This window comes from Promicromonospora iranensis (assembly GCF_028994775.1).
In the GTDB taxonomy this organism is placed as follows: Bacteria; Actinomycetota; Actinomycetes; order Actinomycetales; family Cellulomonadaceae; genus Promicromonospora; species Promicromonospora iranensis_A.
In genome coordinates, this window is sequence record NZ_JAJQMN010000001.1 from 517922 (window position 1) to 575160 (window position 57239).

Here is a 57239-nt window from a genome sequence, read left to right on the forward strand (position 1 = left end):
GTGCCCGAGGAGACGTGGGGACCCCGGTCGTGGGGCCGCAACCATCCGCTGTACGTGCGCGGGCAGATCGAGCACGGGATGCGGGAGGCCGGCTACGGCTACTGGGGCTTCTCGCCGTCGAACGACCCGGCCGGCGGGTACCGCGAGTACGGCGTCGACCAGCTGGGGCTGGACGGTCCCGGCTACACCTCGGACCAGGAGCGCACGACGGTCGACCAGCCCTACGCGGGCTGTCGGGAGGGCTCGCCCGCACCCACCGAGTACGGCGACGGCGTGGTGACGCCACACGCCTCGTTCCTCGCACTGCGGTATGCCCCCGGTGAGTCGATGGCGAACCTGCGGCGTATCGCGCGGGACTTCGACGCGTACGGTCCAGGCGGCTTCTACGACGCCGTGGCGGTGCGCAGCGGGCAGGTCTCCGAGCGGTACCTCGCGCTGGACCAGGGCATGATCATGGCGGCGCTCGGCAACGAGCTGGCCGACGACGCGATGCGGCGTTACGTCGCGCCGGGCGCGCTGGAGCAGAGGGTTCGCCCGCTGATGGCGATGGAGAAGTTCAACGTCGGCCGGAAGTAGCGCCACCCGATGTGTCAGTCGTTCACCTCACCCACGAAGGAGCCTGCCGTTGACCTCGGACCTCGCCTCGCGCCTGGGGCGCACCGTGCTGTACCAGATCTATCCGCAGTCCTTCGCGGACGCGAACGGTGACGGAATCGGCGACCTCGCCGGGATCACCGAGCGCCTGGACTACCTGGACTGGCTAGGGGTCGACGCGCTCTGGCTCAGCCCGTGCTTCGTCTCCCCGTTCGCCGACGCCGGGTACGACGTCGCGGACTTCTTCCAGGTGGCCCCGCGCTACGGCACGAACGAGGACATGGCCCGGCTGACCGAGGAGGCCGGCCGGCGCGGCATCTCGGTGCTGCTCGACCTCGTGGCCGGTCACACCTCGGACCAGCATCCGTGGTTCCGGTGGTCGGCCGACGACCCGGACGACCACCGGTTCGTCTGGAGCGACGTGCCGGTGGACGGGTTCCAGCCCGGGACCGGCGCGCGGGGCGGGTACTACCTGCCCAACTTCTTCCCGGTGCAGCCCGCCCTGAACTACGGCTACGCCCGGCTCGACCCGGCTGAGCCGTGGCGTCAGCCGGTCGACGCACCCGGTCCCCTGGCCAACCGGGCGGCGCTGCGCGAGATCATGGCGCACTGGTTCGACCTCGGCGTCGCGGGCTTCCGTGTCGACATGGCGTCGTCGCTCGTCAAGGACGACCCGGGCCACGTGGAGACGAGCCGTCTGTGGCGCGAGACCCGCTCCTGGCTGGACGACGCCTACCCGGGCCGCGTGCTGATCAGCGAGTGGGGCGACCCGCGGGTCGCCGTCCCGGCGGGCTTCCACGTCGACTTCTTCCTCCAGTTCGGGGGCGACGACGACGGGCTCCCCTTCCGGTCCCTGTGGAACAACGGCGCGGGGACGGTCAACCCGTCCTGGGGCGAGGTGCCGGCGTGGGCCGGCGCGGAAGGCACGGGCGACGCCCGCACGTTCGTCGACGCCTGGCAGGCGGCCGCCGACGCCATAGCGGCCACGGGTCGCGGCGGAGTGGTCGGCCTGCCGACGTCGAACCATGACTTCACGCGCCTGGTGGCGGGTGCGCGCGACGCCGAGCAGGCCCGTGTCGCCCACGTGCTCACCATGACCTGGCCCGCCCTGCCGTCGGTCTACTACGGGGACGAGATCGGCATGCGGTACGTGCCGGGCACGCCGACGTTGGAGGGGTCGCGTCTCAGCCCGACGTACGACCGGGCAGGATCGCGCACCCCCATGCAGTGGGGCGACCTCCCGTCCGGCACGCTCGGCCCAGGCGACCCAGCGACCGCCTGCTACCTGCCGCAGGACCCCGAACCGGACCGGCCCACGGTCGCTGCCCAGCTCGACGACGACGACTCGCTCCTGCACCTGGTCCGCACGCTCATCGCCCTGCGGCACGACGACCCCCGTCTCGACGTCGCGTCGTCGGTCGAGGTGCTCGGCACCGGGTATCCCGTGACGTACCTCCGGGGCGGCACGCTCGCCGTCGTGCTGAACCCGGGACGCGCGCCGGTACGTCAGCCGCTGCCGGGCGCCGCGGAGGCGCGGCCCGTGCTCGCCCGGGGGTGCAGGACGGAAGCCGGCGCCGACGGGGACGATGTGGTGCACCTGGACGGATTCGGCTATGCGGTGCTCGACCTGGACGCGCCCGAGGACTTCCGGCCGGCGGGTTAACCTTGGCCGCGTGGAACTGATCCGTAAGGGCAAGGTTCGCGAGGTCTACGCGGACGGCGACGATGTGATTCTGGTGGCTTCCGACCGTGTGTCGGTGTACGACGTCGTGCTGCCGACGCCCGTGCCCGACAAGGGCGCGATCCTCACCCAGATCTCGCTCTGGTGGTTCCGGCAGTTCGCCGACCTGGTGCCCAACCACGTGATCAACGAGGACGTCCCCGAGGAGTGGAAGGGCCGCGCGGTCCGCTGCAAGCGCCTGGAGATCGTCCCCGTCGAGTGCATCGTGCGTGGCTACCTCGCGGGTGGGGGCCTGGAGAGCTACCGCGAGTCGGGCAGCGTGTCCGGTGTCGCGTTCCCACCCGGCCTGGTCGAGGCCGACCGGCTGCCGAAGCCCGTCTTCACGCCGTCCACGAAGGCCGACGAGGGCCACGACGAGTACATCTCCGTCGAGGAGATCGCCACGAGCCTGGGCGAGGAGACGACCGGCCGCCTGCGCGACCTGTCGCTGGAGATCTACGACCGCGGCGCCGAGATCGCCCGCGAGCGCGGCGTGCTGATCGCGGACACGAAGTTCGAGTTCGGGACCGACGCCGACGGCGTCCTGACGCTCGCCGACGAGGTGCTGACGCCGGACTCCTCGCGTTTCTGGAAGGCGAGCGAGTACGAGCCCGGCCGCGGGCAGTGGTCCTACGACAAGCAGTTCGTGCGCGACTGGTCCGCCACCCTGACCGACTGGGACCGCACCTACCCGGGCCCGGAGATCCCGGCCGACGTGGTCGCGGAGACCCGCGCCCGCTACATCGAGATCTACGAGCAGCTGACGGGCGGCACCTGGACCTGAGGCGTCGTCACCGGCGCTCCGGCGGGGAGTGTCAGTGGTGCCAGCTAGCGTGCACGCCGTGAGCACCACCACCTCCGCATACCAGGCCACGTTCGAGGAGCTCGGCACGCCGCTGCGGGACGTGACCTTCGTGGTGGTGGACCTCGAGACCACCGGCACGAACGCGAAGGACGGCGGCATCACCGAGATCGGCGCCGTGAAGGTACGCGGCGGCGAGGTGCTGGGCGAGTTCCAGTCGCTCGTGAACCCCGGGCAGCCCGTCCCTGCGTTCATCGCGCGCCTGACAGGGATCACCAACGCCATGGTCGCGACCGCCCCGGACATCGCGCTGGTGCTGCCGAGCTTCCTCGAGTTCGCGCGCGGTTCGGTCCTGGTGGCACACAACGCCCCGTTCGACGTCGGCTTCCTCAAGACGATGTGCGCCCGGCTCGACTACGAGTGGCCCGGGTTCGACGTCGTGGACACGGTGCCCCTGGCCCGGCGCCTGGTCACCCGGGACGAGGCGCCCAACCACAAGCTGTCGACGCTCGCCAACCTGTTCCATGCCACGGTCTCCCCCGAGCACCGTGCCCTGGCCGACGCGCGGGCGACCGTCGACGTCCTGCACGCTCTCTTCGACCGCCTCGCGCCGATGGGCGTCACCCACCTCGAGGACCTGGCGACCGCCGCCGACCCCGTACCGCCCGAGGTGCGCCGCAAGCGGCACCTCGCCGACGACCTGCCCGACGCGCCAGGCGTCTACCTGTTCCGGGGCCCCGGCGACGAGGTCCTGTACGTCGGCACGTCCGTGAACATCCGCAAGCGGGTGCGCTCGTACTTCACCGCAGCCGAGAAGCGGAGGCGGATCACGGAGATGGTGCGCATCGCCGAGCGCGTCACGCCGGTGGCCTGCGCGACGCCGCTGGAGGCCCAGGTGCGCGAGCTGCGGCTCATCACCGAGCACGCCCCGCGCTACAACCGGCGCTCGAAGTTCCCGGAGCGGCACTCCTGGGTGCGGCTCACCGACGAGGCGTACCCGCGGCTCTCGGTGGTGGGCGCCGTGGTGGCCGGCGCCGCGCACATCGGACCGTTCGCGTCCCGGCGCACCGCGCAGGACGCCGTCCACGCCCTGCACGACGCACTCAACATCCGCCAGTGCACCGCACGCCTACCGCTGGTGTCCCGGAAGGCCGGCAGCCCCTGCGCCCTGGCGGGCATGGGCCGTTGCTCCGCGCCGTGCGTCGCGACGGAGGGCCCCGACACGTCGTACGAGCAGGTCGCCGACGCCGCCCGCCGCGCCCTCACGGGAGATCCCTCCCCCGTGGTGCGCGCGCTCTCCGACCGCATCGCCGCGCTCGCCCACCAGGAGCGGTACGAGGAGGCGGGCGAGGTCACTCGACGGCTGCGCGCCTTCGTCTCGGGCGCCCACCGGGCGCAGAAGCTGGCGCCGCTCGCGGCATGCGCCGAGCTCGTGGCAGCGCGGCCCTCCGGTATCGGCGACGCACCGGGCAAGCCGGGCGGCTGGGAGATCGTCGTGATCAAGCACGGCCGGCTCGCCGCCACCGACGTCTCGGCGCCCGGTGCCAACCCACTCCCCCTGGTCGCTGCGCTGCGTACCACCGCCGAACATGTCGAGCCCCCGGTCCCACCGTCGCCCGCCGCTCACCCGGAGGAGACCGACCTGCTGATCGCGTGGCTCGACTCCCCCGGCGTGCGCCTCGTGCATCTCAGTGACACCTGGGCCTGCCCCGTCCGGGCGGCCGGTGCCCATGCGGAGCTCACGTGGGCATCGGACCGGGTGCGCACCGAGATCAGTACCGGGATCAGTACCGAGATCAATACCGGGATCAGTACCGGTGACGGCGTTCCGGCACCCGAGAACCCACGGCACGTGGATACGATGACGGCATGCTGACCGCGATCGTCCTCATCGACGCCGAGACGTCCCGCATCCCCGAGGTCGCGCAGGAGGTCGCGAACATCGACGGAGTGAGCGAAGTCTTCTCCGTGACCGGCAAGACCGACCTCGTGGCCATCGTGCGCGTTCCCGAGCACGAGCAGCTCGCCGGCGTCGTGTCCGACACCGTGAACAAGGTGCCCGGCGTGCAGAACACCGAGACCCTCATCGCCTTCCGGGCCTTCTCGAAGGCGGACCTGGAGCAGGCGTTCGCCCTGGGGCTCGACGACTAGGCACGCGCTCGACGATCGCCACCAGCACGTCGGCCATCAGCACGAGCATCGTGTCGGCCGGGCGGGGCTCCGACAGGTCGGGTAGTCCTGGACGGTGGGTGCCAGGTCCGGTGAAATTCGTTCAGCCCGGCCCCGCACACTCAACGCTGGCTGAACTGTTCGGCTCAGGTGACATACGCCTGCCGGAGCCGAACGATATTCAGCCCAGCCGGCACCCACCACAACAGCACACCGCGCCTCTGCCCCTGGCCGGGAGCGGGGCGCTGTGCGCCTGTCTGCGACGCAACCGCACGCCAAGCCGCAACGCCACCGCGCGCCTACTTCGACGTCTCTACGCGCCTAGCTACGACGCCGCTGCCCGACAGCGGCGCCGGCGCCGGTCGGCTCCTTCGCCTCGATCGTGTCGTGCTGACCGTGTGAGTGCGCGGCCTCGAGCTCCGCGGGCGTGACCGGTGAGACGCGGTCCTCGTAGAAGAACCGAGACACCTTCTGCCAGCGGCGGTCGGACTTGTAACCCTTGCGTCGCACGCCGCGCGCGTCCATGAGGGGCTCGATCTCCAGCGGCGCGGGCGAGTCGTAGTTGACCCGCAGCCAGCGCTCCTGCTCGTCGAGCGGAGTGTGCACCTCGACGTACTCTCCGTTCGCGAACCGGACGATGCGGCCCGACTCGTGGCCGTGCAGCACCATCTCCCGGTCCTTGCGCTGCAACCCGAGGCAGACGCGTTTGGTCAGCCAGAACGCGAAGACCGGCCCCACGAACAGCAGCACACGCAGCACCCACGTGATCGCGAAGATGTCGAGCGAGAAGTGCGTGGCGATCAGGTCGTTCGTGGCCGCCAGCGCACAGACCACGAATGCGACGAGCAGCGCCACGCCCATCGCCGTACGCACCGGCCGGTTGCGAGGGCGGTCCAGCACGTGGTGCTCCCGGTGGTCACCGGTGACCTTGGCCTCGAGGAACGGCCATCCGAACAGCAGGGTGAAGAGGATGCCCGGCACGATCAGGGCCGGGATCAGCAGGTTCATGCTGAGCGTGTAGCCGCCGATGACCCACTCCCAGCCGGGCCCCGGCATGAGGCGCAGCGCACCGTCGACAAACAGGATGTACCAGTCCGGCTGTGTGCCCGCCGAGACGGGTGACGGGTCGTAGGGCCCGTAGTTCCACACGTTGTTGATCGACATCGTGGCGCCCATCAGGGTCAGCACACCGGCGATGATGAAGAAGTTGCCCGTCATCTTGGCCACGTACACCGGCATGGCCGGGTAGCCCACGACGTTCTTGTCGGTGCGGCCGCCACCCGGGTACTGGGTGTGCTTCTGCAGCACCATCAGGAACAGGTGCAACGCGATGAGTGCGATCAGCAGGCCGGGGATCACGAAGATATGCAGCGTGAAGAGTCGCGGAATGATGTGCTCGCCGGGGAACTCGCCGCCGAAGACCAGGAACGACATGAACGAGCCGATCAACGGGATCGACTTCACGACGCCGTCGATGATGCGCAGACCGTTGCCGCTCAGGACGTCGTCGGGCAGCGAGTAACCGGTGAAGCCGGCCGCCAGCGCCAGGATGAGCATGACGGCTCCGACCAGCCAGTTGACCTCCCGCGGCTTACGGAACGCGCCGGTGAAGAAGACCCGGAACATGTGCACCACGATCGAGGCCACGAAGATCAGGGCCGACCAGTGGTGGATCTGCCGCATGAGCAGGCCACCGCGCACCTCGAACGACATGTGCACCGTCGAGTGGAACGCCGCAGACATGAGCTGTCCGTGCATGGTCGCCGGGTGCTCGCCCTCGTAGCGCACGAGCGCCATGGACGGCTCGAAGAACATCGTCAGGAAGAAGCCCGACGCGATGAGCACGACGAACGAGAACAGTGCGATCTCGCCCAGCATGAAGGACCAGTGGTCCGGGAACACCTTGCGCGCGAACTCTTTGACCAGCATGCCGATGCTCGTGCGCTGGTCCAGGTAGTCGGCTGCCTTGCCGACTCCGGTAGGACGTTGCTGCTTTGCCACGTCGTCACCCCTGAGGTAGGAGATACGCGCCCATCAATCGGTGCCCCTCCAGTAGACACCGATCCGAGCGCAGCTTTCCACTCGTGACGACGAAATAGCCGGGCGATCTGTGACACGACAGATCCGGCGCACTTCCGAGGATTCACTCCCCGGAGCGCGCCGGATCTGGTCAGTCGATCAGACGAACAGGTCAGACCGTCAGACCGTCGGGACGACGAGGCCCGCGGTCTGCGTCTTGGCCCGGCCCAGGCGCTCGGAGACGTTGCTCCAGGACACGAGGTTCCACCAGGCCTTGATGTAGTCCGGGCGCACGTTCAGGTAGTCGATGTAGTAGGCGTGCTCCCAGCAGTCCAGCATCAGGACCGGGGTGAGCGCGAAGGGGATGTTGCCCTGCTGGTCGAACAGCTGGACCACGACGAGCTTCTGGCCGACGGAGTCCCAGGCCAGAACGGCCCAGCCGGAACCCTGGACCCCGGCTGCGACGGCGGTGAAGTGCGCCTTGAACTTCTCGAACGAGCCGAAGTGCTCGTCGATCGCGGCCGCGATGTCACCGGTGGGCTCACCGCCGGCCTCGGGCGCCATGTTCGTCCAGAAGATCGAGTGGTTGATGTGACCACCGAGGTTGAACGCGAGGTCCTTCTCGATCTTGTTGACGTTTGCCAGGTTGCCCGACTCGCGGGCCTCCTCGAGCTGCTCCAGGGCAGTGTTCGCACCCTTGACGTACGTCGCGTGATGCTTGGAGTGGTGCAGCTCCATGATCTTGCCCGAGATGTGCGGCTCGAGCGCGGCGTAGTCGTAGGTCAGGTCAGGGAGCGTGTAGACAGCCATTGCTGAGGTACCTCCAGGATCGGTCCGCACACCGGACGGTGCACGGGGGGAGACGCCGTCCTGGTCGTGCGCCGGTGTGGTGCCCGCCGGGACGGCAATGGCCCGTGTCCCCGGCCGCAGATGCGGACCGGGAGACACAGGCCATCGCTTGGGGTCGCAGGTCGCTCAGTGCTCCCGCGAGGTGGTTCCTGCGCCGGCCTCGACGGCCTGGCGCTCGGACCCGTTCAGCTGGTCGTGCTCGCCGTGCGAGTGCGCGGCCTCGACCTCCGCCGGGCTGACAGGTGCCACGCGGTCCTCGTAGAAGAACCGGGACAGCCCCTGCCACCGCTTGTCGGAGGCGTAGCCCTTGCGCTTCACACCACGCGCGTCGGTCTTTGGAGCGATCTCCAGCGGAGCCGGCGCCTCGTAGTTGACCCGCAGCCAGCGCTCCTGCTCGTCGAGCGGAGTGTGGACCTCGATGTACTCACCGTTCGCGAAGCGGACGATGCGGCCCGACTCGTGGCCGTGCAGCACCAGCTCGCGGTCCTTGCGCTGCAGCCCGAGGCAGATGCGCTTGGTGATGTAGTACGCGAACACCGGCCCCACGAAGAACAGGATGCGGAAGACCCACGTGATCGCGTTGATCGACAGCCCGAAGTGCGTGGCGATGAGGTCGTTCGACCCGGCCAGCGCCAGGATGATGAACGCGGCGAGGAACGCGACCCCGAGGGCGGTCCGGGCCGGCTTGTTGCGCGGCCGGTCCAGGACGTGGTGCTCCTTGTCGTCCTTCGTCACGCGCGCCTCGAGGAACGGGTAGACGAAGAGGAACGTGAACAGGATGCCCGGGATGACCACGGCCGGGACCAGGACGTTCAGCGGGAGGGTGTATCCGAGGATCACCCACTCCGTGCCTTGGCCGGGCATCAGTCGCAGCGAGCCCTCCAGGAACAGCATGTACCAGTCCGGTTGCGCACCGGCGGAGACCGGAGATGGATCGAACGGACCGTAGTTCCACACGTTATTGATCGACATCGTGGCGCCCATCAGGACCAGCACACCCGCCACGATGAAGAAGTTGCCCGTCATCTTGGCCACGTACACCGGCATGGCCGGGTAGCCCACGACGTTCTTGTCGGTGCGGCCGCCACCCGGGTACTGGGTGTGCTTCTGCAGCACCATCAGGAACAGGTGCAACGCGATCAGCGCCAGCAGGATGCCCGGGATCACGAAGATGTGCAGCGTGAACAGGCGGGGCACGATGTGGTGACCCGGGAACTCGCCCCCGAAGATCATGTACGACATGAACGAGCCGACCACGGGGATCGACTTGACGACGCCGTCGGTGATGCGCAGACCGTTGCCGGAGAGGACGTCGTCGGGCAGCGAGTAGCCGGTGAAACCGGCGGCCAGGCCCAGGATCATCAGGATGAGACCGACGATCCAGTTGATCTCGCGCGGCTTGCGGAACGCGCCGGTGAAGAACACGCGCATCATGTGCACCACGATCGAGGCCATGAAGATCAGGGCCGACCAGTGGTGGATTTGCCGCATGAGCAGACCGCCGCGCACCTCGAACGACATGTCGAGGGTCGAGGCGAACGCGACGGACATGAGCTGGCCGTGCATGTTGGCCGGGTGCTCACCCTCGTACGTCTCGAGCGCCATGGACGGCTCGAAGAACATCGTCAGGAAGAAGCCCGACGCGATGAGCACGACGAACGAGAACAGTGCGATCTCGCCCAGCATGAAGGACCAGTGGTCCGGGAAGACCTTGCGCGCGAACTCCTTGACGGCGAGGCCGATGGAGGTGCGCTGGTCGAGGTAGTCAGCGGCCTTGCCGACGGTCGTCGTCGGCTTGGCCGGTGCCTCGCGCTTGGTGTCGTGGGTCGCGGTGCTCACTTCAGGCGCTCCCAGAAGCTCGGGCCGATGGGCTCGGCGAAGTCGTCCTGCGCCACGAGGTAGCCCTCGTCGTCGACCGTGATCGGCAGCTGCGGCAGCCGGCGGTTGGCCGGGCCGAAGACGACCTTCGCACTGTCCGCGATGTCGAACGTCGACTGGTGGCAGGGGCACAGGAGGTGGTGGGTCTGCTGCTCGTAGAGCGCCACCGGGCAGCCCACGTGCGTGCAGATCTTCGAGTAGGCGACGATGCCCTCGTGCGACCAGGTCTCACCCTCGGGCGACTGGTCGGTCCGGAGGTCCTCCGGGTTGAGGCGCACCATCAGGACGACGGCCTTGGACTTCTCCGTGATCCACTCGTGCGTCTCGCGGTACTCCTCGGTCGTCTCCGGGACGACGTGGAACACCGAGCCCACGGTGACGTCGGACGCCTTGATGGGTCGACCCGACGGGTCGATCGCGAGGCGCATGCCGCGCTTCCACATCGTGTGCTTGAACTTGGAGATGTTCCAGTCGCCGCCCACGGAGCCGATCAGCGGCACGGCGATGGCGAGCGGGAACAGCGCCAGGGCACCGAAGAACGCGCCCTTGAGCACGCCCCGGCGGCCGACGACGCCCGAGTCCTCGAGGCCCTCGTTCAGGTCCCTGATCGCGGTCTCGCGGTCTTCACCCTGCGTCGCGAGCGTGTGCCGCTCCTGGACGAACTCGCGGTCACCCATGAGGGCCTTGGCCCAGTGGATGCCGGCGATACCGATACCGAGCAGCGACACCGCGAGGCCGAGGCCGATCAGCAGCGTCGACAGCCGGACGCCCGACGTCGTGCCGTCCGGCGGGACCATCACGTAGGCGACGATCGAGCCGATGGTGCCCAGGATGGACAGGACGAACAGGATGGTCACGGTCCGCTCGGCGCGCTTGGCCGCGCGCGGGTCCGTGTCCGTGAGGCGCTTCTTGTGCGCCGGCATACCCGGGTCCGGGAACCGGTCAGCGGGCCCGACAGCGGTGCCTGCCTCAGGCGCGACCGTCACGTCCTTGGACGTGTCGGCCGGGGGGTTCTGGTTCTCGCTCACGAGGACTTCGCTCCGATCCACACTGCTGCGCCGATGAGCAGGCCCAGGCCGATCGCGAAGGCCCAGAGGCCTTCGGACACGGGGCCGAGGGCGCCGAGCGAGTTACCGCCCGCGGAACCCTCGCGCTGCTCGACGAGGAACGAGACGATGTCGCGCTTCTCGTCCGGCGTGATGTTCGCGTCGTTGAAGACCGGCATCGACTGCGGGCCGGTCTGCATCGCCTGGTAGATGTTCCGCTCGGACGTCTCCCACAGTGCGGGGGCGAACTTGCCCTCCGACAGCGCTCCGCCCGCGCCCACGGCGTTGTGGCACATGGCGCAGTTGGTGCGGAACAGGGCCATGCCGTTGGAGGGATCCCCCAGGCTGGCATCGACCTGCTCGTCCGTGGGGATCGCCGGGCCGGCACCCAGCGAGGCGACGTATCCGGCCAGGGCCGCGGTCTGCTCCTCGTTGAACTGCGCGGGCTTGGCCACCGCCTGCGGACCGTTCATCTGCATCGGCATACGACCGGTCGACACCTGGAAGTCGACGGAGGCTGCGCCGACGCCCACCAGGGACGGCACGCCGTCGGTGCCCTCGGCGTTCGGGCCGTGGCACGTCGCACAGTTGGCCTGGAACAGCTTCTTACCGGTCTCGATGTCCGCGGTGCTGACGGTCTCGGCCTTAGCCGTGCTCGGAGCCAGGGCGGCATAGATGCCACCCGTGGTCAGCAGCGCCAGCAGCAGGAGCACGACCGGAGCCATCCGGTGGTGCCTGCGGGCGGCGAGTGCCTTCACGAAAATGTCCTCGTCTCGCTGAAAGTGTTTGAGCTTCTCTGTCATGAACCTATGCCACCGCACGTGGCCACGTTGCCCGGACGCCCGAGGCGCCGAGGCTACGAGGTCATTGCAGCAGGTAGATCACCGCGAACAGCGCGATCCACACCACGTCGACGAAGTGCCAGTAGTAGGACGTGACGATCGTGGTGGTGGCCTCGTGGTGACCGAAGCGCTTGGCGGCGAAGGAGCGGCCGAGCACGAACAGGAATGCGATCAGACCGCCGGTCACGTGCAGACCGTGGAAGCCGGTGGTCAGGTAGAAGACAGAGCCGTACGCGCTGGACGAGATCGTCAGGCCGTGTTCGACCAGCTCGGCGTACTCGAAGATCTGGCCGCCGATGAAGAACGCGCCCATCACGTAGGTCATCGTGAGCCACTCGTGCATGCCCCACGTCCAGAACTGGTACAGCTTCCCGGAGCGCGACGGCTTGAACTGCTCTGCCTTGAAGACCGCCCACTGGCAGGTGAAGGAGGACAGCACCAGGACGATCGTGTTGATCGTCGAGAAGGTGATGTTCAGCTTGTCCGCCTGCGCCGCCCACTCCTCGGCCGGCATGGTCTGCCGGACCGTGAAGTACATCGCGAAGAGCGCTGCGAAGAACATGAGCTCGCTCGCGAGCCAGACAATCGTCCCCACCGAGACCGGGTTCGGACGATTGACTGTTACGTGCTGGTGCGTGGGGTTGGCTGCAGCCGTTGCGGTCGACACGACAGCCATTATGGCCGACGTTGGAGCGTCCCGAACGCCGAAGCGGCGGCGACGCTCGCGTCGAATCTCACAAAGTCCTTCCAACGCCCTACCTGCGACGTCTCTTGCTGACGCGATTGAACAGAGTGCCATGAAAAGTGCACGGACAAATCTGCCGCCGGAGCGGGGACTGTGCCACGATCGACGCATGACCGGCATGACGACGGATGTGACCAGCGCAGGCGCGGACGGTGTGGCGACGTCGAGCCCTCGAGTCCTCCTGTACAGCGACGACCGCACGGTGCGTGAGCAGGTCCGACTCGCCGTCGGACCCCGCCTGCGCGCGGGTGCGCCCGACATCGAGTGGATCGAGGCCGCCACCCCCGCGGCGGTGGTGGACAAGGCCGACAACGAGACGTGGGACCTGCTCGTCCTCGACGGTGAGGCCGACCAGACCGGCGGCATGGGACTGTGCCGCCAGCTCAAGAACGAGATCTACGAGTGCCCGCCGGTACTCATCCTCACCGGCCGGCCCCAGGACACCTGGCTCGCTTCCTGGTCCCTGGCCGACGGCGTGGTGTCCCGCCCGCTCGACGCCATCAAGGTCCAGGAGGCAGTCGCGAAGCTCCTGGCAGGTTCGGCGTGAACCTCGAGGCACCCACCTGGTCCGGCCTGCTCGCCGGACTGATCACCGGGACCGACCTCAACCAGGACGAGGCCGCGTGGGCGATGGACCAGGTGATGACCGGCGAGGTCTCCCCCGTCCAGCTCGGCGGTTTCCTCGTGGCGCTGCGCGCCAAGGGTGAGACCGTCGACGAGCTCGCCGGCCTGACCGAGTCCATGGTCCGGCACGCGACCCGCATCGACGTGCCCGGGCCTTCGGTCGACATCGTTGGCACCGGCGGCGACCGCGCGCACACCGTGAACATCTCCACGATGGCGTCGGTGGTCATCGCGGGCGCGGGTCTGCGCGTCGTGAAGCACGGCAACCGGGCCGCGTCGTCGTCGTCGGGCAGCGCGGACGTGCTGGAGGAGCTGGGGATCCGGCTGGACCACCCGCCGGAGCGTGTCGCGCAGATCGCGCGCGAGGCAGGCATCACCTTCTGCTTCGCCGCGGCGTTCCACCCCTCGATGCGCCATGCGGGAGTGACCCGCCGGGAGCTGGGCGTGCCGACGGCCTTCAACTTCCTGGGCCCGCTCACCAACCCCGCCCAGCCCCGCGCTGCCGCCGTCGGCTGCGCCGACGCCCGGATGGCCCCGCTGATGGCCGGCGTCTTCGCGGAGCGCGGCAAGTCGGCGCTGGTGTTCCGTGGCGACGAGGGCCTGGACGAGCTCGCGGCCACCGCCGGTTCCACCGTGTGGGTGGTGGCCGACGGCGCGGTCACCGAGCACCGGCTCGATCCCGCGGCCGACCTGGGCCTCACGCGCATCAAGGTCGAGGACCTGCGCGGCCAGGACGCCGCCTACAACGCGGCGGTCGCTCGGGCGGTCCTCGCCGGCGAGAGCGGGCCGGTCCGCGAGACCGTGCTGCTGAACGCGGCGGCCGGCCTCGTCGCCGACGGCACGCTCCCCGGGACCGGTTCCGGGACGCTCGTCGAGCGTCTCGCCGCCGGGATCGACCTCGCGGCCCAGGCCGTCGACTCGGGCGCGGCGCAGGCCACGCTGGAACGCTGGGTCGCGGCAAGCCGCTGAGAGCGCTGAAGCGGGGCGGTATCGACGCAGGGCGGTATCGACAAAGAACTGGGGCCGGTGGTGCTGATCAGCACCACCGGCCCCAGTTCTATCTCTCCGCAGCTTCTAGTTCGGCGGAACGAGTCAGTGCGAGTGGATACCTCGCGAGTACTCGAACACCCAGCCCACCAGCGCGATCACTGACACGCAGAAGCCGATGTAGAACACCCACCAGCCCACGGCCAGGCCGAGGAAGCAGATCGCGGCGGATCCGGCGATCGCCAGTGGCCACCAGCTCCAGGGTGCGTAGACACCCTGGTCGCCGGCGGCGTCCTCGATGTTGCCGTTCGGGTCGTCCTCGGGACGGGCGTCGATACGTCGGGCCGTCAGGCCCAGGTACGCGCCGATCATCGCCACGAGGCCACCGACCAGCGGCATACCGAGGTAGCCGACCGGCTCGGTCCAGTCCGTCATGAAGCCGTAGACGACGCCGGCCAGGACGAAGAGGGGCGTGCCCCAGAGGAACAGCCTGGTCTCGATCTTCACTTGCTGGTCCCCTCGTCCGGCTCGTCCACGATCGTCGTACTACTCTGCTGCGACTTGTCGCTGTCGTCCGCGACGCGCTGCTGGGCCTGCTTCTCCTGACCGCGCCGGTCCGCCTCGCCGTAGATGTTCTCGAGCACCCCACGGTCGCGGTCGTAGTCCGGGTGCTCCATCGCGACGACCTCGGGGTGGTGCAGGTCGAACGCCGGGGACTCCGAACGGATACGCGGGAGCGAGGCGAAGTTGTGGCGCGGCGGCGGGCAGGACGTGGCCCACTCGAGCGAGCGGCCGTAGCCCCACGGGTCGTCGACCGTGACCATGGGTGCCTTGCGCCAGGTGATGTACACGTTCCACAGGAACGGCAGGGTCGACGCCGCGAGGATGAACGACCCGATCGTCGACACCTGGTTCTCCCAGGTGAAGCCCTCCTGGGGCATGTAGTCCGCGTAACGACGCGGCATGCCCTCGACACCCAGCCAGTGCTGGATGAGGAACGTGGTGTGGAAGCCGATGAACAGCAGCCAGAAGTGCAGCTTGCCCAGGCGCTCGCTCAGCATCCGACCGGTGAACTTGGGCCACCAGAAGTAGAAGCCCGCGAACATCGCGAACACGACGGTGCCGAACACCACGTAGTGGAAGTGCGCCACCACGAAGTACGAGTCGGACAGCTGGAAGTCGAGGGCGGGGCTCGACAGGATGATGCCCGTCAGACCACCGAAGAGGAACGTCACCAGGAAGCCGATCGACCAGAGCATCGGTGTCTCGAAGGTGAGCTTCCCTCGCCACATCGTGCCGATCCAGTTGAAGAACTTCACACCGGTCGGCACCGCGATCAACATCGTCATGAACGCGAAGAACGGCAGCATGACGGCGCCGGTCACGTACATGTGGTGCGCCCAGACCGTCACCGACAGCGCGGCGATCGCGATGGTCGCGTACACGAGGCCCGTGTAACCGAAGATCGGCTTGCGGCTGAAGACCGGGAGGATCTCGGAGACGATGCCGAAGAACGGCAGCGCGATGATGTACACCTCGGGGTGCCCGAAGAACCAGAACAGGTGCTGCCAGAGGATGGCACCGCCGTTCTCCGGGTTGAACACCTGCGCGCCGAGCCGGCGGTCCGCGCCGAGCGCGAACAGCGCCGCCGCCAGGGGCGGGAAGGCCATCAGCACGAGCAGGCTGGTGATCAGCGTGTTCCACGTGAAGATCGGCATCCGGAACATGGTCATGCCCGGTGCGCGCATCGTGATGATCGTGGTGATGAAGTTGACCGCACCGAGGATCGTTCCGAAACCTGCCAGTGCGAGGCCGAACACCCAGAGGTCACCACCGAGCCCTGGACTGTAGGTGGTGGTCGACAACGGCGCGTACGCGAACCAGCCGAAGGACGCGGCACCCTGCGGGGTCAGGAAGCCGGCCACCGTGATGAGACCGCCGAACAGGTACAGCCAGTAGGCGAACATGTTCAGGCGGGGGAACGCGACGTCGGGCGCGCCGATCTGGAGCGGCATGATCACGTTCGCGAAGCCGGCGAAGAGCGGCGTCGCGAACAGAAGCAGCATGACCGTGCCGTGCATCGTGAAGAGCTGGTTGTACTGCTCCTTGCTCTGCACGAGCTGGATGCCCGGTTCGAAGAGCTCCGCACGGATCAGCAGGGCCATCAGGCCGCCGATGCAGAAGAACAGGAACGACGAGATCAGGTACAGATACCCGATCGTCTTGTGATCAGTGGAGGTGATCCACTTGATGACGGTCCGGCCGAGCGTCTGACGTCCGGGCGCGAGGCCCGGGATCAGCTCGGTCGTGGTCGCTGCGGCCATCAGTGCCCAGCCTCCTCTTCCTCGATCGTCTCGATCGCGCCGGGCGTGCGGGCGAGGTCCATGCCGAGCTGGCCGGTCTGACCCTTCGCCGCCAGGTCCGCCAGGTGGGCTTCGTACTCCTCGGCGGACACGACCTTCACGTTGAAGAGCATGCCGGAGTGGAACTCACCGCAGAGCTCGGCGCACTTGCCGGCGTACGTGCCCTCACGGGTCGGCGTGACCTGGAACGTGTTGGTCCGCTGCGGGATCATGTCCTGCTTGTACAGGAACGCAGGGATCCAGAACGAGTGGATGACGTCGCGCGAGTCGAGCGTGAACTCCACCGTCTCGTTCACCGGCAGGTAGAGCGTCGGGAACGACGTCGACGTACCGATCGCCCCGTCGAGCTCGTCCTCGGCGGTGACGCTGCCGGGGTCCGCCTCGTGCTGGCCGGAGTCGTAGACATCGGCGTCGAGGTAGTTGAAGTCCCAGCTCCACTGCTTGCCGATGACCTGGATGTGCTCGGTCGCGGTGCCGTCGACGCGGTTGATCTCCGACACGTCGCGGTCGGTGTACCAGAACAGCACCAGGACCATGATCAGCGGCACGGCCGTGTACATCAGCTCGAGCGGCAGGTGGTAGCGCGTCTGGACCGGGAGCTGGTGGTCGTCCTTGCGCTTGCGGTACGCCGCGATGCACCAAAGGATCAGGCCCCACGTCACGATGCCCACCAACAGGGCAGCGATCCACGAGCCCACCCAAAGATCGGTGATGCGCGCAGTCTGGTTAGTCACCTCCCCGTCGCTGTAGCCGGGCAGGTATCCGCGCTGGACGGATTCGCTTGCGCAGCCGGTGGCCACAACTGCGACAGCGACGGCTAGAGCCGACGCACGCAGGATGGCCCGCCGGGTGCGGGTAGGTGACTTCGAGTGCAAGGGAGGCCTTTCACGTCTCGTCCGGCGCGTCGCACCGGTTTCCTCCCGAGCTCCACGCAGAACCTTCGTCCTCGATGGGATGCAGCCTAGCGCGCTCAGAGGCCTGATGATGCCCGGAAGGCGCCCTCGGCGACGTGACGCACTACGCACCTCGGGCACCCATCGAGGCTGTTCAGGACACGCACGCGAGTCGTGTCAGAACAATGGTGGCGGCGGGCCGGTCCGCGCAGGTGCGAGGATCGGATGGATGACACAGGAGCAGGAGGACGTGTGAGCCACGCCACCCCCGGCACCCCCGACCGGGTGCACCTCGACAACGGCGGGCGCGCCCCGTGGCACCCGCTCGCCCGGCAGGCGTTCGAGCAGGCGCTCGGCGACGGGTGGGCCGATCCGCGTCGCCTGCATGCCGAGGGCCGCCGCGCGGCCCGCCTGCTCGACGGCGCCCGTGAGGCCGTCGCCGCCGTGCTGGGCGCGCGGACCCAGGAGGTCCACTTCACGCCGGGCCACACCGCCTCGCTCCACATGGCCGTCGCGTCGGCCGCGGCCGGCCGGCGGAGGGCGGGCACCACCGTCGTCACCAGCGCGGTCGAGCGGGCCGCGGTGCTGCAGGCTGCCGCCCACACGGCAGCCGGTGGGAGCGTGCACCCGGCAGGCGCGCGCCCGACAGACGTGATCGTGCCTGCTGCCCGGCCCGGCCCTGTCCCGGTGGACCGGCTCGGACGCGTGGACGCCGACGCGATGATCGCCGCGGTCCAGGCGCCGGGTGTCGCCCTGGCCGCGCTGCAGCATGCGAACGGCGAGGTGGGCACGGTCCAGCCGGTCGACACCGTGCACGACGCCGCACGCGCGGCCGGCGTCCCGCTCCTGGTGGACGCCGGGGCGAGCGTCGGGCACGTGGCGGTTCCCGGGACCTGGGACCTCCTGGCCGCCGACCCCGCCGACTGGGGCGGGCCCGCCGGCGTCGGGGTGCTCGCCGTGCGGCAACGGGTCCGCACCACTCCGGTCGGACCGGAGGACGAGGACCCGTGGGCGCCGGGCGGGGTGAGCGTGCCGCTCGCCTTTGCCGCCGCCGTCGCGCTGCAGGCGGTCGAGGCCGACCGGGTCGAGCAGGAGGCCCGGCGCCGCGAGCTCGTGGACCGCGTGCGTGCACAGGTCGCGCGTATCCCGGACGTCGAGGTGGTGGGTGACCCGGAGGGGCGACTCCCCCACGTCGCGACCTTCTCGTTCCTCTACGTGGACGGCGAGGCGCTCGTGACCGAGCTGGACCGGCACGGGTTCGCGGTCGGGTCCGGCTCGGCGTGCACGTCGAGCACGCTGGAACCCTCGCACGTGCTCGCGGCGATGGGCGTGCTCACGCACGGCAACGTACGGATCGCACTGGACCGCACGACCACCGCCGACGAGGTCGACCGGTTCTGCGCCGTGCTGCCCGGAGCGGTGGCGCGGGTGCGGGAGATGCTCGGCGTGGGCGGCCTCTGATGCCCGGCACGCTGGTGGACGCCAGAGGGCTGCGCTGCCCGCTGCCCGTGATCCGGCTCGCGGCCGCCGCGAAAGGGCTGCCCGTCGGCGCGGAGCTGACCGTGCTGTCGACCGACCCCGCCGCGAAGCTCGACGTACCCGCGTGGTGCCGCATGCGCGGCCACGAGCATGTCTCGACCGTGGAGCACACCGGCGACTGGGACGGCTGGTCCGTCACGGTCCGCCTGGCCTGACCCGGACCTCACTGCCCCGGCCCGTCCGGCCTGCCCCGACCCGCCCGAACGAGAGGCGGGCCGGTCACCGTAAAGGTGACCGGCCCGCCGTCGTGCAACGTCTGTCGTGCAACGTCCTGTCGACGCAGAGCTCAGATCAGGAGAACGACCCGCCGCAGGCGCATGCGCTGCCCGCGTTCGGGTTGTCGATCGTGAAGCCCTGCTGCTCGATGGTGTCCTTGAAGTCGATCGTGGCGCCCTCGAGGTACGGCACGCTCATCTTGTCCACGACGACCTCGACGCCGTCGTAGTCGCGCAGCGCGTCCCCGTCGAGCACACGCTCGTCGAAGTACAGCTGGTAGATCAGCCCGGAACAGCCACCCGGCTGCACCGCGACGCGGAGGCGCAGGTCGTCGCGGCCCTCCTGCTCGAGCAGGCTACGGACCTTGCCCGCGGCGACGTCAGTGACGTTGACGCCGTGGGTTCCGATGTCCGTGGTCGTGTCGGTCATGTCATCTCCCGATCGTGTTCGACATACCGGTAGTCGATGTCTCAGCGGTGCCAACCCATCGGGCCGTCCGTCTGTTCCCGTTGCCGGCCTGTTGAAGAAGATCGTACGCCCACGGACCGGCCCGCCCCATCACCGGTCCGTGCTCAGCGCGCCCAGCCCGGCGTCCAGGTCCGAGCCACGCGGGCGACGTCGCCCTCTGCCGCCTCGTGCACCCCGCTGAGCCCGGCCGTGGACCACTCACGCCTGCTCACCTCGCTGCGGTCCGTGACCACGACGACGGGAACGGCGTGCGGTGCCGCGGCCGCGGCCGCCTCGACGACCACCCCGCGGTGCAGCCGGTCGCCGTCGAGCCGCGTGACATACGCCACGACGACGTCGGCCCGCGCGGCCGCCTCGGCGAGCGCCGCACCCTCCTCCCGTGGCAGGGCGGACGGCGCGGGGCCCGGCGCCGTGGGACCCGGGTGGGCGGGGCCCACGTCCTGCGGCCCGACGGACGCCGGAGGGCCCACGGGGATCGCAGCCCCCGCCAGGAGCACACCCCCGCCGCCCGCCGGGCCGGCCGGGCCGGCGAGTTGGCCGGGAGCGGTGGGTGCGCCGCCGTGGCCGGACCCTCCGTCGGAGGGTCCGGGGGAGCCCGGAACTCGCACCTCCCGGGCCTCGGTGTCGGCATGGGGCGCGGCGGCACGCCACGCGGAGGCGAGTCGCTCGGCGTCGGGCAGGGTCTCGGCAAGCAGCAGCACGTGCACGGGACGCATCGTGACACCCTCTTGTCTGCGTGTCATCACCGCGTGTCATCATGGTGACTGTGAGCACCCTGCTGGCTGAAAGCCCCGGCTTCTCCGAGCCCGCCCCCTCCCCGCTGCTGCTGCTCGGCCAGGGCCGTGACCTGGCCTCCGAGCGCGGCGTGGAGTGTACGGGCGAGCTGCCCGCCCCGAGCGACCCGAACCTGGTGGAACGGGCCCGCGCCGCGCGCGCCGCCCTGGGCAGCCGGGCGTTCGTGCTCGGGCACCACTACCAGCGCGACGAGGTGATCGACTTCGCCGACGTCACCGGCGACTCCTTCAAGCTCGCACGCGAGGCGGCTGCCCGCCCCGAGGCCGAGTTCATCCTGTTCTGCGGCGTGCACTTCATGGCCGAGAGCGCGGACATCCTCACCTCCGACCGGCAGCAGGTCGTGCTGCCCGACCTCGCGGCCGGCTGCTCCATGGCCGACATGGCGGCGATCGGCCAGGTCGAGGAGGCCTGGGCGGTGCTGCAGGACGTCGGCATCGCGGACTCGACGATCCCCGTCACGTACATGAACTCCTCGGCCGCGATCAAGGCTTTCACCGGGCGGCACGGGGGCACCGTGTGCACCTCGTCCAACGCCGAGGTCGCACTGCGCTGGGCGTTCGACCAGGTCGGTGGCATCGACGGCACCGGCAAGGTGCTGTTCCTGCCCGACCAGCACCTCGGCCGCAACACCGCGGTGCTCGAGCTGGCGATGTCGCTGGACGAGTGCGTCGTCTTCGACCCGCGCAAGCCGAACGGCGGGCTCACCGACCAGGAGCTGCGCGACGCCCGGATGATCCTGTGGCGCGGCCACTGCTCGGTGCACGGGCGCTTCTCGGAGAAGAACGTCTCCGACATCCGCGCGGCCGTCCCGGGCGTCAACGTGATGGTGCACCCGGAGTGCAAGCACGAGGTTGTCACGGCGGCCGACTACGTGGGTTCGACCGAGTACATCATCAAGCAGCTGGACGCGGCGGAGCCCGGGTCCTCGTGGGCGATCGGCACCGAGCTCAACCTGGTGCGCAGGGTCGCCAAGGCGCACCCCGACAAGAACGTGCACTATCTCGACTCGACGGTGTGCTTCTGCTCGACCATGAACCGCATCGACCTGCCCCACCTCGTGTGGGCGATGGAGTCGCTCGTGGAGGGACGCGTGGTGAACCAGATCGTCGTGGACGCCGACGACGCCCACTGGGCCCGCGTCGCGCTCGACCAGATGCTGGCCCTCCCGGGTATCTGACACGAGCTGAGCACATGACCGGCAACGGCGGGCTGCGGATCGGGATCTTCGTCTTCGACGGGGCGGAGGAGCTCGACGTCGTCGGGCCCTTCGAGGTCTTCGCCGAGTGGGGCTCCCACTCGCAGGAGCTGCGGCCGTCGGTGAGCACGTTCTCCTGGGACGGCTCCGGGGTGCGGCTCGCGAAAGGCCTGCGGATCCTGCCGGCGCACGGTGCGGACGACGTCGGGCCGCTGCACGTGCTGGTCTACCCGGGCGGCCTCGGAACCCGGCCGCTGCTCGCCCAGGCCGGGCACCTCGAGTGGCTGCGCCAGATCCGCAAGCAGACCCCGATCATGGCCAGCGTCTGCACGGGCGCCCTGTCGTTCGCGGCCGCGGGCCTCCTGGCGGGGCGTCCGGCGACCACGCACCACAGCCACTACGACGAGCTCGCCGAGATGGATCCGAGCGTCCTGATAGACACCGAGGCGCGGTTCGTGGACGACGGCGACGTGGTCACCTCGGCAGGTGTCTCGTCGGGGATCGACATGGCGCTCCACCTGGTCGAGCGGCTCGAGTCGGCGGACATCGCCCGCGCGGTGCGCAACGAGATCCAGCACCCGCCCGCCGAACCGACAGGTATCTGATACCTCCGGTTCTCGGTATAACCTTCGACGCATGGCTCGCATGTTCCAGCTCACCTGGACCGGACTGTTCCCCCGCAAGGCCCGCCCTGGGCAGAACCTGCTCGACCCGTCCGTCACCAGGATGCGCGTCGGCCTCCTGGACCTCGACTCCAACCTGCACGTCAACAACGGCACGTACCTGCAGATGATGGACGTGGCCCGGAACAACCAGATCGCCGACCTCGGCATGTTCCCGGTCGCGCGCCAGAAGGGGTGGGCGCCGGTCGTCGCGGCGTCGACCATGAAGTACCGCCGGTCTCTGCGGCCGTTCGACCGGTTCGAGATCACCACGCGGATCATCGGCTGGGACGAGCGCGTGTTCTACCTGGAGCAGGTGTTCACGCGCGGCGGCCAGCTCTGTGCCCGCGGCATCGTGGCCAGCCGGTTCCTGGACCGCAAGGGCAACCGGATCTCGGCGTTCGACGTCGTGCGGGACGTCATGGGTGAGGACCTGCCCTCCCCCGAGCTCCCCGCGGACGTGGCGGCCTGGGCTCGCGCGCTGGACGTCGCACCGCGCGAGCCCGCCACCAGGAGCTAGAGCCCTTCGCCGACCTTCGTCAGCAGCAGGGCCTCCGCCAGGACGACCTTCTGGAGCTCACCCAGGTGCACCGACTCGTTCGCGCCGTGCGCCCGCGAGTCCGGGTCCTCGACCCCTGTCACGAGGATCGCGGCGTCCGGGAAGACCTCCAGCAGGTCCGCGATGAACGGGATCGACCCGCCCACGCCGACGTCGACCGGTGCGGTGCCCCACGCCTCGGTGAACGCGGCGCGCGCCGCACGCATCGCCGCCGTGTCACCGGAGGCGAGGAACGGCTTGCCCTGCTCGCCGGAGCGCCACGTGACCTGCGCGCCGAACGGGGCGTGCTTCGCGACGTGGGCGGCCAGCGCCTCGTCAGCCGCCGCCGGGTCCTGCCCCGGTGCGAGCCGCAGCGACACCTTCGCGGTGCAGCTCGGCGCGATCGTGTTCGACGCCTCCGCCACCGAGGTCACGTCCATGCCGATCACGGACAGCGCGGGCTTGGCCCACAGCCGGCCGGAGACCGTGCCGGTGCCGGCCAGCGACACCCCGTCGAGCAGCGAGGAGTCCGCGCGGAAGGCGGCCTCGTCGTAGTCGACCTCCGGCTCGGGCGCGGCGACCAGGCCCTCGATCGCCACGTCGCCCGCCTCGTCGTGGAACGTCGCGACCAGCCGGGACATCAGGGTCACGGCGTCCAGCACCGCTCCGCCGAACATGCCCGAGTGCACCGCGTGCTCCAGTACCTTCAGCTCGACCACACCGTCGACCAGGCCACGTAGCGACGTCGTGAGGGCAGGGACACCCACCTTCCAGTTCGTCGAGTCGGCGACGACGATGACGTCGGCCGCCAGCAGGTCCCGGTGGGCCTCCAGGAACGCGCGGAACGACGGCGAGCCCGACTCCTCCTCACCCTCGAGGAAGACCGTGACACCCACGGGCAGGTCCGCCCCGTCCGGCAGACCTAGGGCGCGCAGGGCACCCAGGTGCGCGACGATGCCCGCCTTGTCGTCGGCGGCGCCCCGGCCGAAGAGGCGCTCGCCCACCTGCGTGGGCTCGAACGGGTCGGTGTCCCAGGTAGCAGGATCACCCGGCGGCTGCACGTCGTGGTGCGCGTAGAGGAGCACGGTCGGCGCGCCCTCGGGCGCCGGCCTGCGCGCGACGACGGCGGGCGCGCCCTGCGTGCCGTCGGGACGCGGTGCGGACAGGATCTGGACGTCAGGCAGGCCCGCGTCCCGCAGCAGCTGTTCCGTGGCGGCGGCGCTCGCGGCGACGTGCGCCTGGTCGAACGCGGCGGCCGAGACGCTCGGGACGCGCACGAGCGCCTCGAGATCGGCCTGCAGGGCGGGGAACAGCTCGGCGACGCGGGCGCGGAGGGCCGCGGTTGTATCAGAAGTCACCGCCCCACGTTAACGGCTCGCAGCGGGGCACTGCTGCGACCGATTAGGCTGGGGAGGTGTTCTCCCGCAGCAAGACTCCGACACCCGACGGCGTGACCCCCGTGGGCGACTCCCCCGACGAGGCGACGCCCCCGTCCGCGACGACGCCGAACAGCGCCCCCAAGAAGGGGCGTCCCACCCCCAAGCGCAACGTCGCGCAGGCCGCGAACAAGCGTCCGCTGGTCCCGGACGACCGCAAGGCCGCCCGGAAGGCGCAGCGCGAGAAGTCGCGCATCGACCGCGAGCGCGCCTACCAGGCGATGCAGACCGGCGACGAGCGCTACATGCCGGCCAAGGACAAGGGCCCGGTGCGCCGCTACGTCCGTGACTTCGTGGACGCCCGCTGGAACCTCGGTGAGTTCTTCCTGCCGGTCGCGTTCATCTTCCTGTTCGCGACGTTCTTCACCTCCCAGTACCCGGAGCTCAGCATCGTCGTGATGCTCGGCCTCTACGGGTTCCTGTTCCTGACGATCATCGACGCGTGGCTCCTGTGGCGGTCGCTGAAGAAGCGCCTGACCGCGAAGTTCGGCGAGGTGCAGCGCGGTCTCCTCATGTACACGATCACGCGCGCCTACCAGCTGCGCCGGTCGCGTCTGCCGAAGCCGATGAGCAAGAAGCGCGGCAACTACCCGGAGTAGCTCCGGCTTCCCGAGCGGGCACCGGCAGGACGCCCGGCTCCAGGGGTGGCACCACGAATTCGAGCGCTTCTTCGGCATACCCTCGAGGGTCTTCGCCGGGTCGCGGACGATCACGCCGTCCAGGGCCTCGTCGATCTGCTTCATCAGCTCGGCGGGGATGGTCACACCCGACGCCTTGACGTTCTCGGCGACCTGCTCCGGACGCGACGCACCCACGAGCGCCGCGGCCACGTTGTCGTTCTGCAGCACCCACGCGACGGCGAGCTGCGCCATCGACAGGTCCAGCTCGGCAGCCACCGGCTTGAGGTTCTGCACGGCGGTCAGCGTCTCGTCGTTCATGAAGCGGCTGATCGTCTGCGCACCGCCCTTCTCGTCCGTGGCGCGCGAGCCGGCGGGGGCCGGCTGCCCGGGCAGGTACTTGCCCGAGAGCACGCCCTGCGCCATGGGCGACCACACGATCTGGGAGACGCCGGCATCCTTCGAGGCGGGAACCACCTCGTCCTCGATGACGCGCCACAGCATCGAGTACTGGGGCTGCGAGGAGATCAGCTGGAAGCCGAGCTGCTTGGCCAGCGCTGCGCCCTCGCGGATCTGGTCGGCGGTCCACTCCGAGACGCCGATGTAGAGCGCCTTGCCCTGGCGCACGATGTCGGCGAAGGCCTGCATCGTCTCCTCGAGCGGGGTCTCCACGTCGAAGCGGTGCGCCTGGTACAGGTCGACGTAGTCGGTGCCGAGGCGGGTGAGGGAGCCGTTGATGGACTCCATGATGTGCTTGCGCGAGAGGCCCGTGTCGTTGGGACCCTTGGGTCCGGTGGGCCAGTACACCTTCGTGAAGATCTCGAGGGACTCGCGGCGCTCGCCCTTCAGCGCGTCGCCGAGAACCTGCTCCGCCGCCGTGTTCGCGTACGCGTCAGCGGTGTCGAAGGTGGTGATGCCGGCGTCGAGCGCGGCGCGGACACATGCCGAGGCGACGTCGTTCTCCACCTGCGAGGCGTGCGTGAGCCAGTTGCCGTAGGTGATCTCCGAGATCTTGAGACCACTGTTACCGAGGTACCGATAGTTGACCATGGCTTCACCCTACGACGAAGATCGAATCGAATCGGCGCACCCCGGCGACCGGTCAATAGCGCCTCGACGGCACCTCAGCGATGCCCCGCCAGGCCCGACGGCGCGAGCCACCGTGCGGCGACCTGCACCACCGGACCGACGGTGAAGGCGAACACGACGGTCGCCCACCCGAACGTCCCGCCGAGGAGCACACCGAGCACCACCACGCTGACCTCGATGGCCGTCTTGACCAGCCAGACCGGCCAGCCGGTGACGTGCACGAGCCCGGTCATCAGACCGTCCCGTGGTCCCGGACCCAGCCGTGCGCCCACATAGGCGGCGGTGCTCACCCCGAGGAGCACGATCCCGCCCAGGGCCAGGCCGATCCCGGCGAGCAGACCCGGGTCGGGGAGCAGCCGCTCCAGGACCCACAGGGTCGGGTCGATCACCAGGCTGATCACGATGATGTTGGAGACCGTCCCGATGCCCGGCTTCTGGCGGAGCGGGATCCACGCGAGCATCACGAGCAGCCCGACCCCGAACACGACCCACCCGTAGGCCAGGCCCGTGCGGTCCACGATGCCCTGGTCCAGCACCGCCCACGGCATCGCGCCCTGGCCCGAGTGCAGCATCATCGCTGTCGCGACGCCGAATCCCACGAGTCCCAGCGCGAGCTGTGCGACGCGGCGTGGGAGGGACATGAGGACGGGTGCGGGGCCCTGGATGGTCGGGGCGGCAGCCGTCGCGGCGAGCGGGGGGATGTTGTCGGACGGGCGGGCGGTGGACGTGGTCATGCATCCATGGTGCGGGAGGATTGGCCTTGTCATCCAGGGCCAATCGGAGAAGAGTGGACCCATGCCCACCGCGACCCCGACCGTGCTCCGCCAACTCTCCCCCGCGAGCACCGCCCGACTCCTCGGCACGTGGCACGCGGGCGGACCCGCCTACGTGGCACTCGCGGACGCCCTGCGGGCAGCGGTCCTGTCGGGAAAGGTCGCCCCGCACACCCGCCTGCCCAGCGAGCGTGAGCTCGCGGCGATCCTGAAGGTGTCGCGCACCACCACGTCCGGCGCGTACGCGCGGCTGCGCGAGCTCGGGTTCGCGGTGAGCCGGGTCGGGTCGGGCACCGTCACCGCGCTGCCCCGGCGCTCCGCCGGACCTGTTCCAGGCCGACCGGCCGGTGGCGATGCGCCGGTGGCCGGCGAGGCCCTGCGCGGCGCCGTCCGCACGGTGGCCCCCTCCGGCGTCGGGCACATGGACCTGTTGCAGGCGACGCCGCCGGCGCCGCCCGAGCTGCACGAGGCCTTCACCCGAGCGCTGGAAGGGCTGCCCGCCTATCTCGACTCGGGCGGCTACGAGCCGTACGGCCTCGCCCCGTTGCGTGAGGCCGTCGCCGCGCGCTACCGCGAGCGCGGTGTGCCGACCACGGCCGACGAGATCCTCGTGACGACCGGCGCCCAGCAGGCGATCGCCCTGCTCGCGCACGCCTACCTGAGCCCGGGCGACCGCGCGGTCGTGGAGTCCCCCACCTACTTCCATGCCATGGAAGCGATGCGTAACGCCGGCGGCCGCGTGGTGGGCGTACCGACCGGACCGCTGGACGTCGACATGCTCGCCTCGACCGTCCGCCGTGCCCGGCCGCGGCTCGTGTACCTCGTCCCGGACTACCATAACCCGACCGGTTCCGTGCTGTCCGCCGACGAGCGCGCGGCGGTCCGGGAGATCGCCGACCGGCACGGCGTCACCGTCGTGGGTGACGAGACGCTCGTCGAGCTCGGGCTGTCCGACGACGAGACGCCGCCCCCGTTCGCCGGGGACGGCTCGTCACCGCACGTGGTGTCGGTGGGGTCGGCCTCCAAGTCGTTCTGGGGCGGTCTGCGCGTCGGCTGGGTCCGGGCACACCCGCAGGTGATCGCCCAGCTCGCCCGTGCGCGGCAGTCCGCGGACATCGCGACGGCGGTGCTGGAGCAGCTGGCCGTGACGGATCTGCTCGGGCGGCGCGCCGACGTGATGGTCGGCAGGCGCCGCATGCTGCGCGAGCGCCGCGACCTGCTCGTCGGCATGCTCCGCGAGGCATTCCCGTGGGACGTGCCCACGCCGCCGGGCGGGCTGTTCTGCTGGGTCGACCTCGGCCTTCCGGTCGCCCAGGCCTTCGCGGCCGCGGCAGCGGCGGAGGGCGCCCTCGTCGCCGCCGGCCCGCTGTTCACCCCGGACAACGCCGGCGCCGCCGCGCACGTGCGGCTCACCTACACGCGGTCACCCGCGGAGCTGCGGGACGCAGTACCGCGCATGGTCCGGGCGTGGGCACGCGTGGCAGGCCGTCAGCGTTCCGCCAGCTCCCGGAGGTAGGCACCCAGCATCCGCTTCACCTCGGTGATGATCACCGGTCGCTCGTCCGCGTCGGCCGTGGTGACCGAGGGCATCGCCGCCTGGACGACCTGGATCATCAGCTGCCCGGCCAGGTTCAGCTCCACGAGCGACCGCTCCGGGAAACGGGTCTTGAGCAGGCTGATCACGCGACCCAGCAGCGCGTCGTGGATGGGCCGGGTGGCCGCCGCCAGGCCCGGCGGCATGTCGGGCCTGGCATGCAGCGCCTTGAAACCGGGGTTGGCCAGGTTGAAAGCAAGGATCGGGTCGATCACGCGGTCGATCGTCTCGCCGGGAGTCAGGTTCGTGACGTCGGTGAGGTCGAACGCCGCCTCGTGCGCCGCACGCAGGCCGGCCGCGTAGGTGGTCGCCAGCTCCGCGGCGATCTCGTCCTTGTTCCGAAAGTACTGGTACAGCGAGCCGGGCGAGATCCCGGCCTCCGCCGCTATCGCGTTGGTCGTCGTCTTCTCGTAGCCCTGCGCCGCCAGGACCCGGGCCGCGGCGGCGAGGATCTCGGCGATCCGTCGCTCGCCCCGCGCCTGCCGCTTTCGCGGGGCAGTGCGCTCCGCCGTGGTGCCATCAGCAGCCTCGGCCTCCAGCTGATCTTCCATCCGCCCACCTTACTGTTGACAAACACGAGCGATCACTCGCATTCTTTACGCGAGTCATTGCTCGCATTCATCCTAGACCTCGGGAGCGCCCGTGCTCGGTCGCCTTGTCACCCACCGCCCCTGGCGGGTGCTCGTCTCCTCAGCCCTCGTCCTACTCGCGTCGTTCGCGGTAGCCGCCACCACCATCAGCTCCCTGTCCCTCAACCGCTACGAGGCCCCGGGCTCCGAGTCCGCCGTAGCCCGCGCGGCCCTGGCCGAGCGGTTCGGCACCGGCAGCCCCAACGTCGCGCTCCTGGTCTCGCCGGCCTCCGGCACGGTGGACGACGACGACGTGGTCACCCTGGGCCGCGAGCTCACCGACACGGTGGCCCGCTTCCCCGGCGTCGGGGACGCCTGGTCGTACTGGAGCCCAGCCGCACCCGACACCCTTGCCGGCGAGGACCGCCGGCAGGCACTCGTCCTGGCCTGGGTCCCCGGTGATGCCGACCACGTGCGCGGCGAGGTGCTGCCCGCCCTGGAATCGGACGTCGTCGAGCGGTTCGACGGCGCCCAGGTCGAGGTCACCCTCGGCGGCGGCGACGAGATCTTCCGCATCGTCGCCGGTCAGGCCCGCACCGACTTCCTGCGCGCCGAGCTCATCGTCGTGCCCCTGGTGCTGGCGCTCCTGTGGCTCGTCTACCGGCGGTTCGCGCCCGCCCTGGCCACGCTCGCCGTCGGCCTGTTCGCGGCGGCCGGCAGCCTCGCACTGATCCGGCTGGTGGTGACGTTCACCGAGGTGTCGACGTTCGCAGCCAACGTCTCGCTCGTGATGGGCATCGGCCTCGGCGTCGACTACAGCCTGTTCATGATCTACCGCTACCGCGAGGAGGTCGCCGCGGGCCACGACTCCACCGAGGCCGTCCGCCGGACGGTGGCCGGCGCGGGGCGCACCGTCCTGTTCAGCGGTCTGACCGTCGCCGCCGCGCTGGCCGTCCTGTTCGTGTTCCCGTTCCCGTTCCTGTCCTCGTTCGCCTACGCGGGGATCGCCGTGGTGCTCTGCGCGGTACTGGGCGCGACAGTGGCGCTCCCCGCGATCCTCCGCCTGGCCGGCCCCCGGATGCTGCGCCCGGCACGCGCGGACCGCATCGAGGACGGCTTCTGGTTCCGGGTGTCCGCCACGGTGATGCGCCGGCCGGTCGTGACCGGGGGCGCTGGCCTCCTGGTGCTGGTCCTGCTCGGTGCTCCCACGCTCGGACTGACCTTCGGCTCACCCGACGACCGCGTCCTCAACAACAGCGACCAGCCAGTGCGCGCGATGTACGACACGATCCGGGCCGACTTCGCAGCGGAGGAAGCCGACGCGCTCTTCGTCGTCGCACCGGACGCGTCGGATGCGAGGGCCGGCACCACCGAGCCCGGAGGAGCAAGCGCGGGCAGCACAGAGCCCGACACAGGGGCTGGGGACGTTCCGGACCAGGCCCTCCACGACTACGCCGCGTCCCTGTCGCAGATCTCGGGCGTCGCCCGGGTGGACTCGGCCGCCGGTGCGTTCGCAGCCGGTGAGCGGCTCGGTCCGGCGGGACCGTTCGGCGCCGACCGGTTCGACTCCGGCACCGCGACCCGGCTGTCCGTCCTGCCGACCAGCGATCGCCTCGCGAACGATCCCGTCGGCCTGGTCCGAGAAGTTCGCGGTGCCGACGCGCCGTTCGACGTCGTGGTGGGCGGATATCCGGCAGAGCTCGCCGACTACCGCGACGGCATCGTCGACCGCCTGCCGCTCGTGGGGGTGCTCATCCTCGCCGTGACGTTCGTCGTCCTGTTCGTGATGACCGGCAGCGTCATCGCACCGCTGACGGCGATCGTGCTCAACCTGCTCTCGCTCTCGGTCATGTTCGGCGTGGTGGTGTGGGGCTTCCAGGACGGGGCGCTGGCAGGGCTGCTCGGCTTCACGCCGACCGGTGTCGTGGAACCGAGCATCCTGCTGCTCATGTTCTGCATCGCCTACGGCCTGAGCATGGACTACGAGGTGTTCCTGCTGGCCCGCGTCCAGGAGGAGTACGCCCGCACCGGCGACGTGGTGGGGTCGGTGCCGGCGGGTATCGCACGCTCGGCACCCTTGGTCACCGCCGCCGCGCTCATCCTGGCCGCGTCGTTCGCGGTGTACGCGTCCAGCGAGGTGTCGTTCATGCAGCAGCTCGGCATCGGCATGGCACTCGCCGTGGCGGTCGATGCCACGCTGATCCGAGGTGTGCTGGTACCCGCCGCCCTGCGCCTCACCGGACGGGCGAGCTGGTGGTCGCCCGCCCCGCTACGCGCCCTGCACGACCGGTTCGGCTTTCGGGAGCACCCGGTGACTCCCGCAGCGGATGAGCAGCCGCCGCCCTCCGCCATACCCGCCCAGCACGCCCTCGAGAGGACACCCCGGTGACCGCCCTGAGCACAGCCCGTCTCGTCGCCGCCATCCTGGCCGCGGTGATGACCGTCTACTTCCTCGTCACGGACGCGGTCCGCGCCGACAACCCGTTCCTGGTGCCCGACCTGCTCCTGAGCGTCCTGCTGGTGGTCACCGCGAGCCTCCCGGCTCGCTGGGCGGCCCCGGCGCTCGTGTTCGCGTTCGGGCTGGCCGCCGGGGTGTGGACCGTCTCGCTGTCCCACTACGCCGTGCGGGGCGAGCTCGTCGACGGCCTCGACCACCTGCCCCTGATCGGTGCCTGCGTCATCCTGTCGTTGTTCCTCGTCCGCGGGCTCGTCCGCGGTCCGGCCGGCCGCCCGGTCGAGGCACCACGTAGTTCGAGTCCCGTGCGTCCGTGATCGCCGTGCGTCCCGGTGAACCGAGCAGGATCAGGGAACCCGCAGCTCCACGCCCGGTGCCGCCTGGGTGCCGTCGTGCAGCAGGCGCGCCTGCACCGCACCGGCCTCGGCCAGCGCGCGCCAGTGCTCACCGAGCCACTGCTCGGCGTCGTACTGCGCGGTGAAGACGGGCGTGACGGGCTCGCTCAGGCGGCGCCCCTCGCCGTCGTCCAGGGCCCACTCCCACTGCGGACGGATCACTCGTACCTCCCACTGGCTGTCGAGCCGGCCGAGCGGGTCAGTGCGCGGTTGATCCGCGACGCCCACAGCGGGCCCTCGTAGACGAATGACGTGTAACCCTGCGTCAGGTCGGCTCCGGCGCGCAGGTAGGCGCGGACGTCGTCGGCCCGGGTGATACCGCCCACGCCGATGATGACGGGGCCCGTACCGAGCCGCTCGCGGAGCCGGGCGACGACCTCGATGCCCCGGCCCAGCAGCGGCGGGCCGGACAGCCCGCCGGGGCCGCGGTCGTGGCCGATGGTCGTGTTGACGGCGACCACGCCGTCGAGCCCCAGCTCGAGCACGAGGTCGGCGACCGCGTCGATGTCGTCGTCCGCGAGGTCAGGGGCGATCTTCACGAGCAGCGGGATGCGCCGCCCGCCCGCCGCGGTGGCATTGGCCTCGTCGGCCGCGGCGCGCACCGCCTGCAGGATGGGGCGCAGCGACTCGGTCGCCTGCAGGTCGCGCAGGCCGGGCGTGTTCGGGGAGGAAACGTTGACGACGAGGTAGTCCGCCCAGGGAGCCAGCAGCCGGGCCGACGTCGCGTAGTCTGCGGCGGCCTCCTCGGGCGGCGTCACCTTCGTCTTGCCGATGTTGGCGCCCACCACTATCGCGCGGCCCGTGGCGGTACTGCGCAGCGCTCGCAGCCGGTCCGCGGCAGCTGCGGCGCCCTCGTTGTTGAAGCCCATCCGGTTGCGCACCCCGCGCACGTCCAGCTCGCGCCACATGCGCGGCTTCTCGTTGCCGGGCTGCGCGTGTGCGGTGACCGTGCCGATCTCGATGAACCCGAAGCCGAGCATGGTCAGGCCACGGACGGCTCGCGCGTTCTTGTCGAACCCGCCGGCCAGGCCGAACGGCGCGGGCACTACGCGGCCGAAGAGACGCACGCTCCCCGGTCCCCCGGAGCGCTGGCCGAGGTACGGGGCCACGGCACCCTGCACGACGTCACGCAGCACCGGCACCTTACCCGCCCGCTCGATCAGCGAGAACGCGAGCTCGTGCGCGCGTTCCGGGTCCATGCGACGGAAGGCGCTGTTGAACAACAACGAGTACGGCCAGCTCATGCAGTCCTCTCCTCGGACGTGCTGCGCGACGTCCGCCACAGCCACCACAACCCCACGAAAGGCAGGACAAGGGGCACGTAACCGTAGCCCTGGCCGAACCCCGACCAGACGGTCGACTCGCCGAACGCCTGCGCGTCGGCGAGCGACAGCGCCCCGACGGTCACGACGCCGACGGCCTCGATCCCGACGGTGATCCACGCGGTCAGGCGCCAGGCGGGGGTGCCGATCGCCAGCGCGAACGTCGCCAGAACATAGACGACGGCGGCGAGGGTCGACAGCGTGTACGCCACCGGCGCCTCGTCGAACTTCACGACCAGCTCGTAGGACGAGCGGCCGAGGGCGGCGAACGCCAGGATCCCGTACACGGTCACCAGGACGCGGCCGAAGCCCCGGCCGGTCCGCCGTCCGGCTGATCGCTGCTCCATCATGCTCCCGTCCAGATCTGCCACATGCGCCACTCGAGGAAGGCCACCGTCAGCGACGCGACGAGCAGCACCACCGAGCTCCATTTCGTGCGCTCGGCGAATGCCCACGCGGCGGCGACGGGCAGGATCACGAGGGTCGTGGCGTAGTAGCCCCAGAAGAGCAGCGGGTCGGCCGCGCCGGCGCCGTTGGCGCCCTGCACCACGGCGACGACGCCCTGCACCAGGACGAAGGCCTCGACGACGGCGCCGCCCCACAGCTGGTTCAGGATGACCGCGCGGTCGCGAGCCACGAACCAGCCGGCCCATCCGGCCAGGACCACGCAGAGCGCGACCACGAGGAGCAGGAGGGCAAGGATCACGTCCCGCAGACTACCGCTCAGCACCTGAGTGGCGGCAATCGGACCGTGCGTGACCTGCGCCTCCATCCGGCGCCCCGGCCCCCCGGACGGCCCAGCGGCTCGCACCGGGACCGCATCGGGACCGGCATCCGGACCGGCATCGGATCGCCCGAGGATCGCGCGTCAGGGGTGCGGGATACGATCGGCCTCGTGACCGACGTGACCCTCTCCAGCAAGAATCCCACCGCCGTGAAGGCCGAAGCGCTCGTGGTGGCGACCGCCCAGACGTCGGACGGCGTAGCCGTCGTGTCCGACCAGCTCCCCACGGACCTGCTGACGGAGCTCGAGTCGCTCGCGCCTCAGCTCGGCGTGACGGGTGCGCGTGACGAGGTCCGCAAGATCCCGGCCGGACCCAAGCTCGCCGCCGACGTCCTGGTCCTGACCGGCCTGGGCGAGCGCGCCGAGGACGGCACCTTCGCCACCGAGACCCTGCGCCGCGCCGCCGGCGCGGCGACCCGCGAGCTGGCAGGCCTCAAGTCCGCCGCGATCGCGCTGCCCGCGTCCGACGACGACGAGATCACCGCCGTCACCGAGGGCGCACTGCTGGGCGCGTACGCCTTCAACCGCTACCGCACCTCGGGCAAGGACGCCGCCGGCAAGGACGGGGCGAGCAAGGACGGGGCGAAGGCCGCCAAGAACGGCAAGGACCCGGTCGCCGCCATCGAGGTCCTGACGCCGCTGCACAAGAACGCCAAGGCGAAGGTCGCCGCCGAGCGGGCCGCCATCGTCGCCGCGGCCGTCCACGCCGCCCGCGACCTGGTCAACACGGCGCCGAACGAGCTGTACCCGGCCACGTTCGCCGACGCGGCCAAGGCCGCCGCCAAGGACGTGCGCCACGTCAAGGTGACCGTCCTGGACGACAAGCAGCTCGCGTCCGGTGGCTACGGCGGGCTCACGGCCGTCGGCCAGGGCTCGTCGCGCGGGCCGCGGCTCGTCAAGGTCGCCTACACCCCGGCCAAGCCGAACGGGAAGGTCGCCCTCGTCGGCAAGGGCATCACCTTCGACACCGGCGGCATCTCGATCAAGCCCGCCGCGGGCATGGAGGCCATGAAGTCCGACATGGCCGGCGCCGCCGCCGTCCTGTCCACGGTCGTCGCCGCCGCGAAGCTGAACCTGCCGCTCGCCGTCACCGGCTACCTCTGCCTCGCCGAGAACATGCCGGGCGGCAACGCTCAGCGTCCCGCCGACGTCATCACCATCTACGGCGGCAAGACCGTCGAGGTGCTGAACACCGACGCCGAGGGCCGCATCGTCATGGCCGACGGCCTGGTGTCCGCGGTCGAGGACGGCCACGACGTCGTGCTCGACATCGCCACCCTCACAGGCGCCCAGATGGTCGCGCTCGGCAACCGGACGTCCGCCGTCATGGGCACGGACGAGGTCCGCGACGAGGTCAAGGCCGCCGCCGACGCCACGGGCGAGCTGTTCTGGCCGATGCCCCTCCCGGAGGAGCTCATGTCGAACATCAAGTCCAAGGTGGCCGACGTCGCGAACTCGGGCCCGCGCTGGGGCGGCATGCTCAACGCCGGCCTGTTCCTGCGGACCTTCGTGGGCGACCACCCCTGGGCCCACCTGGACATCGCCGGTCCCGCCTTCAACGACGGCGGCGCCCACGGCTACACGCCCGGAGGCGGTACCGGCGTGGGTGTCCGCACCCTGCTGGGCTTCCTCGAGGGCCGCGCCGCGGCGCAGTAGACCGATCGTCGGTCGAGCTTGTGGGGGCCCGGCCTCGACAAGCTCGGCCAGCGAGGGTGCCTGCTACTTCGCCTTGCGCTGAGCGCTGTTCCAGTCCCGCATCCGCTGGGGGTAGCCGGTGAACCGGACGTTGTACACCGGCACCCCCAGCTGGTTCGCGATGTCGAACGCGGTGCGCTCGTCCGGGACCCGGCGGCGCGTCCACTCCCCCGTGGTCGCCACAAGCAGGATGGTGCTGGGGATGTCCGTGGTCGGTGGCTCCACATAGGCCTCGACGCCGACCCTCGACCCGATGAACTCGTTGAGGTGCGCCAGGGTCTGACGGCGTGCGTCGTTGCCGCTCGGGCGTGATCCGCTGCCGGACGACGAGGAACGCCGCTGGAAGAAACGCGCGAGCGAGCTACGGGACTGGCGGGGCATGCACCGAGAGTACTAGCGAGACCCGCGCTGTCCTAGGCATCTCCACGCCATTCCTGGAAACCCACAGGTCCTGTTCACTCCTGTTCACAGAGCCCCACAACCGCCCGGTGACGGCGCCTCCGGCCTGGCGCGAGGCCGGAGACCGGCCTGTCACAGCCCGGGTTGCCCGTCAATGTCGCCACGGTCACACCCGACAAGCCGGGTTCACAATTGGGGCCACGCCCGCTGAAGTGTCAAGATGGCATGCGGTGCTCACAATCTGCCCGCTGCCCGACCCGCGGTGCCAACACCCTGTCAACGAGGAGCCAGCACGTGCCTACGCCTGACAATCCGGCCACGTTCGACGTCGTCGTGCTCGGCGGGGGCAGCGGCGGTTACGCCACCGCGCTCCGGGCGGCACAGCTGGGTCTGAGCGTGGCTCTCGTCGAGGAGGACAAGCTCGGCGGCACCTGCCTGCACATGGGCTGCGTGCCCACCAAGGCCCTCCTCCATGCGGCCGAGGTGGCCGACGCCGCCACGCACGGCGCGCAGTTCGGCGTCCGCTCGACGCTGGACGGCATCGACATGCCCGGCGTCCTCGCCTACAAGGACTCCGTGGTCGCCGGCCTGTACAAGGGCCTGCAGGGGCTGATCGCCTCCAGGAAGATCACCGTCGCCGCGGGGCACGGCACGCTCGCGAGCCCTGGCGTCGTCGAGGTCACCTCCTCGGACGGCACTGCCACGCGGTACACGGGCACCCACGTGGTGCTCGCCACCGGTTCGTACGCCCGTAGCCTGCCGGGCCTGGAGCTCGGCGGCCGGGTCATCACGTCCGACGACGCACTCAAGCTGGACACCGTGCCGAAGTCGGTAGTGGTGCTCGGCGGCGGCGTGATCGGCGTCGAGTTCGCGAGCGTCTGGAAGTCGTTCGGCGCCGACGTGCAGATCGTCGAGGCGCTGCCTCACCTCGTGCCGAACGAGGACGTCGCGCTCTCCAAGGCGCTGGAGCGGGCGTTCCGCAAGCGTGGCATCAAGTTCTCCCTGGGCGAGCGTTTCGCCCAGGTCAAGCAGTCGGAGGACGGCGTACAGGTCGAGCTCGAGTCGGGCACGACCTTCGACGCGGAACTTCTGCTCGTCGCCGTCGGCCGTGGGCCACGCACCGCCGACCTCGGCTACGAGGCCGCCGGCGTCCGCCTCGACCGCGGCTTCGTCCAGGCCGACGAGCTGCTCCGCACCGGTGTCTCCACTCCCGCAGGTGGCCAGGTCTGGGCTGTCGGCGACATCGTGCCCGGCCTCCAGCTGGCCCACCGCGGGTTCGCCCAGGGCATCTTCGTGGCCGAGCAGATCGCCGGCCTCGCGCCCGTGACGATCGACGAGGCCACGATCCCGCGCGTCACCTACTGCGAGCCCGAGGTGGCTTCCGTCGGAGTCACCGAGGCGCGGGCCGCCGAGCTGTACGGCCCGGACCAGGTCGAGACCATCGAGTACAACCTCGCGGGCAACGGCAAGAGCAAGATCCTGGGCACCCAGGGTTTCGCGAAGCTCGTGCGCCGCAAGGACGGACCCGTGGTCGGCATGCACCTGATCGGCTCGCGTGTGGGCGAGCTGATCGGCGAGGGCCAGCTCATCGTGGGCTGGGAGGCGTTCCCTGAGGACGTCGCCTCGCTCGTCCACGCACATCCCACCCAGAACGAGGCACTCGGAGAGGCACACATGGCACTGGCCGGCAAGCCTCTGCACGCCCACAACTGACCAATAACGACAAAGGAGACCCCACAGGTCATGTCTGAGAACGTGCAGCTGCCGGCCCTCGGCGAATCCGTTACCGAGGGCACTGTCACCCGCTGGCTCAAGGCTGTCGGCGACGAGGTCGCCGTCGACGAGCCGCTGCTCGAGGTGTCGACCGACAAGGTCGACACCGAGATCCCGTCGCCCGTCGCAGGCGTCCTCGAGCAGATTCTCGTCCAGGAGGACGACACCGTCGAGGTCGGCGCCACCCTCGCCGTCATCGGCGACGGCTCCGGTTCCGGTGCCGCACCGGCCGCTCCCGCGGAGGAGCAGGCCGCCGCGGAGGCTCCTGAGCCGACGCCGGAGGCCGAGCCCGCCGAGGAGCCCGCTGCGGCCGCCCCTGCCGAGGCCCCCGCCGCCGAGTCTCCCGCTCCCGCGCCCGCCGCCGAGTCCCCGGCTCCGGCCGAGGCCCCGGCACCGTCCGGCGACAGCACCGAGGTCCCGCTGCCCGCGCTGGGTGAGTCGGTCACCGAGGGCACCGTGACGCGCTGGCTCAAGGAGGTCGGTGACGACGTCGCCGTCGACGAGCCGCTGCTCGAGGTGTCGACCGACAAGGTCGACACCGAGATCCCGTCGCCCGTCGCCGGCACCCTCCAGAAGATCCTGGTCCAGGAGGACGAGACCGTCGAGGTCGGCGCCGTCCTGGCGCTCGTCGGTTCCGGCGCTGCCGCTCCGGCCGCCGAGGCACCGGCTCCCGTCCCGGACCCGGCCGCGGACTCCCCGGAGCCCGCCAAGGCAGCCACCCCGGCTCCCGAGGAACCGGCAGCACCGGAGCCCACCCCGGCTCCGGCCGCCGAGGCCCCCGCGGCTCCGGCTGCTCCGGCTCAGGCGCCCGCCGCACCGGCGGCACCCGCCGCTCCCGCGCCCGCCGCTCCCGCTGCAGCACCGGCGTCGTCCGGTCGCACCATCGGCTCGTACCTGACGCCGCTCGTGCGCAAGCTCGCCGCGGAGAAGGGCGTCGACGTCAACGAGGTGCAGGGCACCGGCGTCGGTGGCCGCATCCGCAAGGAGGACGTGCTCGCCGCCGCGGAGGCCAAGGCCGCCCCGGCTCCGGCAGCAGCCGCAGCGCCCGCGGCAGCCAAGACGCCGTCTGCTCCGGTCAAGCTCGAGGTGTCGCCGCTGCGGGGCACCACCGAGAAGATGTCGCGCCTGCGCAAGATCGTCGCCCAGCGGATGCTCGAGGCGGTGCAGTCGCAGGCTCAGCTGACCACGGTCATGGAGGTCGACGTCACCCGCGTCGCGCAGCTCCGCGCCAAGGCCAAGGAGTCGTTCGCCGCGCGCGAGGGCGCCAAGCTGACGTTCCTGCCGTTCTTCACGCAGGCGGCCGTCGAGGCGCTCAAGGCCTACCCGAAGATCAATGCGACGATCGACACCGAGAAGGGTGAGATCACCTACCACGGCTCGGAGAACGTCGGGATCGCCGTCGACACCGAGCGTGGCCTCGTGGTCCCGGTCATCAAGAACGCCGGTGACCTGAACCTGGCCGGCATCGCGCGGCAGATCCAGGACCTGGGTGCCCGCACCCGGGCGAACAAGGTGACGCCGGACGAGCTGTCGGGCGGCACGTTCAACATCACCAACACGGGTTCGGGCGGGTCGCTCATCGACACCCCGATCGTCCCGCTGGGCCACGCCGCGATCCTCGGCACGGGCACCATCACGAAGCGCCCGGTCGTCGTGACCGACGCGGAGGGCAACGAGAGCATCGCCGTGCGTTCGATGGCGTACATCTTCCTCTCCTACGACCACCGCCTGGTCGACGGCGCGGACGCCGCCCGCTTCCTCACGGCCATCAAGAACCGGATCGAGGAGGGCGCGTTCGAGTCGGAGGTCGGTCTCTGACGCGAGCGTTCCTGTCGCGTAGCTAGCGGCGAGCAGTCGGCTGTGGCCGGTTCCGGGTTCGGAACCGGCCACAGCCGTCTTCGTGGTGGGTGGCCCCCGTGCCCGGCAGGTTAGATTCACGGCATGGACGTGGTGGTCGCTGGTTCGCACGGTCTCATCGGCTCCGCTCTGGTCGCGGACCTGGTCGCGCGCGGGGACAGCGTTCGACGGCTGGTACGCCGTGCCGCCGAACCGCCCGACGGCGCCGGTTCGTCCGGCTCAGCCAGACACCCGAGCACACCCACCGGAGGGGGCGCGCACGCAGCCGCCGGCACGGACGCCGTCCGCGACGTGCTGTGGGACCCGCGGACCGGTGAGCTCGACCCGGCAGCGCTGGAGGGTGCGGACGCCGTCGTGAACCTGGCCGGCACCGGGATCGGCGACCACCGCTGGACCCCCGCCTACAAGCAGACGCTCCTCGGCTCCCGCACCACCACGACGAGTCTGCTCGCCCGCACGATCGCCCGCCTGGACAGCCCGCCGGTACTGGTGAACGGCTCGGCGGTCGGGGCGTACGGCAGCCGCGGGGACGAGGTCCTCACCGAGGCGTCCGCGCGCGGGGACGACTTTCTCGCCGGTCTCGTCAAGGCCTGGGAGAACGCGACCACTCCCGCGTCGGAGGCCGGGGCGCGCGTCGTGTGGCTGCGCAGCGGCGTGGTGCTGGCACCGTCCGGCGGCGCGCTCGGCAAGCTGCTGCCCGTCCTGCGCCTCGGACTCGGCGGGCCGCTGGGCAGCGGCCGTCAATGGTGGAGCTGGATCACTCTCGCCGACGAGGTGGCGGCGATCCGCCACGTCATCGGCGCGGACGTCCGCGGGCCGGTGAATGCCGTCGCGCCCGAGCCGACGACGAACCGGGCGCTGACCCGAGCGCTTGCCCAAGCCTTGCACCGCCCCGCAGTGCTTCCGGTGCCCCGGTTCGCACTACGAATTGCCCTCGGGCAGTTCGCCGACGACCTCGTCGCCTCCCAGCGGGCCGTGCCCGGAGTCCTGGCCCGGACGGGCTTCGCGTGGACGCACGCGAACCCTCAGGACGCGGCCCGCTGGGTGGTGGAGAAGGCGAGCGAGGTCAGCGCACCTCGCTGACGCGCCAGCCCTGCGGGGTCCACACGAGGGTCAGGTCGGCCGACTCCTGCGATGCCGGCACCGCCGTCTCGCCGCTGTCGGACACCTGCATGTGTGCGGTGATCGTGTACTCGATCCGGACCACCGCCTCGATGGGCTTCTTCTTGTCGGCCTCCTGTTCGCCCTCGGCGGCGCCGTCCTCCGACCCCTCGGTCTGCGAGGCGGTGGTCGCGCTCTGCAGGGCGGACGCGGCGCCCGGCCCCATCGTCACGACCTCCATCGACTGGACGTCGGCCGACGCGCCGACCACCTGGGCCCCGGTCCGCTCGAGCTCGTCGAGGATCTTCTTGTCGGCCAGGTAGGCCGGCGAACCCTCCACGTTGACCGTGTCGATGTCCGACACGGCGCCCGCCAACAGCGCCAGCCGGCGCGACGTCAGCTCAGCTGCGGCACCCGCGGGGTCCTTGGCGTTCGCCACAGGGCTGATGCCACCCAGCCGAGGGGCGGAGGCCTCGGGCGACGGCGCGGCCGCGGCCGGCTCCTCGCCCCCGAAGACCTGGGGCATGGCCGTGACGCCCGCGGTGATCCCGGCGATGACGCCCGCCGCGATCATCGCGGTCGCGAACACCGAGACGGTGGTGGTCCGCGGCTCGGCGTCCTCCGCGGTGATACCGGACCGGGTCCGCCCACCGAGCGGCATCGTCGCCCGACGCCGTGCCTGGGCCACCCAGGCACGGCCGTCCACCACGGCGATCGACCCGGTCAGTGTCTTGGCCGCCGAGCGCCAGGGCGACGGCGTCTGCGCGCCGAGCGGCACGTGACCCGCGATGGGCACCGGGCCGCTGATCGCCGCCGAGATCAGCGCCGACCCCTCGGGGAGGCGCACCGGTGCGGGCTTCACGGCGTCGTGCGCGAGCGCTGCGAGGGTGCCGGGCTCCGGCCGGTCGCGCGGGTCCTCGGCGCGAGCCCGGGCCAGGACCGCACGCAGGGCCTCGTCGGCAGCGGAGTTCAGGCTCGGGCCGGGGAACCCCAGCACCGACTCCACGAGCGTGGCCAGCGACGTGACGTCGACCGGGTCGTCGCTGTGGTCCGGGAGCGTGACGCGGGGGCGGAGCATCGCGCTCCCGTCGGAGCGCAGCAGCACGTCCGTCGGCCGGACCCCGCCGTGGACCAGGCCCACGCTGTGCAGGGCCGCGAGCGCCTGTGCGATCGCGACGGTGACGCCTGCGCCCTCCGCGGGGGTCAGGGGACCCCGGGATCCGACGGCTGTGGGCAGATCGACAGCTCCCGTACGCGACAGCCGTACGTCCAGGTTGTCCGGACCGTTCGGGGAGATGGCGATGAGCGGCACCAGATTGGGGTGGTCCAGTGTCGCGAGAGTGTCTAGACGGCGCACCAGGAGAGCGCGCGCTGCGGCCTCCGTGGGGACGGCCACGCGGACCAGTTCCGCAGATTCGATGTAGTGCACTCGTTCATGAGAACTCTGCTTTTCGAAGTCCGCCCTTTATCCACAGGATTTGCTGAATCCGGAACGCTGTGGGTGAACCACCCGAATGCAGACTGCCACGGAGCGGTGCGCGCGACGGGCTCACACGTCGATGAGCCGGCCCTCCCTGGCGGACAGCCGGGCGGCGTCCAGCACCTCCGCGGTGCGGACGGCGTCCGCCGGGTCGACCGGGACCTCGGCCTCGCCGTCGAGCCATTCGGCGACCGCCGTGTAGAAGTCCTCGTGCCCGCCGCGCGGTCGGGGCACCGCCGTCCGCTCCCGGCCGCGCACGAGCCAGCCGTGGGTGCCTTCGGGCTGCTCGCCGTCGAGCACGTCGAAGGGTGAGGCGTCGGCCTCGAACGAGTTCACGAGGTAGGCGCCGCCGTCTCCCAGGACGCGGGTGCGCGGCCCGGGTGCGCCGACGAGGGAGCCGGCCCACAGCCGGGAGACCACGCCCTTGGCGGGAGGTTCGGCCCCGAAGAGGACGTCGGCACCGGCGGCCCGTCCAGGGACGACGCCGGGCTCGGTGCCGGGTGCCGCGTGGTGCAGCACGAGGAACACGTCGTCCTCGGTGGGCGTGGAGAGCGCGCGCGTCTCGGCGTACACGGCGACGACCGGCCCGAACAGCTGGGTCGCCGAGTCCACCAGGTGCGGGCCGAGGTCGAGCAGGAGCCCGCCGCCGACCGCGTCGTTCTCCTTCCACCGCTGCTGCGGCTTGGGGCGCCAGCGCTCCCAGTGCCGCTCGAAGGTGTGCACCGTGCCAAGGTCGCCGCGCTTCAGCAGGGCCGCGAGGGTCAGCTGTTCCGGGTCCCAGCGGCGGTTGTGGAACACCGTGAACGGCGTGCCCGACGACGACGCGGCGCTCAGCACCCGCCGGGCCTCCGCCGCGGTGGTCGCGATCGGCTTGTCCAGCACGAAGGGTTTGCCGGCCACCGACACGGCGTTCGCGTGCTCGGCGTGCAGGGACGAGGGGCTCGCGATGACGACGAGGTCGTAGAGCCCTGGCTCGGCGAGCATCGACGGCAGGTCCGTGAACAAGCGCGCCCCCGGCCAGTCGCCGGCGGCCTGCACGCGCCGTCCCGAGTCACGCGCGACGACGGCGGTCACCGTCATTCCCGCTGCTCGCGCCAGGCGGGCGTGAATTTGCCTGCCCGCACCCCCGTAGCCGACAATCCCGATCCGAAGAGCCATGGCCCCATCGTGCCTCGCGGGGCGCGGCAACGCGAGATCACTGGTCAGCGGGTTAACAGCCGTAACACGACTCTGGCAGACTGGGGCAAGAGGTACGTTTCGCACTTTCTTAGCGTGTCCGGCCAAGTGTGTCCGGACCACACCGGGCGACAGAATGATGAGGGGCTCGTGTCCGCCACAGCCAAGAAGTCCAGCCAGACCCGCAAGACCCTGCAGCTCGTACTCGTCGCGGTAGCGGCACTCGTACTCGCCGGCAACTTCGTCATCAAGTCCCTCGGTGACGACGTGGCCCCCGCCGAAGGCGCCGAGGGGTCGGCGCTCGCGACGCTCGACTCGCTCACGGTGCAGGACGCCGCCAGCAAGGACGGCTACGACCGCGAGGCGGACTTCGGCAGCGCCTGGCAGGACGTCGACGACAACGGCTGCGACACCCGCAACGACATGCTCCAGCGCGACCTCGAGGACATCGAGTTCTCCGCCGGCGACACGTGTGAGGTGGCGTCCGGGACCCTCGACGACCCGTACACGGGCGGGACCATCGCGTTCGAGCGTGGACCGAACTCCGGCGACGTGCAGATCGACCACGTGGTGGCCCTGATGAACGCCTGGACCACCGGCGCGGCGGACTGGAACAAGGAGAAGCGCGTGGAGATCGCGAACGACCCGCTCAACCTGGTCGCCTCCGACGGCCCCGCGAACATGAGCAAGGGCGCCAGGGACGCGTCCGAGTGGCTGCCCGACAACCAGGCCTACCACTGCGAGTACGTCGCCCGGCAGATCGCCGTCAAGGCCAAGTACGAGCTGTGGGTCACGCCCGCCGAGCACGACGCCATAGAGGACGTCCTGACGAGCTGCCCGGCGGAGCCGCTCCCGGCACCCTGACCCGGTGGCCTGCTGAACCGTGGTCAGCGAACGCTGGCCGTGGTTCCTGCGGACCGTGGACGTAAGGTGACAGGCATGGACATCCGCCACCTCACCGGGCACATCGAGTACCACGAGGGCTGGGACCTGCAGCGCCGCACCCACGAGTCCGTCCGCGCCGAGGAGCTGGCCGGCACGGTCTTCTTCCTCGAGCACGCCTCCGTCTACACGGCGGGCGCCCGCACCCATCGCGACGAGTACCCGACCGACGGTACCGAGGTCATCAAGGTGGACCGTGGCGGCAAGATCACCTGGCACGGGCCGGGCCAGATCGTGGCCTACCCGATCCTGAAGCTGGCCAAGCCGTTCGACGTCGTCGAGTACATCCGCACGCTGGAGCAGGCGGTGATCGACGTGTGCACGGAGCTCGGCCTGGAGACCATGCGCGTCGAGGGCCGCTCCGGGGTGTGGGTCGCCGCGGACTCCCCCGACAAGCCGAACCCGCGCCGGGAGCGCAAGGTCTGCGCCATCGGCGCGCGGGTCGCCAAGGGCGTCACCATGCACGGCCTCGCCCTGAACTGCGACTCGGACCTGGCCGCGTTCGAGCACATCGTGCCCTGCGGGATCGACGACGCCGACGTCACGTCGCTCACCGCCGAGCTCGGCCGCCAGGTCACCGTGGACGACGTCCGCCCCCTCCTGGAGGCGGCGCTCGTCGAGCGGCTCGCCCCGCTCCTGGCCCGGGGCGACGACCGGCCCGCTACGCCGTCCGCCGAGCCCGTCGTCCAGCCCGCCGTCCAGCCCGCCGTCGACGGCGGCGTCGTACCGGTCGCCGCACCCGCCGCGAAGGTCTCCGCGACCGCGTGACGAACGCCACTGCCGGGCCTGTGGGCGACCGCGCGAGCGCGGGCGCCCGAGGCATAGGCTGAGCGAACCCGCTGACCTGGGAGGGGAAACTGCGTGACCATCGCACCTGAAGGCCGACGTATGTTGCGCATCGAAGCGCGCAACTCGGCTACGCCCATCGAGAAGAAGCCCGACTGGATCAAGACCCGGGCGGTGATGGGTCCCGAGTACCGCGACATGAAATCTCTCGTCAAGGGCGAGGGCCTGCACACGGTGTGCGAGGAGGCCGGCTGTCCCAACATCTTCGAGTGCTGGGAGGACCGCGAGGCCACCTTCCTCATCGGCGGTGACCAGTGCACACGGCGCTGCGACTTCTGCCAGATCGACACGGGCAAGCCCGCCGACTTCGACAAGGACGAGCCGCGCCGCGTCGCGGAGTCCGTGCGGACGATGGGCCTGAAGTACTCGACGGTCACGGGTGTCGCCCGCGACGACCTGGCCGACGGCGGCGCCTGGCTCTACGCCGAGACAGTCCGCCAGATCCACGCGCTGAACCCGGGCACCGGCGTCGAGCTGCTGATCCCCGACTTCAACGCCATCCCCGAGCTGCTCGACATCGTCAACGAGTCGCGTCCCGAGGTGCTCGCGCACAACGTCGAGACCGTGCCGCGCATCTTCAAGCAGATTCGGCCCGCGTTCACGTACGAGCGGTCCCTCTCGGTGATCACCCGGGCCCGCGACGCCGGCCTCGTCACCAAGTCGAACCTGATCCTCGGCATGGGCGAGACCATCGACGAGGCCAAGCAGGCCCTCCAGGACCTGCACGACGCCGGTTGCGAGATCATCACGATCACGCAGTACCTCCGCCCCTCCCTGCGCCACCACCCGGTGGACCGCTGGGTGCGGCCCGAGGAGTTCGTGGACCTGTCCGAGACCGCGGAGCAGATCGGCTTCCTCGGCGTCATGGCAGGGCCGCTGGTGCGTTCGTCGTACCGCGCGGGCCGCCTGTGGGGTCAGGCCATGACCAAGCACGGCCGCCCGATTCCCGAGGCGCTCTCGCACCTCGCACAGCCCACCACCTCCCGGCAGGAGGCGGCGAGCCTGCTCGCTCGCTGATCTGGCACCCAGTCCACCCGCAGCGCACTAGAATTGACGACCATGGCCCGATCCTCGTCCGGGGGCGACGCTCGCAACGATGTAGCAGCGTCTGCCGCCAAGCAGAAGAAGCCCAAGAAGCGCCGCTGGTATCACCAGCTGTGGGACGTCTACAAGATGACCCGCAAGCAGAACCCGCTCGTCACCTGGTGGATGCTCGCAGCATTCGTCGGGGTCGTCGGGGTGGCGCTGCTGATCGGCGTGCTCGCCGGTCCGTGGGTCTATGCGCTGGTCATCGGCGTTCCCTTCGGCGTGCTGGCGGCCATGTTCGTGCTGTCGCGCAGCGCGGAGAAGGCGGCGTACACGCAGATCGCCGGCCAGCCCGGCGCCGCGCGTGCCGCACTCGGTACCGTCCGTGGCGGCTGGACCTTCGAGGACGAGCCCGTCGCGGTCGACGCGCGCAACCAGGACTTCGTGTTCCGCGGTGTCGGCAAGGCTGGTGTCGTGCTCGTCTCCGAGGGGCCGCCGCACCGCGTGGGGCGTCTCCTCGAGCAGGAGCGCAAGAAGGTCAGCCGCATCCTGTCCAACGTGCCGGTCACCCTCATCCAGTGCGGCGACGCCGAGGGCCAGGTCCCGCTCACCAAGGTCGCGCGCAGCGTCACCAAGCTCAAGTCGACCCTGACCCGCGCCGAGGTCACGGAGGTCAGCAAGCGTCTCAAGGCCATCGGCGGTATGAAGCTGCCGATCCCCAAGGGCATCGACCCGACGCGCGCCCGCCCCGACCGCAAGGGCATGCGCGGCCGCTGACCGGCCATCGCCGCCGTCCGGCAGCTTGCCAGAGCGGGCGGCTTGCCGGCCGGCCGTGGCGAAACATGGCAAGGGGGCGTCTTCCGTACGGAAGGCGCCCTCTTTGCGTTCTCTTCAACCGTCCGATGGACGGACGCCGCCAGGCCCGGCCATGTGAGTTCTGGCACTCTAAGGACCGCTGCCGGATCCTCGACCAGCACATCTCCCCGGGATTACACGGCCGAGAGCGCCGAGAAACATCCCGGCAACAATCAGTAACCAGAGAGAAACCACCTGCCCTTAGGTTCAAGGCGATCCGCGTGCGACCCTGCCCTGCTCGTCCGGCAAGGTCCGACGGACTCCCCCTGAACTTATCGAGCGAGCAAGGAGCGCAGATGTTCAAGAACGCCGAGGAGGCGATCGCCTTCACCCGCAACGAGGGGGTGGAGTTCGTCGACGTCCGGTTTATCGACCTGCCGGGTGTGACGCAGCACTTCAACATCCCGGTCGAGCAGTTCGACGAGGACGCCTTCAGCGAAGGCCTCATGTTCGACGGTTCGTCCATCCGCGGATTCCAGGCGATCCACGAGTCCGACATGAAGCTCGTGCCGGACATCACGACGGCGTTCATCGACCCGTTCCGCAAGGCCAAGACGCTGATCGTGAACTTCTCGATCGTCGACCCCTTCACGGGTGACGCCTACGCTCGCGACCCGCGCAACATCGCGGCCAAGGCCGAGGCGTACCTGAAGTCGACCGGCATCGCCGACACCGTCTTCTTCGGTGCCGAGGCCGAGTTCTACGTGTTCGACGACGTCCGCTTCAAGACGTCCGCCGAGGAGAGCTTCTACTCCATCGACTCCGTCGAGGCCGCGTGGAACACCGGCCGCGAGGAGGAGGGTGGCAACCTCGGGTACAAGACCCGCTTCAAGGGCGGCTACTTCCCGACGTCGCCGAGCGACCGTTTCGCCGACCTGCGTGACGACATGGTCAAGACGCTCGGCCAGGTCGGCCTCTCCGTCGAGCGTGCGCACCACGAGGTGGGCACCGCCGGCCAGCAGGAGATCAACTACAAGTTCAACTCCCTGCTGCACGCCGCCGACGACCTGATGAAGTTCAAGTACGTCATCAAGAACGTCGCGTTCGAGGCCGGCAAGTCGGCCACGTTCATGCCGAAGCCGGTCTTCGGTGACAACGGCTCGGGCATGCATTCGCACCAGTCGCTCTGGAAGAACGGCGAGCCGCTGTTCTACGACGAGAAGGGCTACGGCGGCCTGTCCGACCTCGCCCGCTGGTACATCGGTGGCCTGCTCAAGCACGCGCCGTCGCTGCTGGCCTTCACCAACCCGTCGGTGAACTCGTACCACCGCCTGGTCCCGGGCTTCGAGGCTCCCGTGAACCTCGTCTACTCGGCTCGTAACCGTTCCGCCTCGATCCGTATCCCGATCACGGGTACGTCGCCGAAGGCGAAGCGCATCGAGTTCCGCGCGCCGGACCCGTCGTCGAACCCGTACCTGGCGTTCTCCGCGATGCTGATGGCCGGCCTGGACGGCATCAAGAACCGCATCGAGCCCCCGGCACCGGTCGACAAGGACCTGTACGAGCTGCCCCCGGAGGAGCACGCTCAGATCGCTCAGGTCCCGACGTCGCTCGGTGGCGTGCTCGACGCGCTCGAGGCCGACCACGAGTACCTGACCGCCGGTGACGTGTTCACCGAGGACCTGATCGAGACCTGGATCGCGTACAAGCGCGAGAACGAGATCGACCCGATCCGCCTGCGGCCGCACCCGCACGAGTTCGAGCTCTACTACGACATCTGATCCCGTGGCCCGCTAGGGCCTCGCGTCTGTCGCCAGAACGGCGGCCGGCCTGCGCATTCGTCCTCGGACGTCGGCGCGGTGCCGGCCGCCGTTCTGCTGCGACCCCGGTCGCCCCGGCGGCCAGGTCAGGGCCGGGCCGGCGTCCGACGTCGGAAGTAGGCGACGGTCAGCACCGCGAGCAGCGGGCCCCACGCCAGCAACGGCACGTAGCAGACCAGCAGGACCACCTTCTGTAGAACAGTCGGGAAGAGGTAGTCGAAACCGCCGCTGACCGTCCCCCTCAACATGTTGACGGTGGCGAACGTCCAGAGAACGGTGAGCGCGGTCGCCCCGAGCGCCGCGGGGACCGTCGCGGCGAGCCGGTGGATCGGCCGTCCGCCGACGAGGGGTAGCCAGCCCGGCACTACCTCGCCCCACCGCTGGACCAGCCCGAGCGACAGCAGTGCCAGCACCTCGGCGACGAGCGAGAGTCCGACGATCTGGACACGTTCGGAGAACGGAAGTGCGATCGCCGTGTTCGCGACCGGCAGCCCGGCCACCAGAGCGATCCGCCACAGGCCGGACGGGAGCGTGATCAGCGCCAGGAAGTGCGCCAGCCGGCGTGCGACCGGCGTGACGCCCGCGGCAGGTAGCAGCAGCGATTTCGTTGAAAGGCTCATACCGTCGAGCCTGCTCGAAACGGGTGCCTGGAGGATCACCCGCCCGCGTGAGTCCGCTCCCCCGATCGGGTGACCGCCGCAACCGGGCAGGATGCCGGATCTCTGCTGGCCCGGGACACGCGATCGCCCCACGATGCAGTGATGACGACATCTGCCGCACCGCATCCGACGTCCTCGACACCGACCGTCCGAGCCCTCACGATGAACGTCTTCGGGCCCGGCAATCCCAGCTGGGACCGACGGCAGCCACTGATCGGGGAGGCGATCCGCGCCCTCGGCCCTGACATCGTCGCGCTCCAGGAAGTGCCGGTCGACGCACCGGAGGTCCTGGAGCGCCTGTTCGGCCCGGGCTACCACCTCACCCACTTCTCCCGCCCGTCCGACGACGGCGTCGCGGGCACCCTGGCCACCCGCTGGCCACACCGGCTGGTCGCCGAGATCGACCTCCGCGTCAGCGAACGCAGCCGGGGGTATCTGCCCTGGTGCGCCGCCGTGCTCGTCGAGCTGGACACGCCTGTCGGCCCCCTGCTCGTGACGCACCACAAGCCGAGCTGGCCCCTCCCGTTCGAGCGGGAACGAGAGGAGCAGGCGGTGCTCGTCGCGCAGGCGATCGAGGAGCACCTCGCCGACCGCGACATGCATGCCCTGGTGCTCGGCGACTTCGACGCCACTCCCGACGCAGCGAGCATGCGGTTCTGGCGCGGGCGACAGCCGGTGCGGCAGCTGAGCGTCTGCTATCAGGACGCCTGGGAGTACGCGCACCCGGGCGAGCCGGGGCACACGTTCGAGCTGGCCAACCCCCTGGTGCGCGACGGGGAGTTCACCACGGCAGCGTCCCGGAGGATCGACTACGTCCTGGTCCGCAGCGGGCTGCGCGGCCCGACATTGCGGGTGACCGACTGCCGGCGGGTGCTGGACCGGCCCGTCGGCGGGGTCTGGGCCAGCGACCACTACGGCGTCGTCGTCGATCTGGCAGCGCCGCGGAACTGACCGTGCGCTGTCGTCGGCCGCCCCGGTCAGTACGCCACGGTGCAGTGCCTGACGCCGCCAGGGTTCTCGACCTCGTCCAGCACGGCGACGGAAAGGTCCTCGGCCAAGATCCGGGATCGGCCCGCTTCGTCGACCAGCAGCGTCGTGGTGCCACGGCGGTAGGCGCCGGGACGAACATCTCGTCGTCGATGACCAGCTTCTCGTCTCGACCTCGGCGGTGCCGTTCCCGGCGTCCCGGCGCGAGACGGCGACGACGTCGTGCCCCCACGCCCACGTCTCATCGACCACGCGACTGCCGACCATGCCGGTTGCCCCGAAGACCACGATCCTCATCGCACGACCTCCAGCGGCTGGATGCCTGCCGACGCCGACGCCGGCCCCGAAGCCACCCGAGCCGCCTGCTGCCCCCGGGACGGGAGCTGCCCGGCGAGCGCACCGCCGCCAGCGCCAGCGCGAACCCGGCGACCTGGAGGCCCGACAGCTCCTCGCCGAGCAACCCGACGCCGACCGCGGCCGCGACCAGCGGCGAGAGCGGGGCGAGGAACGCGACGGAGGTGACCGGGAGCCGTCCGATGCCGCGGAACCAGAGCACGTAGGCGATGAGGCCGCCCACCAGCCCGAGCCAGAGGTAGCCGAGGGTGGCCCGTCCGTCGATCGCGGGCGGCGCACCCTCGGCGAGGAAGGTGACCGGGACGAGGAACAGCCCGCCCGCTGTCAGCTGCCAGCCCGCGGCCGAGACCGGGCCGACGCCGTCGGGACGCCCCCAGCGCTTGGTCAGCGTGACGCCGAGCGCCATCGAGACAGCACCGGCGAGCCCGGCCAGAACGCCTCCCGCGTCGAGCCTGGCTCCGGGACCCAGCACGACAAGGCCGACGCCGGCGACGCCCGCGACGCCCCACGCGACCCGGCGCACGGTCAGGCGCTCACGGAGCACCGGCACGGCAAGGAGGGCGACGGCCAAGGAGCCCACCGCGCCGAGCGTGGCGGCGACTCCGCCGGGTAGCCGCTCGGCAGAGATGAAGAGCATCGGGAAGAAGAGGCCGATGTTGAGGATCCCGAGCACTGCACTCTTCCACCACCACGCACCGTGGGGCAGGGCGCGCCGGGCCGCCGGGCCGGTCCGGCCAGCACGTGTCCTGCTGAGCAGCGCGCCGATCACCACGGCGGCGAGACCCGCGGGCAGCGCACGCGCGAGCCCGGCGAACAGCGGGTGTCCGACCGGGAGCATCTCGGTGGTGACGAAGTAGGTGGTGCCCCAGACCATCGGGGCGAGGGCCGTGACGGCTGTGAGTGCCGCGACTGCGGTGAGGGCCGCCGTGCGGCGCTCCCCGTGACCTCGCCGGAGCATCGTGGTGTTCATGCGTGCCAGTCTTCGGCCGCGGGCAGCCATGAGTCCAACACATCCTTTTCATGTGATCGATCGTGCGACACGATTGATCCATGGAGCTTCAGCAGATGCGGTACGTCATCGCCGTCGCCGAGACGTCGAACTTCACGCGGGCCGCCGAACGCTGCCACGTCGTGCAGTCGGCGCTGAGCCATCAGATCAAACGGCTCGAGCACGAGCTCGGCGCCGCGCTCTTCGCCCGCACCAGCCGACAGGTCCGTCTGACGGCGGCGGGCGAGGCGTTCCTGCCCGCGGCTCGGCAGGCACTCGAGGCGGCGGAGCGCGCCGCGGCGGACGCGGCGGCCACGGTCGGCGAGGTGCGTGGGCGGCTCAGCGTCGGTGTCATCCCGACGGTCGCCGCCGTCGACGTACCGGCCGCCCTGCGTGACCTGCGGCGCCGGCACCCGCAGGTGCGCGTCTCCCTGCGCACCGGCCCGAGCGACACGCTGACGCCCGACGTGGCGGCAGGACGGCTCGACGTCGCCTTCCTGGGCCTGCCGAGCTCTGCCCGGCCGAGCGGCGTGCACCACCACGAGCTGGCGCGCGACCGGCTGGTCGCCGTCCTCGCCCCGGACCACCCGCTGGCCGGGGCCGACGGCCTGGACCTGGCGGACCTCGCCGCCGAATCCTTCGTCGACTTCCCGTACGGGTCGCCCGGCAGAGCTCAGACCGACCAGGCGTTCGCCCGGGCCGGCCTCGGCCGCGACGTGGCGTTCGAGGTGACGGACGCTCCGCTGATGGCACAGGTGATCCGGCACGGTCTGGCGATCGGCTTCCTGCCCTCGGCCTACCTCCGGCGCGCGCCCGAGCTCGGTGGGCTGGCCACGGCGACCGTGCGGGACGGTCCGAGCCGGACCGAGTACGTCATCTGGGGCAAGCCCGGTCCCACGCCCGCCACCGGTGCGTTCCTGACGGCGATCGGGCTCGGGAACCCCTCCCCCGGTCACTCCGCGCCGTAGAACACCCGCTCCGTCACGGCCCGCGCCCGCCGGGCGAGGCGCAGGTACAGCTCCTCCAGCTCCGGGCCCGTGCCGACGTCGCCGAGCAGGCGCGCCAACCCGGTCAGGGCGTGGCTGTCGTGCGGCAGCATGTCGACGCCCTGACCGGTGGTACGGCCCGACCACAGGACGATCGCCGAGCGCAACCGCGACGCGAGTCGCCACGCCTCCAGCAGGACCTCGGCGTCGTCGGCGGTCAGCAGGTCGGCCTCCCGGGCCGCCTTCAGCGCCGCGACCGTGCCGGTCGTCCGCAGGCCGGGCACCTCGAACGCGTGCTGCAGCTGCAGCAGCTGGACCGTCCACTCGACGTCCGACACGCCTCCGCGTCCCAGCTTGAGATGCCGCGCCGGGTCCGCGCCGCGGGGCAGCCGCTCCGACTCCACACGTGCCTTGATGCGCCGCACCTCGCGCAGGACCGCCGCGTCGGGGCCACCCTCCGGGTAGCGCAGCGGGTCGATCAGCGCCGTGAAGCGTGCGCCCAGCGACGAGCCACCCTCCGCGCCGGGCCCCAGGTCGAGCTCCTGGCCGACGTCGAGCACGCCGCCACCGGCGCCCTCCGCACCACCAGCCCCACCGGCACCACCACCCGCACCAGCACCGACCGCCCCGCCGTCCAGCGACGCCGCGACCGCGCCCTCCTCCGGGCCGCCTGCCGCGACGACGCTCAGCGTCCCGGAGAGCGCACGCGCCCGCAGGAGCGCCTGTGCCTCCCAGGGTGAGGACCAGCGGCTGTAGTACTTCACGTAGGACTCGAAGGACCGCACCAGGGGCCCGTTGCGGCCCTCGGGCCGCAGGTCCGCGTCCACGGGCAGGCTGGGCTCGGGTCCGACGGCGGAGAGGATGCGCCGCAGGTCCTTCGCCACGGCCAGGGCGTAGTCGTTGGCCTCCTTGTCGGGCGCGCCACCCACCGCCTCGTACACGAACATCACGTCGGCGTCCGAGCCGTACCCCAGCTCCTGACCGCCGAGCCGACCCATCGCGACGATGAGCAACCGGGCGGGCTCGTCGCCGCGCGCGACCCCGCGCTCGGCGCGGGCCTCGTGCTCGGCGATGCGCAGCCCGCCCGCCAGGACGACGTCGGCGGCATCCGAGATGGCCTTGGCGGCGGAGACCGGGCCCAGCGCCCCCAACACCTCGGCGACACCGGTGCGGGCCAGCTCGCGCCGTCGCAGCGCACGGAGCGCGATGGTGGCGCCCTCCACCTCCTGCGCCCGCCCGAGCAGGGCGTCGGCCTCCGCCGCCAGCCGGCGGACCCCGCGGGGCGCCAGCGACTCGGACTCCGCGAGCCAGCGCACGGACTCCGGGGACCGCCCGATCGCGTCCGCGAGGTAGCGCGACGAGGACAGCACCTGCGCCAGGCGCGATGCCGCCTCGGCGGAGTCGCGCAGCAGCCTGAGGTACCAGTGGGTCGAGCCCAGGGTGTCCGACAGCTTCCGGAACGCGAGCAGGCCCTCGTCCGGGTCGGCGCCCTCGGCGAACCAGCCCAGCAGCACCGGCAGCAGCTGACGCTGGATCGCCGCACGCCGCGAGACGCCGTCGGTCAGGGCCTGGACGTGCCGCATCGCGCCGGCCGGGTCCCGGTAGCCGATCGCGGCGAACCGGGCCATCGCGGCCTTGGGGGCCAGCGATGCCTCGCCCGTCGACAGCAGCGCCGTCGCCGGCAGGAGCGGGCGATAGTAGACGGCCTCGTGCAGGTCGCGGACCTCGCGCCGCACCGAACGCCACGTCTTGACGAGGTCGTCGGCGCCGCCCTGACCCAGCCCGCGCGCGATGCGCCGCAGCTCGGCCTCGGCGGTCGGCATGAGGTGGGTACGACGCAGCCGGAACAGCTGGATCCGGTGCTCCAGGGCCCGCAGGAACCGGTAGCACTCCCCCATCCGGTTGGCGTGGTCGCGTCCGACGTAGCCACCGCGGGACAGCGCCGTCAGGGCGTCGAGGGTGGTCCGCGACCGGATGCCCTCGTCCGCGCGCCCGTGCACGAGCTGCAGCAGCTGGACGGTGAACTCCACGTCGCGTAGGCCGCCCTTGCCGAGCTTGATCTGGCGGTCGGCCTCGGCCACGGGCACGTTGTCCTCGACGCGCTTGCGCATCGCGCGGGCGTCCTCCACGAAGTTGGGCCGCTCCACGGCCTGCCACACCAGGGGCCCGACGGCGGCCACGTACTCCTCGCCCAGCGCCAGGTCGCCGGCGACGGGACGCGCCTTGAGCAGCGCCTGGAACTCCCACGTCACGGCCCACCGCTCGTAGTACGCGGCGTGGCTGGCCAGCGTGCGCACGAGCGGCCCCTGCTTGCCCTCCGGGCGCAGCGCGGCGTCGACCTGCCACAGCGCCGGCTCCGCGGACGGGCCGGAGCACACCTGCGCGAGCCGGCCCGCGAGCCGGGCGGCGACCCGCAGGGCGTGGTCCTCGTCGCACGCCGGTGTGCCGTCGGGCAGGAGCCCGGGCTCGGCGACGTAGATGACGTCGACGTCCGAGATGTAGTTCAGCTCCCGGCCACCGGTCTTGCCCATGCCCAGCACCGCCAGGCGCACGCCGGCGGCGTGGTCGTCCTCGTCGGCGCGTGCGATCGCCAGCGCGCCCTCCAGTGCGGCCGCCGCCAGGTCGGCGAGCGCTGCCGCGACCGCCGGCAGCACCGCCGTGGGATCCGGCGCGGTCACGTCGGTGGCCGCGATCCGCAGCAGCCGCGCGCGGTACGCCCGGCGCAGCCTGTCGGTGTAGGACTGCGTCCCGTCCTCGGCGGCCGCGCCCTGGCCGGCCGGCCCGTGGGTTCCCGCGACCGGGGCGTCCGCCTCGGGGTCCGCGTCGACGGCGCGCAGCAGCTCGGCGCGCACGATCTCGGCCGGTACGTCGGTGCCCGGCGCGCGGTCACAGATCAGGTCCAGGAGTGCGGGGTGGCGCACCAGCTCGTCGCCGAGGGCGGAGGACGAGCCCAGCACGCGCAGCAGCCGGTCGCGTGCGGACGGGCGGGGAGCCGCGTCGTCGTCCGCGTCGGCGCGGGACCCGGCCGGTTCTCCTCCGGAGACGGCGAGGACCGGGCGCAGGCGGTCCGGGGCCGCGGCCGCGAGGCGGACAAGCTGCAGCAGCGCGAGGTCGGGGTCCGCGACGGCGGCGAGCGAGCGCAGCAGCGCCGCGTCAGCGGGCGCCAGCTCGACAGCGCCTCGGTCGGGCCCGGCCGTGTGGTCCACGCTCCGGATGCCCTTCGGCCTGCTGTCCAGGACCGACACCAGGTCGGGGTCCTGCCACAGCGAGGCCGACCGGGTGAGGTCGGCGAACCCGGCCCGGATCAGGTGGGTCGTGAGGGTCTCGGGTCGGCGGCTCTGCACCCCCTGACCCTACGACGGGAGCACGGCGCGCAGCACCCCCCGGCAGGAACGTCGGACGAGCGGCTCGGGACCCCGCTCGCAGGGGGTCTCGAGCCGCTCGGCCTACGGCGCCGTCAGAGCTGCAGGAACCGCTTGATCTCGAACGGCGTGACCTGCGCGCTGTACGCCTCCCACTCCTCGCGCTTGTTGCGCAGGAAGTAGTCGAAGACATGCTCACCGAGGGTCTCGGCCACGAGCTCGGACTTCTCCATGAACTGGATGGCCTCGTCGAGGTCGCGCGGCAGAGGTGCGATACCCAGAGCGCGACGCTCGGCGGCCGTGAGCTCCCAGACGTCGTCCTCCGTGTGGTCCAGGAGGTCGTAGCCCTCCTCGATGCCCTTGAGACCTGCGGCCAGGAGCACCGCGAACGCGAGGTAGGGATTCGCGGCCGAGTCCAGCGCGCGGTACTCGATCCGCGCCGAGTTGCCCTTGCCCGGCTTGTACATCGGCACCCGGACCAGCGCGGACCGGTTGTTGTGGCCCCAGCTCACGTAGCTCGGGGCCTCCTGCCCGCCCCAGAGCCGCTTGTAGCTGTTGACGTACTGGTTGGTGACGGCGGTGATCTCGCCCGCGTGCACCATGAGGCCTGCGATGAACTGGCGCGCCGTCTTCGACAGCTCGAACTGGGCGCCCGGCTCGTGGAAGGCGTTGCGGTCGTCCTCGAACAGCGACACGTGCGTGTGCATGCCGGAGCCCGGCTGGTCGGCCAGCGGCTTGGGCATGAAGGACGCGAAGACGCCCTGCTCCAGCGCCACCTCCTTGACGACCGTGCGGAACGTCATGAGGTTGTCGGCGGTGGTCAGTGCGTCGGCGTAGCGCAGGTCGATCTCGTTCTGCCCCGGGCCGGCCTCGTGGTGGGAGAACTCGACCGAGATACCCATGGACTCGAGCATCGTGATCGCGGCGCGGCGGAAGTCGTGCGTCGACCCCCGTGCCAGGTGATCGAAGTACCCGCCCTGGTCGACCGGCTCCAGCGTCGAGTCGGCCTTGGTCA

Annotated in this window: 52 protein-coding genes and 1 pseudogene (2 of these 53 running past the window's edge); 27 read left to right on the forward strand and 26 right to left on the reverse strand. The window is 70.8% G+C overall.

Annotation, left to right across the window (positions count from 1 at the left end):
* The 5 genes in view from LUU90_RS02330 to LUU90_RS02350 are tightly spaced (at most 49 nt apart) and all read left to right on the forward strand, a layout consistent with a single transcriptional unit that may run on beyond the window.
* On the forward strand, window positions 1–576 hold the 3' portion of the coding sequence (locus LUU90_RS02330; protein ID WP_275001629.1) for a glucoamylase family protein. The gene continues 993 nt to the left of window position 1, outside the view; the window shows 576 of its 1569 coding nt (coding positions 994–1569); its start codon lies beyond the left edge, outside the window; its stop codon occupies window positions 574–576.
* A 49-nt stretch (window positions 577–625) separates the two neighbouring features.
* On the forward strand, window positions 626–2257 hold the full coding sequence (locus LUU90_RS02335; RefSeq protein ID WP_275001630.1) for an alpha-amylase family glycosyl hydrolase: 1632 nt from the start codon (window positions 626–628) through the stop codon (window positions 2255–2257).
* Between the two features lie 10 nt (window positions 2258–2267).
* Entirely contained in the window at window positions 2268–3098 is an 831-nt protein-coding gene (locus LUU90_RS02340; RefSeq protein ID WP_275001631.1) for a phosphoribosylaminoimidazolesuccinocarboxamide synthase, read from the forward strand.
* A 49-nt stretch (window positions 3099–3147) separates the two neighbouring features.
* Window positions 3148–4992: a DEDD exonuclease domain-containing protein gene (locus tag LUU90_RS02345; RefSeq protein WP_275001756.1), complete on the forward strand. Its 1845-nt coding sequence runs from the start codon at window positions 3148–3150 to the stop codon at window positions 4990–4992.
* A complete protein-coding gene (locus LUU90_RS02350) occupies window positions 4986–5267 on the forward strand; it encodes an Lrp/AsnC family transcriptional regulator (RefSeq protein ID WP_253867636.1) in 282 nt (93 codons plus the stop codon). Before LUU90_RS02345 ends, LUU90_RS02350 begins: the two co-directional genes overlap by 7 nt.
* A gap of 339 nt (window positions 5268–5606) precedes the next feature.
* Here LUU90_RS02350 and LUU90_RS02355 read toward each other — a convergent pair whose 3' ends face one another.
* The 6 genes from LUU90_RS02355 to LUU90_RS02380 all read right to left on the reverse strand — a co-directional run bounded on the left by LUU90_RS02355 (window position 5607) and on the right by LUU90_RS02380 (window position 12595).
* The gene (locus LUU90_RS02355) at window positions 5607–7286 is read right to left on the reverse strand and encodes a cytochrome b (RefSeq protein WP_275001632.1); all 1680 of its coding nucleotides are present in this window, start codon (window positions 7284–7286) and stop codon (window positions 5607–5609) included.
* A 198-nt stretch (window positions 7287–7484) separates the two neighbouring features.
* Window positions 7485–8114 carry a superoxide dismutase gene (locus LUU90_RS02360; RefSeq protein WP_275001633.1) on the reverse strand — a complete coding sequence of 210 codons (630 nt, stop codon included), beginning with the start codon at window positions 8112–8114 and terminating at the stop codon, window positions 7485–7487.
* A gap of 165 nt (window positions 8115–8279) precedes the next feature.
* A complete protein-coding gene (locus tag LUU90_RS02365) occupies window positions 8280–9992 on the reverse strand; it encodes a cytochrome b (protein WP_275001635.1) in 1713 nt (570 codons plus the stop codon).
* Window positions 9989–11059, reverse strand: coding sequence for a ubiquinol-cytochrome c reductase iron-sulfur subunit (locus LUU90_RS02370; protein WP_275001636.1), 1071 nt, complete (start codon window positions 11057–11059; stop codon window positions 9989–9991). The genes LUU90_RS02365 and LUU90_RS02370 overlap by 4 nt, the downstream gene beginning before the upstream one ends.
* Window positions 11056–11835, reverse strand: a complete 780-nt coding sequence (locus LUU90_RS02375; RefSeq protein ID WP_275001637.1) for a c-type cytochrome — start codon at window positions 11833–11835, stop codon at window positions 11056–11058. Before LUU90_RS02375 ends, LUU90_RS02370 begins: the two co-directional genes overlap by 4 nt.
* A gap of 106 nt (window positions 11836–11941) precedes the next feature.
* Window positions 11942–12595, reverse strand: coding sequence for a cytochrome c oxidase subunit 3 (locus LUU90_RS02380; RefSeq protein WP_275001639.1), 654 nt, complete (start codon window positions 12593–12595; stop codon window positions 11942–11944).
* Window positions 12596–12773: 178 nt separating this feature from the next.
* Between LUU90_RS02380 and LUU90_RS02385 the strand changes: the two genes are divergently transcribed.
* Together LUU90_RS02385 and trpD are read left to right on the forward strand one after the other, a co-directional pair.
* On the forward strand, window positions 12774–13211 hold the full coding sequence (locus tag LUU90_RS02385; RefSeq protein WP_275001641.1) for a hypothetical protein: 438 nt from the start codon (window positions 12774–12776) through the stop codon (window positions 13209–13211).
* Window positions 13208–14257 carry an anthranilate phosphoribosyltransferase gene (trpD, locus tag LUU90_RS02390; RefSeq protein ID WP_275001642.1) on the forward strand — a complete coding sequence of 350 codons (1050 nt, stop codon included), beginning with the start codon at window positions 13208–13210 and terminating at the stop codon, window positions 14255–14257. The genes LUU90_RS02385 and trpD overlap by 4 nt, the downstream gene beginning before the upstream one ends.
* Before the next feature lie 123 nt (window positions 14258–14380).
* Here the strand turns inward: trpD and LUU90_RS02395 are convergent, their stop codons facing one another.
* Genes LUU90_RS02395 through coxB form a run of 3 tightly spaced genes read right to left on the reverse strand, consistent with a single transcriptional unit; the run spans window position 14381 to window position 17513 of the window.
* Complete coding sequence (locus tag LUU90_RS02395; protein WP_275001643.1) at window positions 14381–14782, reverse strand: cytochrome c oxidase subunit 4; 402 nt, start codon at window positions 14780–14782, stop codon at window positions 14381–14383.
* Window positions 14779–16599, reverse strand: a complete 1821-nt coding sequence (gene ctaD / locus LUU90_RS02400; RefSeq protein ID WP_275001644.1) for a cytochrome c oxidase subunit I — start codon at window positions 16597–16599, stop codon at window positions 14779–14781. Before ctaD ends, LUU90_RS02395 begins: the two co-directional genes overlap by 4 nt.
* Window positions 16599–17513: a cytochrome c oxidase subunit II gene (gene coxB / locus LUU90_RS02405; protein WP_275001645.1), complete on the reverse strand. Its 915-nt coding sequence runs from the start codon at window positions 17511–17513 to the stop codon at window positions 16599–16601. Before coxB ends, ctaD begins: the two co-directional genes overlap by 1 nt.
* Window positions 17514–17783: 270 nt before the next feature.
* On the opposite strand from coxB, the gene LUU90_RS02410 reads away from it, so the two are divergent.
* Together LUU90_RS02410 and LUU90_RS02415 are read left to right on the forward strand one after the other, a co-directional pair.
* Entirely contained in the window at window positions 17784–18992 is a 1209-nt protein-coding gene (locus tag LUU90_RS02410; RefSeq protein ID WP_275001646.1) for a cysteine desulfurase family protein, read from the forward strand.
* The gene (locus LUU90_RS02415; RefSeq protein WP_275001647.1) at window positions 18992–19225 is read left to right on the forward strand and encodes a sulfurtransferase TusA family protein; all 234 of its coding nucleotides are present in this window, start codon (window positions 18992–18994) and stop codon (window positions 19223–19225) included. Before LUU90_RS02410 ends, LUU90_RS02415 begins: the two co-directional genes overlap by 1 nt.
* 136 nt (window positions 19226–19361) lie before the next feature.
* Here LUU90_RS02415 and erpA read toward each other — a convergent pair whose 3' ends face one another.
* Together erpA and LUU90_RS02425 are read right to left on the reverse strand one after the other, a co-directional pair.
* Entirely contained in the window at window positions 19362–19715 is a 354-nt protein-coding gene (gene erpA / locus LUU90_RS02420) for an iron-sulfur cluster insertion protein ErpA (RefSeq protein ID WP_108495706.1), read from the reverse strand.
* Window positions 19716–19858: 143 nt separating this feature from the next.
* The gene (locus LUU90_RS02425) at window positions 19859–20497 is read right to left on the reverse strand and encodes a hypothetical protein (protein WP_275001649.1); all 639 of its coding nucleotides are present in this window, start codon (window positions 20495–20497) and stop codon (window positions 19859–19861) included.
* 14 nt (window positions 20498–20511) lie between these two features.
* Here LUU90_RS02425 and nadA point away from each other — a divergent pair, with 14 nt between their 5' ends.
* From nadA to LUU90_RS02440, 3 genes are read left to right on the forward strand one after another with little or no spacing between them, the layout of a single operon-like run.
* Window positions 20512–21726 (forward strand): quinolinate synthase NadA, encoded by a 1215-nt coding sequence (gene nadA, locus LUU90_RS02430; protein ID WP_275001650.1) that lies wholly within the window; start codon window positions 20512–20514, stop codon window positions 21724–21726.
* A gap of 14 nt (window positions 21727–21740) precedes the next feature.
* Window positions 21741–22349 carry a DJ-1/PfpI family protein gene (locus tag LUU90_RS02435; RefSeq protein ID WP_275001651.1) on the forward strand — a complete coding sequence of 203 codons (609 nt, stop codon included), beginning with the start codon at window positions 21741–21743 and terminating at the stop codon, window positions 22347–22349.
* Between the two features lie 31 nt (window positions 22350–22380).
* On the forward strand, window positions 22381–22926 hold the full coding sequence (locus tag LUU90_RS02440; protein ID WP_425596162.1) for an acyl-CoA thioesterase: 546 nt from the start codon (window positions 22381–22383) through the stop codon (window positions 22924–22926).
* On the opposite strand, the gene LUU90_RS02445 is transcribed toward LUU90_RS02440, so the two are convergent.
* Window positions 22923–24302, reverse strand: coding sequence for a dipeptidase (locus tag LUU90_RS02445; RefSeq protein WP_275001653.1), 1380 nt, complete (start codon window positions 24300–24302; stop codon window positions 22923–22925). The two genes, LUU90_RS02440 and LUU90_RS02445, sit on opposite strands and share 4 nt — an antisense overlap.
* A 101-nt stretch (window positions 24303–24403) precedes the next feature.
* Here LUU90_RS02445 and LUU90_RS02450 point away from each other — a divergent pair, with 101 nt between their 5' ends.
* Window positions 24404–24979: a DUF3043 domain-containing protein gene (locus LUU90_RS02450; RefSeq protein WP_275001758.1), complete on the forward strand. Its 576-nt coding sequence runs from the start codon at window positions 24404–24406 to the stop codon at window positions 24977–24979.
* Window positions 24980–25042: 63 nt separating this feature from the next.
* On the opposite strand, the pseudogene LUU90_RS02455 reads toward LUU90_RS02450, so the two are convergent.
* Window positions 25043–26047 (reverse strand): annotated as a pseudogene (locus tag LUU90_RS02455) (aldo/keto reductase family protein); the annotation flags it as partial.
* A 74-nt stretch (window positions 26048–26121) separates the two neighbouring features.
* On the reverse strand, window positions 26122–26820 hold the full coding sequence (locus tag LUU90_RS02460; protein ID WP_275001654.1) for a YczE/YyaS/YitT family protein: 699 nt from the start codon (window positions 26818–26820) through the stop codon (window positions 26122–26124).
* 61 nt (window positions 26821–26881) lie between these two features.
* On the opposite strand from LUU90_RS02460, the gene LUU90_RS02465 reads away from it, so the two are divergent.
* Window positions 26882–28375 carry a PLP-dependent aminotransferase family protein gene (locus tag LUU90_RS02465; RefSeq protein ID WP_275001655.1) on the forward strand — a complete coding sequence of 498 codons (1494 nt, stop codon included), beginning with the start codon at window positions 26882–26884 and terminating at the stop codon, window positions 28373–28375.
* Here the strand turns inward: LUU90_RS02465 and LUU90_RS02470 are convergent.
* Window positions 28348–29004: a TetR/AcrR family transcriptional regulator gene (locus LUU90_RS02470; RefSeq protein WP_275001657.1), complete on the reverse strand. Its 657-nt coding sequence runs from the start codon at window positions 29002–29004 to the stop codon at window positions 28348–28350. The two genes, LUU90_RS02465 and LUU90_RS02470, sit on opposite strands and share 28 nt — an antisense overlap.
* A 91-nt stretch (window positions 29005–29095) precedes the next feature.
* On the opposite strand from LUU90_RS02470, the gene LUU90_RS02475 reads away from it, so the two are divergent.
* Together LUU90_RS02475 and LUU90_RS02480 are read left to right on the forward strand one after the other, a co-directional pair.
* Complete coding sequence (locus tag LUU90_RS02475; protein ID WP_275001658.1) at window positions 29096–31411, forward strand: MMPL family transporter; 2316 nt, start codon at window positions 29096–29098, stop codon at window positions 31409–31411.
* The gene (locus tag LUU90_RS02480) at window positions 31408–31794 is read left to right on the forward strand and encodes a hypothetical protein (protein ID WP_275001659.1); all 387 of its coding nucleotides are present in this window, start codon (window positions 31408–31410) and stop codon (window positions 31792–31794) included. Before LUU90_RS02475 ends, LUU90_RS02480 begins: the two co-directional genes overlap by 4 nt.
* A gap of 30 nt (window positions 31795–31824) precedes the next feature.
* Here the strand turns inward: LUU90_RS02480 and LUU90_RS02485 are convergent, their stop codons facing one another.
* From LUU90_RS02485 to LUU90_RS02500, 4 genes are read right to left on the reverse strand one after another with little or no spacing between them, the layout of a single operon-like run.
* Window positions 31825–32034, reverse strand: coding sequence for a hypothetical protein (locus tag LUU90_RS02485; protein WP_275001660.1), 210 nt, complete (start codon window positions 32032–32034; stop codon window positions 31825–31827).
* Window positions 32031–33116, reverse strand: a complete 1086-nt coding sequence (locus tag LUU90_RS02490; RefSeq protein WP_275001661.1) for a quinone-dependent dihydroorotate dehydrogenase — start codon at window positions 33114–33116, stop codon at window positions 32031–32033. The genes LUU90_RS02485 and LUU90_RS02490 overlap by 4 nt, the downstream gene beginning before the upstream one ends.
* Window positions 33113–33541, reverse strand: a complete 429-nt coding sequence (locus tag LUU90_RS02495) for a hypothetical protein (RefSeq protein ID WP_275001662.1) — start codon at window positions 33539–33541, stop codon at window positions 33113–33115. The genes LUU90_RS02490 and LUU90_RS02495 overlap by 4 nt, the downstream gene beginning before the upstream one ends.
* Complete coding sequence (locus LUU90_RS02500) at window positions 33541–33900, reverse strand: hypothetical protein (RefSeq protein ID WP_275001663.1); 360 nt, start codon at window positions 33898–33900, stop codon at window positions 33541–33543. Before LUU90_RS02500 ends, LUU90_RS02495 begins: the two co-directional genes overlap by 1 nt.
* 189 nt (window positions 33901–34089) lie before the next feature.
* Between LUU90_RS02500 and LUU90_RS02505 the strand changes: the two genes are divergently transcribed.
* On the forward strand, window positions 34090–35634 hold the full coding sequence (locus tag LUU90_RS02505) for a leucyl aminopeptidase (protein WP_275001664.1): 1545 nt from the start codon (window positions 34090–34092) through the stop codon (window positions 35632–35634).
* A 63-nt stretch (window positions 35635–35697) separates the two neighbouring features.
* On the opposite strand, the gene LUU90_RS02510 is transcribed toward LUU90_RS02505, so the two are convergent.
* Window positions 35698–36054, reverse strand: a complete 357-nt coding sequence (locus LUU90_RS02510; RefSeq protein ID WP_275001665.1) for an oxidoreductase — start codon at window positions 36052–36054, stop codon at window positions 35698–35700.
* Window positions 36055–36366: 312 nt separating this feature from the next.
* Here LUU90_RS02510 and lpdA point away from each other — a divergent pair, with 312 nt between their 5' ends.
* From lpdA to LUU90_RS02525, 3 genes are all read left to right on the forward strand, one after another.
* Window positions 36367–37785 carry a dihydrolipoyl dehydrogenase gene (gene lpdA / locus LUU90_RS02515; protein WP_275001666.1) on the forward strand — a complete coding sequence of 473 codons (1419 nt, stop codon included), beginning with the start codon at window positions 36367–36369 and terminating at the stop codon, window positions 37783–37785.
* Between the two features lie 30 nt (window positions 37786–37815).
* Complete coding sequence (sucB, locus tag LUU90_RS02520) at window positions 37816–39663, forward strand: 2-oxoglutarate dehydrogenase, E2 component, dihydrolipoamide succinyltransferase (RefSeq protein WP_275001667.1); 1848 nt, start codon at window positions 37816–37818, stop codon at window positions 39661–39663.
* 123 nt (window positions 39664–39786) lie between these two features.
* Complete coding sequence (locus LUU90_RS02525) at window positions 39787–40785, forward strand: TIGR01777 family oxidoreductase (protein ID WP_275001668.1); 999 nt, start codon at window positions 39787–39789, stop codon at window positions 40783–40785.
* Here LUU90_RS02525 and LUU90_RS02530 read toward each other — a convergent pair.
* The gene (locus tag LUU90_RS02530; protein ID WP_275001669.1) at window positions 40769–42232 is read right to left on the reverse strand and encodes a hypothetical protein; all 1464 of its coding nucleotides are present in this window, start codon (window positions 42230–42232) and stop codon (window positions 40769–40771) included. The two genes, LUU90_RS02525 and LUU90_RS02530, sit on opposite strands and share 17 nt — an antisense overlap.
* A gap of 120 nt (window positions 42233–42352) precedes the next feature.
* Entirely contained in the window at window positions 42353–43441 is a 1089-nt protein-coding gene (locus tag LUU90_RS02535) for a Gfo/Idh/MocA family oxidoreductase (RefSeq protein WP_275001670.1), read from the reverse strand.
* Window positions 43442–43609: 168 nt separating this feature from the next.
* Here LUU90_RS02535 and LUU90_RS02540 point away from each other — a divergent pair, with 168 nt between their 5' ends.
* From LUU90_RS02540 to glnA (LUU90_RS02560), 5 genes are all read left to right on the forward strand, one after another.
* The gene (locus LUU90_RS02540) at window positions 43610–44323 is read left to right on the forward strand and encodes an HNH endonuclease family protein (RefSeq protein WP_275001671.1); all 714 of its coding nucleotides are present in this window, start codon (window positions 43610–43612) and stop codon (window positions 44321–44323) included.
* Window positions 44324–44398: 75 nt separating this feature from the next.
* Window positions 44399–45169 (forward strand): lipoyl(octanoyl) transferase LipB, encoded by a 771-nt coding sequence (lipB, locus tag LUU90_RS02545; RefSeq protein WP_275001672.1) that lies wholly within the window; start codon window positions 44399–44401, stop codon window positions 45167–45169.
* 93 nt (window positions 45170–45262) lie between these two features.
* The gene (gene lipA, locus LUU90_RS02550) at window positions 45263–46264 is read left to right on the forward strand and encodes a lipoyl synthase (protein WP_275001673.1); all 1002 of its coding nucleotides are present in this window, start codon (window positions 45263–45265) and stop codon (window positions 46262–46264) included.
* Between the two features lie 42 nt (window positions 46265–46306).
* A complete protein-coding gene (locus tag LUU90_RS02555) occupies window positions 46307–47050 on the forward strand; it encodes a DUF4191 domain-containing protein (protein WP_275001674.1) in 744 nt (247 codons plus the stop codon).
* A 374-nt stretch (window positions 47051–47424) separates the two neighbouring features.
* On the forward strand, window positions 47425–48849 hold the full coding sequence (gene glnA / locus LUU90_RS02560; RefSeq protein ID WP_275001675.1) for a type I glutamate--ammonia ligase: 1425 nt from the start codon (window positions 47425–47427) through the stop codon (window positions 48847–48849).
* A gap of 125 nt (window positions 48850–48974) precedes the next feature.
* Here glnA (LUU90_RS02560) and LUU90_RS02565 read toward each other — a convergent pair whose 3' ends face one another.
* Window positions 48975–49508 (reverse strand): hypothetical protein, encoded by a 534-nt coding sequence (locus LUU90_RS02565; protein WP_275001676.1) that lies wholly within the window; start codon window positions 49506–49508, stop codon window positions 48975–48977.
* Between the two features lie 141 nt (window positions 49509–49649).
* Between LUU90_RS02565 and LUU90_RS02570 the strand changes: the two genes are divergently transcribed.
* Window positions 49650–50498 (forward strand): endonuclease/exonuclease/phosphatase family protein, encoded by an 849-nt coding sequence (locus LUU90_RS02570; RefSeq protein WP_275001677.1) that lies wholly within the window; start codon window positions 49650–49652, stop codon window positions 50496–50498.
* Between the two features lie 277 nt (window positions 50499–50775).
* Here the strand turns inward: LUU90_RS02570 and LUU90_RS02575 are convergent, their stop codons facing one another.
* Entirely contained in the window at window positions 50776–51858 is a 1083-nt protein-coding gene (locus LUU90_RS02575) for an EamA family transporter (RefSeq protein WP_275001678.1), read from the reverse strand.
* Between the two features lie 80 nt (window positions 51859–51938).
* On the opposite strand from LUU90_RS02575, the gene LUU90_RS02580 reads away from it, so the two are divergent.
* Window positions 51939–52844 (forward strand): LysR family transcriptional regulator, encoded by a 906-nt coding sequence (locus LUU90_RS02580; RefSeq protein ID WP_275001679.1) that lies wholly within the window; start codon window positions 51939–51941, stop codon window positions 52842–52844.
* On the opposite strand, the gene LUU90_RS02585 is transcribed toward LUU90_RS02580, so the two are convergent.
* On the reverse strand, window positions 52829–56206 hold the full coding sequence (locus tag LUU90_RS02585) for a bifunctional [glutamine synthetase] adenylyltransferase/[glutamine synthetase]-adenylyl-L-tyrosine phosphorylase (protein ID WP_275001680.1): 3378 nt from the start codon (window positions 56204–56206) through the stop codon (window positions 52829–52831). The genes LUU90_RS02580 and LUU90_RS02585 overlap by 16 nt on opposite strands.
* A gap of 113 nt (window positions 56207–56319) precedes the next feature.
* On the reverse strand, window positions 56320–57239 hold the 3' portion of the coding sequence (glnA, locus tag LUU90_RS02590; protein ID WP_275001681.1) for a type I glutamate--ammonia ligase. It continues 415 nt past the right edge of the window; 920 of the gene's 1335 nt are visible here — the last part of the coding sequence; its start codon lies beyond the right edge, outside the window — the gene reads right to left on this strand; it ends in the stop codon at window positions 56320–56322.

Bases quoted from the DNA above. Each gene is read 5' to 3' on its own strand.
- LUU90_RS02350 (WP_253867636.1), top strand. From the start codon at position 4,986: ATGCTGACCGCGATCGTCCTCATCGACGCCGAGACGTCCCGCATCCCC.
- LUU90_RS02360 (WP_275001633.1), bottom strand. From the start codon at position 8,114: ATGGCTGTCTACACGCTCCCTGACCTGACCTACGACTACGCCGCGCTC.
- LUU90_RS02380 (WP_275001639.1), bottom strand. From the start codon at position 12,595: ATGGCTGTCGTGTCGACCGCAACGGCTGCAGCCAACCCCACGCACCAG.
- LUU90_RS02385 (WP_275001641.1), top strand. From the start codon at position 12,774: ATGACCGGCATGACGACGGATGTGACCAGCGCAGGCGCGGACGGTGTG.
- ctaD (WP_275001644.1), bottom strand. From the start codon at position 16,599: ATGGCCGCAGCGACCACGACCGAGCTGATCCCGGGCCTCGCGCCCGGA.
- LUU90_RS02415 (WP_275001647.1), top strand. From the start codon at position 18,992: ATGCCCGGCACGCTGGTGGACGCCAGAGGGCTGCGCTGCCCGCTGCCC.
- erpA (WP_108495706.1), bottom strand. From the start codon at position 19,715: ATGACCGACACGACCACGGACATCGGAACCCACGGCGTCAACGTCACT.
- LUU90_RS02425 (WP_275001649.1), bottom strand. From the start codon at position 20,497: ATGACACGCAGACAAGAGGGTGTCACGATGCGTCCCGTGCACGTGCTG.
- nadA (WP_275001650.1), top strand. From the start codon at position 20,512: ATGGTGACTGTGAGCACCCTGCTGGCTGAAAGCCCCGGCTTCTCCGAG.
- LUU90_RS02435 (WP_275001651.1), top strand. From the start codon at position 21,741: ATGACCGGCAACGGCGGGCTGCGGATCGGGATCTTCGTCTTCGACGGG.
- LUU90_RS02440 (WP_425596162.1), top strand. From the start codon at position 22,381: ATGGCTCGCATGTTCCAGCTCACCTGGACCGGACTGTTCCCCCGCAAG.
- LUU90_RS02460 (WP_275001654.1), bottom strand. From the start codon at position 26,820: ATGACCACGTCCACCGCCCGCCCGTCCGACAACATCCCCCCGCTCGCC.
- LUU90_RS02465 (WP_275001655.1), top strand. From the start codon at position 26,882: ATGCCCACCGCGACCCCGACCGTGCTCCGCCAACTCTCCCCCGCGAGC.
- LUU90_RS02470 (WP_275001657.1), bottom strand. From the start codon at position 29,004: ATGGAAGATCAGCTGGAGGCCGAGGCTGCTGATGGCACCACGGCGGAG.
- LUU90_RS02490 (WP_275001661.1), bottom strand. From the start codon at position 33,116: ATGAGCTGGCCGTACTCGTTGTTGTTCAACAGCGCCTTCCGTCGCATG.
- LUU90_RS02495 (WP_275001662.1), bottom strand. From the start codon at position 33,541: ATGGAGCAGCGATCAGCCGGACGGCGGACCGGCCGGGGCTTCGGCCGC.
- LUU90_RS02510 (WP_275001665.1), bottom strand. From the start codon at position 36,054: ATGCCCCGCCAGTCCCGTAGCTCGCTCGCGCGTTTCTTCCAGCGGCGT.
- sucB (WP_275001667.1), top strand. From the start codon at position 37,816: ATGTCTGAGAACGTGCAGCTGCCGGCCCTCGGCGAATCCGTTACCGAG.
- LUU90_RS02525 (WP_275001668.1), top strand. From the start codon at position 39,787: ATGGACGTGGTGGTCGCTGGTTCGCACGGTCTCATCGGCTCCGCTCTG.
- LUU90_RS02535 (WP_275001670.1), bottom strand. From the start codon at position 43,441: ATGGCTCTTCGGATCGGGATTGTCGGCTACGGGGGTGCGGGCAGGCAA.
- lipB (WP_275001672.1), top strand. From the start codon at position 44,399: ATGGACATCCGCCACCTCACCGGGCACATCGAGTACCACGAGGGCTGG.
- LUU90_RS02555 (WP_275001674.1), top strand. From the start codon at position 46,307: ATGGCCCGATCCTCGTCCGGGGGCGACGCTCGCAACGATGTAGCAGCG.
- glnA (WP_275001675.1), top strand. From the start codon at position 47,425: ATGTTCAAGAACGCCGAGGAGGCGATCGCCTTCACCCGCAACGAGGGG.
- LUU90_RS02565 (WP_275001676.1), bottom strand. From the start codon at position 49,508: ATGAGCCTTTCAACGAAATCGCTGCTGCTACCTGCCGCGGGCGTCACG.
- LUU90_RS02570 (WP_275001677.1), top strand. From the start codon at position 49,650: ATGACGACATCTGCCGCACCGCATCCGACGTCCTCGACACCGACCGTC.
- LUU90_RS02575 (WP_275001678.1), bottom strand. From the start codon at position 51,858: ATGAACACCACGATGCTCCGGCGAGGTCACGGGGAGCGCCGCACGGCG.
- LUU90_RS02580 (WP_275001679.1), top strand. From the start codon at position 51,939: ATGGAGCTTCAGCAGATGCGGTACGTCATCGCCGTCGCCGAGACGTCG.